This window comes from Halomonas sp. A3H3, assembly GCF_000982975.1.
GTDB classification, from domain to species: domain Bacteria; phylum Pseudomonadota; class Gammaproteobacteria; order Pseudomonadales; family Halomonadaceae; genus Vreelandella; species Vreelandella titanicae.
Map to the genome: position 1 here is coordinate 938,369 of NZ_HG423343.1, position 53,066 is coordinate 991,434.

50 protein-coding genes and 1 tRNA gene (1 of these 51 cut by a window edge) are annotated in these 53,066 nt (G+C 57.9%); 29 read left to right on the top strand and 22 right to left on the bottom strand.

Annotated elements, in window-relative coordinates; translation table 11 throughout:
* The 5 genes in view from HALA3H3_RS04055 to HALA3H3_RS04075 are tightly spaced (at most 28 nt apart) and all read left to right on the top strand, a layout consistent with a single transcriptional unit that may run on beyond the window.
* Nucleotides 1-848, top strand: partial view of an ABC transporter permease gene (locus HALA3H3_RS04055; RefSeq protein WP_022520053.1) — the 3' portion only. Its footprint begins 133 nt before the window's first position; 848 of the gene's 981 nt are visible here — the last part of the coding sequence; the start codon falls outside the window, past its left edge; the stop codon is at nt 846-848.
* Nucleotides 845-1,678 (top strand): ABC transporter permease, encoded by an 834-nt coding sequence (locus HALA3H3_RS04060; protein ID WP_008959734.1) that lies wholly within the window; start codon nt 845-847, stop codon nt 1,676-1,678. The genes HALA3H3_RS04055 and HALA3H3_RS04060 overlap by 4 nt, the downstream gene beginning before the upstream one ends.
* 9 nt (nt 1,679-1,687) lie before the next feature.
* On the top strand, nt 1,688-3,328 hold the full coding sequence (locus HALA3H3_RS04065) for an ABC transporter ATP-binding protein (protein ID WP_022520054.1): 1,641 nt from the start codon (nt 1,688-1,690) through the stop codon (nt 3,326-3,328).
* Between the two features lie 28 nt (nt 3,329-3,356).
* Nucleotides 3,357-4,739, top strand: coding sequence for an FAD-binding oxidoreductase (locus HALA3H3_RS04070; protein WP_022520055.1), 1,383 nt, complete (start codon nt 3,357-3,359; stop codon nt 4,737-4,739).
* Between the two features lie 22 nt (nt 4,740-4,761).
* Nucleotides 4,762-5,871: a pyridoxal phosphate-dependent aminotransferase gene (locus HALA3H3_RS04075; RefSeq protein WP_022520056.1), complete on the top strand. Its 1,110-nt coding sequence runs from the start codon at nt 4,762-4,764 to the stop codon at nt 5,869-5,871.
* Between the two features lie 193 nt (nt 5,872-6,064).
* Here the strand turns inward: HALA3H3_RS04075 and HALA3H3_RS04080 are convergent, their stop codons facing one another.
* The 9 genes from HALA3H3_RS04080 to HALA3H3_RS04120 form a co-directional block, all read right to left on the bottom strand.
* Nucleotides 6,065-7,018, bottom strand: coding sequence for a branched-chain amino acid transaminase (locus HALA3H3_RS04080; RefSeq protein WP_022520057.1), 954 nt, complete (start codon nt 7,016-7,018; stop codon nt 6,065-6,067).
* Nucleotides 7,015-8,121 (bottom strand): class II histone deacetylase, encoded by a 1,107-nt coding sequence (locus HALA3H3_RS04085; RefSeq protein WP_022520058.1) that lies wholly within the window; start codon nt 8,119-8,121, stop codon nt 7,015-7,017. The genes HALA3H3_RS04080 and HALA3H3_RS04085 overlap by 4 nt, the downstream gene beginning before the upstream one ends.
* Nucleotides 8,118-9,149, bottom strand: coding sequence for a histone deacetylase family protein (locus HALA3H3_RS04090; protein WP_022520059.1), 1,032 nt, complete (start codon nt 9,147-9,149; stop codon nt 8,118-8,120). The genes HALA3H3_RS04085 and HALA3H3_RS04090 overlap by 4 nt, the downstream gene beginning before the upstream one ends.
* 21 nt (nt 9,150-9,170) lie before the next feature.
* Nucleotides 9,171-10,445, bottom strand: a complete 1,275-nt coding sequence (locus HALA3H3_RS04095; RefSeq protein ID WP_022520060.1) for a TRAP transporter large permease — start codon at nt 10,443-10,445, stop codon at nt 9,171-9,173.
* On the bottom strand, nt 10,442-10,987 hold the full coding sequence (locus HALA3H3_RS04100) for a TRAP transporter small permease (RefSeq protein WP_022520061.1): 546 nt from the start codon (nt 10,985-10,987) through the stop codon (nt 10,442-10,444). The genes HALA3H3_RS04095 and HALA3H3_RS04100 overlap by 4 nt, the downstream gene beginning before the upstream one ends.
* Before the next feature lie 84 nt (nt 10,988-11,071).
* A complete protein-coding gene (dctP, locus tag HALA3H3_RS04105; protein WP_022520062.1) occupies nt 11,072-12,145 on the bottom strand; it encodes a TRAP transporter substrate-binding protein DctP in 1,074 nt (357 codons plus the stop codon).
* A gap of 138 nt (nt 12,146-12,283) precedes the next feature.
* On the bottom strand, nt 12,284-13,219 hold the full coding sequence (gene lhpI / locus HALA3H3_RS04110) for a bifunctional Delta(1)-pyrroline-2-carboxylate/Delta(1)-piperideine-2-carboxylate reductase (RefSeq protein WP_022520063.1): 936 nt from the start codon (nt 13,217-13,219) through the stop codon (nt 12,284-12,286).
* A gap of 1 nt (nt 13,220) precedes the next feature.
* The gene (locus HALA3H3_RS04115; protein WP_022520064.1) at nt 13,221-13,577 is read right to left on the bottom strand and encodes a RidA family protein; all 357 of its coding nucleotides are present in this window, start codon (nt 13,575-13,577) and stop codon (nt 13,221-13,223) included.
* Between the two features lie 184 nt (nt 13,578-13,761).
* Nucleotides 13,762-14,529 carry a helix-turn-helix transcriptional regulator gene (locus tag HALA3H3_RS04120; protein ID WP_039858645.1) on the bottom strand — a complete coding sequence of 256 codons (768 nt, stop codon included), beginning with the start codon at nt 14,527-14,529 and terminating at the stop codon, nt 13,762-13,764.
* 198 nt (nt 14,530-14,727) lie between these two features.
* On the opposite strand from HALA3H3_RS04120, the gene HALA3H3_RS04125 reads away from it, so the two are divergent.
* On the top strand, nt 14,728-16,098 hold the full coding sequence (locus tag HALA3H3_RS04125) for a glycosyltransferase (RefSeq protein ID WP_022520066.1): 1,371 nt from the start codon (nt 14,728-14,730) through the stop codon (nt 16,096-16,098).
* Between the two features lie 107 nt (nt 16,099-16,205).
* Here the strand turns inward: HALA3H3_RS04125 and HALA3H3_RS04130 are convergent.
* Nucleotides 16,206-16,292 (bottom strand) — tRNA-Leu (locus tag HALA3H3_RS04130).
* A 114-nt stretch (nt 16,293-16,406) separates the two neighbouring features.
* Here HALA3H3_RS04130 and queA point away from each other — a divergent pair.
* From queA to secF, 5 genes are all read left to right on the top strand, one after another.
* On the top strand, nt 16,407-17,438 hold the full coding sequence (gene queA, locus HALA3H3_RS04135; RefSeq protein WP_009286722.1) for a tRNA preQ1(34) S-adenosylmethionine ribosyltransferase-isomerase QueA: 1,032 nt from the start codon (nt 16,407-16,409) through the stop codon (nt 17,436-17,438).
* Nucleotides 17,439-17,531: 93 nt separating this feature from the next.
* Nucleotides 17,532-18,653 (top strand): tRNA guanosine(34) transglycosylase Tgt, encoded by a 1,122-nt coding sequence (gene tgt, locus HALA3H3_RS04140; RefSeq protein WP_027957421.1) that lies wholly within the window; start codon nt 17,532-17,534, stop codon nt 18,651-18,653.
* A gap of 150 nt (nt 18,654-18,803) precedes the next feature.
* Entirely contained in the window at nt 18,804-19,130 is a 327-nt protein-coding gene (yajC, locus tag HALA3H3_RS04145; RefSeq protein WP_007111584.1) for a preprotein translocase subunit YajC, read from the top strand.
* A 132-nt stretch (nt 19,131-19,262) separates the two neighbouring features.
* Nucleotides 19,263-21,116, top strand: a complete 1,854-nt coding sequence (secD, locus tag HALA3H3_RS04150; RefSeq protein ID WP_053857131.1) for a protein translocase subunit SecD — start codon at nt 19,263-19,265, stop codon at nt 21,114-21,116.
* 64 nt (nt 21,117-21,180) lie between these two features.
* Nucleotides 21,181-22,107, top strand: coding sequence for a protein translocase subunit SecF (secF, locus tag HALA3H3_RS04155; protein WP_022520069.1), 927 nt, complete (start codon nt 21,181-21,183; stop codon nt 22,105-22,107).
* A gap of 130 nt (nt 22,108-22,237) precedes the next feature.
* Here secF and HALA3H3_RS04160 read toward each other — a convergent pair whose 3' ends face one another.
* Complete coding sequence (locus HALA3H3_RS04160; RefSeq protein WP_022520070.1) at nt 22,238-23,032, bottom strand: inositol monophosphatase family protein; 795 nt, start codon at nt 23,030-23,032, stop codon at nt 22,238-22,240.
* Nucleotides 23,033-23,211: 179 nt separating this feature from the next.
* Between HALA3H3_RS04160 and HALA3H3_RS04165 the strand changes: the two genes are divergently transcribed.
* From HALA3H3_RS04165 to HALA3H3_RS04245, 17 genes are all read left to right on the top strand, one after another.
* A complete protein-coding gene (locus HALA3H3_RS04165) occupies nt 23,212-23,976 on the top strand; it encodes an RNA methyltransferase (protein WP_022520072.1) in 765 nt (254 codons plus the stop codon).
* 168 nt (nt 23,977-24,144) lie between these two features.
* Nucleotides 24,145-25,008, top strand: a complete 864-nt coding sequence (gene cysE / locus HALA3H3_RS04170) for a serine O-acetyltransferase (RefSeq protein ID WP_022520073.1) — start codon at nt 24,145-24,147, stop codon at nt 25,006-25,008.
* A gap of 78 nt (nt 25,009-25,086) precedes the next feature.
* Nucleotides 25,087-25,554: a Fe-S cluster assembly transcriptional regulator IscR gene (gene iscR / locus HALA3H3_RS04175; protein WP_022520074.1), complete on the top strand. Its 468-nt coding sequence runs from the start codon at nt 25,087-25,089 to the stop codon at nt 25,552-25,554.
* A gap of 52 nt (nt 25,555-25,606) precedes the next feature.
* On the top strand, nt 25,607-26,797 hold the full coding sequence (locus tag HALA3H3_RS04180; protein WP_022520075.1) for an aminotransferase class V-fold PLP-dependent enzyme: 1,191 nt from the start codon (nt 25,607-25,609) through the stop codon (nt 26,795-26,797).
* Nucleotides 26,798-26,823: 26 nt separating this feature from the next.
* Complete coding sequence (locus tag HALA3H3_RS04185) at nt 26,824-27,150, top strand: HesB/IscA family protein (RefSeq protein ID WP_022520076.1); 327 nt, start codon at nt 26,824-26,826, stop codon at nt 27,148-27,150.
* 230 nt (nt 27,151-27,380) lie between these two features.
* Nucleotides 27,381-27,806 (top strand): nucleoside-diphosphate kinase, encoded by a 426-nt coding sequence (gene ndk / locus HALA3H3_RS04190; protein WP_022520077.1) that lies wholly within the window; start codon nt 27,381-27,383, stop codon nt 27,804-27,806.
* 89 nt (nt 27,807-27,895) lie between these two features.
* Nucleotides 27,896-29,080: a 23S rRNA (adenine(2503)-C(2))-methyltransferase RlmN gene (gene rlmN / locus HALA3H3_RS04195; protein ID WP_009288408.1), complete on the top strand. Its 1,185-nt coding sequence runs from the start codon at nt 27,896-27,898 to the stop codon at nt 29,078-29,080.
* Nucleotides 29,081-29,222: 142 nt separating this feature from the next.
* A complete protein-coding gene (pilW, locus tag HALA3H3_RS04200; protein ID WP_022520078.1) occupies nt 29,223-29,957 on the top strand; it encodes a type IV pilus biogenesis/stability protein PilW in 735 nt (244 codons plus the stop codon).
* A gap of 47 nt (nt 29,958-30,004) precedes the next feature.
* Complete coding sequence (locus HALA3H3_RS04205; protein ID WP_022520079.1) at nt 30,005-31,042, top strand: RodZ domain-containing protein; 1,038 nt, start codon at nt 30,005-30,007, stop codon at nt 31,040-31,042.
* 8 nt (nt 31,043-31,050) lie between these two features.
* Nucleotides 31,051-32,166: a flavodoxin-dependent (E)-4-hydroxy-3-methylbut-2-enyl-diphosphate synthase gene (ispG, locus tag HALA3H3_RS04210; RefSeq protein WP_039860545.1), complete on the top strand. Its 1,116-nt coding sequence runs from the start codon at nt 31,051-31,053 to the stop codon at nt 32,164-32,166.
* A gap of 58 nt (nt 32,167-32,224) precedes the next feature.
* Complete coding sequence (gene hisS, locus HALA3H3_RS04215; protein ID WP_022520080.1) at nt 32,225-33,526, top strand: histidine--tRNA ligase; 1,302 nt, start codon at nt 32,225-32,227, stop codon at nt 33,524-33,526.
* Nucleotides 33,527-33,593: 67 nt separating this feature from the next.
* Complete coding sequence (locus HALA3H3_RS04220) at nt 33,594-34,250, top strand: YfgM family protein (RefSeq protein WP_022520081.1); 657 nt, start codon at nt 33,594-33,596, stop codon at nt 34,248-34,250.
* Entirely contained in the window at nt 34,247-35,416 is a 1,170-nt protein-coding gene (gene bamB, locus HALA3H3_RS04225) for an outer membrane protein assembly factor BamB (protein ID WP_022520082.1), read from the top strand. Before HALA3H3_RS04220 ends, bamB begins: the two co-directional genes overlap by 4 nt.
* Nucleotides 35,413-36,816 (top strand): ribosome biogenesis GTPase Der, encoded by a 1,404-nt coding sequence (gene der / locus HALA3H3_RS04230; RefSeq protein WP_022520083.1) that lies wholly within the window; start codon nt 35,413-35,415, stop codon nt 36,814-36,816. Before bamB ends, der begins: the two co-directional genes overlap by 4 nt.
* Before the next feature lie 226 nt (nt 36,817-37,042).
* Nucleotides 37,043-37,657 carry a hypothetical protein gene (locus HALA3H3_RS04235; RefSeq protein ID WP_009288402.1) on the top strand — a complete coding sequence of 205 codons (615 nt, stop codon included), beginning with the start codon at nt 37,043-37,045 and terminating at the stop codon, nt 37,655-37,657.
* A 175-nt stretch (nt 37,658-37,832) separates the two neighbouring features.
* Entirely contained in the window at nt 37,833-38,636 is an 804-nt protein-coding gene (locus HALA3H3_RS04240) for a M48 family metallopeptidase (RefSeq protein WP_009288401.1), read from the top strand.
* Between the two features lie 17 nt (nt 38,637-38,653).
* The gene (locus HALA3H3_RS04245; protein WP_022520084.1) at nt 38,654-38,914 is read left to right on the top strand and encodes a hypothetical protein; all 261 of its coding nucleotides are present in this window, start codon (nt 38,654-38,656) and stop codon (nt 38,912-38,914) included.
* A gap of 136 nt (nt 38,915-39,050) precedes the next feature.
* On the opposite strand, the gene HALA3H3_RS04250 is transcribed toward HALA3H3_RS04245, so the two are convergent.
* The 7 genes from HALA3H3_RS04250 to HALA3H3_RS04280 form a co-directional block, all read right to left on the bottom strand.
* Nucleotides 39,051-40,955, bottom strand: coding sequence for an alpha/beta hydrolase domain-containing protein (locus HALA3H3_RS04250; protein WP_022520085.1), 1,905 nt, complete (start codon nt 40,953-40,955; stop codon nt 39,051-39,053).
* Nucleotides 40,956-41,100: 145 nt separating this feature from the next.
* Nucleotides 41,101-42,786: a D-lactate dehydrogenase gene (dld, locus tag HALA3H3_RS04255; RefSeq protein ID WP_009288399.1), complete on the bottom strand. Its 1,686-nt coding sequence runs from the start codon at nt 42,784-42,786 to the stop codon at nt 41,101-41,103.
* A gap of 86 nt (nt 42,787-42,872) precedes the next feature.
* Nucleotides 42,873-44,150: a TRAP transporter large permease gene (locus HALA3H3_RS04260; protein ID WP_022520087.1), complete on the bottom strand. Its 1,278-nt coding sequence runs from the start codon at nt 44,148-44,150 to the stop codon at nt 42,873-42,875.
* Nucleotides 44,147-44,638, bottom strand: a complete 492-nt coding sequence (locus tag HALA3H3_RS04265; protein ID WP_022520088.1) for a TRAP transporter small permease — start codon at nt 44,636-44,638, stop codon at nt 44,147-44,149. Before HALA3H3_RS04265 ends, HALA3H3_RS04260 begins: the two co-directional genes overlap by 4 nt.
* Complete coding sequence (gene dctP, locus HALA3H3_RS04270; RefSeq protein WP_022520089.1) at nt 44,635-45,624, bottom strand: TRAP transporter substrate-binding protein DctP; 990 nt, start codon at nt 45,622-45,624, stop codon at nt 44,635-44,637. Before dctP (HALA3H3_RS04270) ends, HALA3H3_RS04265 begins: the two co-directional genes overlap by 4 nt.
* Nucleotides 45,625-45,767: 143 nt before the next feature.
* The gene (locus HALA3H3_RS04275; protein WP_022520090.1) at nt 45,768-47,354 is read right to left on the bottom strand and encodes an aldehyde dehydrogenase (NADP(+)); all 1,587 of its coding nucleotides are present in this window, start codon (nt 47,352-47,354) and stop codon (nt 45,768-45,770) included.
* 42 nt (nt 47,355-47,396) lie between these two features.
* Complete coding sequence (locus HALA3H3_RS04280; protein WP_009288396.1) at nt 47,397-48,530, bottom strand: iron-containing alcohol dehydrogenase; 1,134 nt, start codon at nt 48,528-48,530, stop codon at nt 47,397-47,399.
* 118 nt (nt 48,531-48,648) lie between these two features.
* Here HALA3H3_RS04280 and HALA3H3_RS04285 point away from each other — a divergent pair, with 118 nt between their 5' ends.
* Nucleotides 48,649-49,608 (top strand): LysR family transcriptional regulator, encoded by a 960-nt coding sequence (locus HALA3H3_RS04285; protein WP_009288395.1) that lies wholly within the window; start codon nt 48,649-48,651, stop codon nt 49,606-49,608.
* Nucleotides 49,609-49,632: 24 nt separating this feature from the next.
* On the opposite strand, the gene aroE is transcribed toward HALA3H3_RS04285, so the two are convergent.
* The 4 genes from aroE to dprA all read right to left on the bottom strand — a co-directional run.
* Nucleotides 49,633-50,460, bottom strand: coding sequence for a shikimate dehydrogenase (gene aroE, locus HALA3H3_RS04290; protein WP_022520091.1), 828 nt, complete (start codon nt 50,458-50,460; stop codon nt 49,633-49,635).
* Nucleotides 50,457-51,410: an oxygen-dependent coproporphyrinogen oxidase gene (gene hemF, locus HALA3H3_RS04295; RefSeq protein ID WP_022520092.1), complete on the bottom strand. Its 954-nt coding sequence runs from the start codon at nt 51,408-51,410 to the stop codon at nt 50,457-50,459. Before hemF ends, aroE begins: the two co-directional genes overlap by 4 nt.
* A gap of 76 nt (nt 51,411-51,486) precedes the next feature.
* Nucleotides 51,487-52,044, bottom strand: a complete 558-nt coding sequence (locus HALA3H3_RS04300; protein ID WP_022520093.1) for an L-threonylcarbamoyladenylate synthase — start codon at nt 52,042-52,044, stop codon at nt 51,487-51,489.
* 43 nt (nt 52,045-52,087) lie between these two features.
* On the bottom strand, nt 52,088-53,066 hold a 979-nt coding region (dprA, locus tag HALA3H3_RS04305), incomplete at its 5' end, for a DNA-processing protein DprA (RefSeq protein ID WP_053856900.1).

The following is a 53,066-nucleotide window of genomic DNA, read 5'->3' on the forward strand; positions in this document are numbered from 1 at the left end:
GTGCCGCCGACCAGGAGTTTCTCAACCAACTGCGCGAGCGGTTTGGGCTCGATCAGCCGATGTACGTGCAGCTGTGGCGCTACGTGTCGGGTATCGCCATGCTCGATTTCGGCTACTCCTACCGATTGGGCGTCCCGGTATTTGATCTGATCATGGATCGTTTACCCGCCACCCTACTGCTCACCGGCACCGCTTTTGTGCTTTCGCTGGTACTGGGCATAGTGGCGGGTTCCATGGCCGCGTCACGGGTCAAGAAACCCTCTGGATCACTGATTATGGCCCTGGCGCTGGTGTTCTACGCCACGCCGCTGTTCTGGGTCGCGCTGATGTCGGTGGTGGTGTTTTCCGTCTACCTTGGCTGGCTGCCCGCCTACGGCCTCTACACCGTGGGGGCGGGCCATACGGGGTTTGCGCTGGTGCTCGATGTCGCCAAGCACCTAGTGCTCCCGGCGACGACATTAGCGCTGTTCTTTATGGCGATTTACACCCGCATGACGCGCACCTCGATGCTGGATGCCGCTCAGCAGGATTACGTCAAAACCGCCCGCGCCAAAGGCTTGAAGCCCAGCATTATCCAGCGCCGCCATGTGTTGCGTAACGCCCTGCTGCCGATCATCACGTTAGCGGGCCTGCAGGCGGGGCAGATGGTCGGCGGGGCGATCCTGACCGAAACCGTGTTTGCCTGGCCCGGCATCGGGCGGCTGATGTTCGAAGCGCTACAGCAGCGCGACTACAACCTGCTGCTGGGGATTTTCTTCTTCTCGGCGGCCTTGGTCATCGTCTTCAATATCATTACCGATTTGGTGTACAGCCTCGCTGATCCACGTATCAAGAAGGGGGCCGCATGAGCTTTTTCGCACGCTTCGCGCAAAACCGTGGCGCCCTCGTCGGCCTGATCATCCTGCTGCTGATTATCGCCATGGCCATACTGGCGCCGCTGCTGTTTCCTGAATCGCCCTGGCGCATGGTGCAGCGGCCCTTTTTACCGCCGCTCTCGCAAGATGGCTTTCCGCTTGGCACCGACACCATGGGCCGCAACGTGGCCTCAGGCCTGATGCACGGCGCTTGGGTATCGCTGCTGATCGGGCTGGTATCCACTAGCGTGGCGCTGCTTATCGGTGTACCGCTTGGTGCTATTGCCGGTTACTACGGCGGAATCATTGACGACGTATTGATGCGCTTTACCGAGTTCTTCCAGACCATCCCCAACTTCGCGCTGGCGATTGTGCTGGTGGCCATTATGCAGCCCAGCATCACCTCCATCGTGCTGGCGATTGCGATTGTCAGTTGGCCGCCGGTGGCCCGTTTAGTGCGCGCTGAATTTATGTCGCTGCGTAACCGCGAGTATGTCGAAGCCGCGCGCCTGGTCGGCCAGTCCAACACCACGATTATTCTGCGTCAGATTCTGCCCAATACGCTGTCGCCAATTATCGTACTGGCCTCGCTAATGGTGGCCACCGCGATTTTGCTGGAGTCGGCGCTGTCGTTTCTCGGCCTGGGCGACCCGAACGTGATGTCCTGGGGCTATATGATCGGCGCGGCGCGCACGGTGATTCGCCAGGCGTGGTGGCTGAGCTTCTTCCCGGGGGTGGCGATCCTGCTCACCGTACTGGCGTTGAACCTGGTGGGTGAAGGTTTAGACGACGCACTGAACCCCAAACTATCACGCGAGCGCTAAGGACTTTATATGCCTATTACAGAGAATCAATCGGCTGACACCGTCCTCAGCATTCGCGACCTGAACATTGCGCTCCCCAAAGGGGCGGATCGCGCCCTGGCGGTGGAGGACGTTAGCTACGAGGTGAAACGCGGCGAAATCATGTGCGTGGTGGGTGAGTCCGGCTCCGGCAAGTCGATGGCCGCCAACGCGGTGATGGGGCTGCTGCCCAAGGGTGTGCACGCCACCCATGGCGAGATACTCTTCGAGGGGCAGAACCTGCTCGCCCTGACGGAGAAGCAGCACCGCGCCCTTCGGGGCCTCAAAATCGGCATGATCTTCCAGGAGCCGATGACCGCCCTGAATCCGCTGATGCGGGTAGGTGCGCAGATTGCCGAGGTGTTCGAGGCCCACGGCCAGTTCACCCCCAAAGAGCGCCAGGCCCGCGCGCTGGAGCTGTTGATCGAAGTGGGTATTCCCCAGCCGGAGAAGGCCATTCGCGCCTACCCGTTTGAGCTTTCCGGCGGCCAGCGCCAGCGGGTGATGATCGCCATGGCGCTGGCGTTGGAGCCCATTTTGCTGATTGCCGATGAGCCTACCACGGCACTGGATGTCACCACGCAAGCGCAGATTCTGGAGCTTATTCGCGACCTTCAGCAGCGGCGCGGCATGTCGGTGATGTTTATTACCCACGACTTTGGCGTGGTAGCCGAAATCGCCAACCGTGTTTGCGTTATGCGCCACGGCAAGATCGTTGAACTGGGTGACGCCAAGTCGGTGCTTGAGAATCCTCAAGACGCCTATACCCAAGCGCTGATTGCCGCGATTCCCAGCAATGCAGTGCCGCCCCACCGTGAAACCAGCCAAATCGCCCCGCTGCTGGAGATCAAGCAGCTCAATAAGGTCTTTCGCTCCCGGGGCGGGTTCCTTAAACCTTCTCGCGAAGTGCGCGCACTTGAGGATGTATCGCTCACCTTGGCGCGGGGTGAAACGGTGGGGATTGTAGGCGAATCCGGTTCGGGCAAATCCACTCTTGGGCGCTGTGTGGTGCGTTTGGAACACCCCGACAGCGGCGAGCTGCTGCTCGATGGGGTAAACCTTTCCCAGCTCAAGGGCGACGCGCTGCGCCGGGAACGCCACCGCGTGCAGATGATCTTTCAAGACCCTTACGCTTCGCTCAACCCACGCACCAAAGTAGGCATGGCGATTGCCCAGGGGCCGATTGCCAACGGCACCCCCAAAGCCGCGGCGCTTAAACAGGCAGGTGAGCTGCTCGATATGGTGGGCTTGGGCGCCAGCGCCGTGGAACGCTTTCCTCACGAGTTTTCTGGCGGCCAACGCCAGCGCATCGGCATTGCCCGTGCGCTGGCGCTCAACCCCGAGCTGATTGTGGCGGACGAGGCCGTCTCGGCGCTGGATGTGTCGATTCAGGCCCAGGTGCTGGAGCTCCTGGAGGAGCTTAAACAGCGGCTTTCGTTATCGCTGCTGTTTATCACCCACGACCTCCGCGTCGCCGCGCATATCTGCGACCGCATAGTGGTGATGCAGCATGGCCGCATCGTCGAGCAAGGCAGCGCCGAGCAGATCTTCCTCGCCCCAAAAGAGGCGTATACCCAGGCGCTGCTCAAGGCAATTCCCGGCCGCGAAGCGCCCGTGGCGGCCACTGCGTAAATTATTTAATGGTAAAAAAGGATACTCAATGCAGATAACCCTGGAGGCGCTGCGCGCTATTGTAGGCCCGGCCCACGTATTGACTGGCGACGATGTGCACAGCCGCCGCGTGGACTGGATGACCGGCGCGCCCTGCCAGGCCGGTGCGATTGTTCGCCCGGCGGATACCGAACAAGTCGCCGCGGTGATGCGCGCCTGCTATGAGTTGCAGCAGCCGGTGGTCACCCACGGCGGATTAACCGGGTTGGTGCACGGTACAGAGGCTAGCCCGGATGAGCTGGTGATTTCTCTGGAACGTATGAGCGCGATTGAAGAGATTGATCAAGTGGGCGGCACCCTCACCGTGCAGGCGGGGGCACCGCTGCAGCGGGTTCAAGAAGCCGCGAAAGAGGTCGGTCTGCAGTTCCCGCTGGATCTCGGCGCCCGGGGCAGTTGCACCATTGGCGGCAATATCGCCACCAACGCCGGGGGTGTCCGGGTCATTCGCTACGGCATGATGCGCCAGCAAGTGCTCGGCCTGGAGGCGGTGATGGCCGATGGCCGGGTGGTCAGCTCCATGAACCACATGCTGAAAAACAACGCCGGTTTCGATTTAAAGCAGCTGTTTATCGGTAGCGAAGGCACCCTGGGGATTGTGACCCGCGCAGTGCTGCGCCTGCAGCCACCTACCCCAAGCGAGCAAACGGCGATGGTGGCCTGCCCCTCGTTTGAGGCACTTACCGGGCTGCTCAGCCATATGGGCAAAGCGCTCGGCGGCAGCCTGGGTGCGTTTGAAGTGATGTGGCAAAACCACTACCGGTTGCTCACTGAAACCCTGGGCCGTCACACTCCGCCGATTGCCACCGAGCACCCGTTTTATGTGATCATCGATTCCCTGGGCAGCGACGCTGAGCGCAATGCCACTCAGTTCAGCGAAGCATTAGAAAGTGCCCTTGAGAGCGAGCTAATTGTCGATGCGGTGATTGCGCAGTCGACTACCCAACGCGATGGGCTTTGGGCGATTCGCGAGGATATCGAGGGGCTGGTCAAAGGCTTGGCGCCGGTACTCACCTTCGACGTCAGCCTGCCGATTGCCGATATGCAGCGCTACACCAATGCCTTGGAAGCACAGCTAACCCAGCGCTGGGCAGAGGCGAAACTGGTGGTATTTGGTCATCTCGGCGATGGCAACCTTCATATTTCCGTTAGCGTGGGGAGCGCTGAGATCGAAGTGCGGCGAGAGGTTGAAGCCATGGTTTACCAGCCGCTGGCAACGCTGGGCGGCTCAGTTTCCGCCGAGCATGGCATTGGCCTGGAGAAGCGCCCCTGGCTCGCCACTTGCCGCTCCAGCGCCGAGATTGAATTGATGCATACGCTCAAGCAGGCGCTAGACCCACATCGCCTTCTCAATCGCGGTAAAATATTGAGTTAATAATTGTTTTTAGGATATCAACATGCCCCGCTACCCCAACCACTTACTGAGTGAAGGCCCTGCTAATCCATTTCCGGGCATTAAGGTGCTAGAACGCCGACTTGGCAAGGTAATCCCCCATCGGCTGGGCTCTAACGAAGGCCTGGATATGCCTCACCGCGCCCTGCGCGATCACTTTGGCGATGCGCTGGTCGAACACGTTTACTGCTACGGCGACGCCGAGGCGCTGGGTGTTCGCAAACGTATTAGCGAACAACAGGGTATGGCGCTTGAAACCCTGCTGGTAGATGCCGGTGCCGATAGTTTGATTGCCCTGGCCCTGCGCACCACCTGCGAACCGGGTGAAACCGTGGTGAGCACCGCAGGCACTTACCCCACCTTGGGTTATTTTGCCAAAGGCCAGGGCTGTAACCTGGTAGAGCCCAGCTATTATGAAGCGCCCGGCGTGCTGGCCCCCGACCTGGAAGCTCTGGCCGCCGCTGCCCATCAGGAAAACGCACGACTGGTGTATCTGGCCAACCCGGATAACCCCAGCGGCCACTTACACAGCGACAGCGACATCCTCAAGCTGCGCGAGGCGCTGCCCGACACCTGCTGGCTGCTGCTGGACGAAGCCTATGGGGACTTCCGCGATGACGCGGGTAGCGAGTTCGCTGCTAAAGCAATACCGGGGGTGATTCGCCTGCGCACGCTTTCCAAGGCTCACGGCCTGGCGGGCCTGCGCATTGGCTACGCCATCGCCGACCCTGACGTGCTGGCGATGATGATGAAGGTGCGCATTCACTACGCAGTATCGTCGTTGACCCTGGCCGCTGCGGAAGTGGTACTCGACCACCCTGACGAAGTTCACCAACACGTCTCCGATGTAAAAGCCCGCCGTGAGCAGTTGGCTAAACACTTTCGCGAACTCGGTGCCGATGTGTTGCCCAGCGCCACCAACTTTATCGGCATTCGCCTGCCCAGCGCTGAACTCGCCGCCGAGGTACATCAGCAACTGCTCGCTGAAGGCGTTTTGGTCGCTCGTTTGGCACACCCAGAGCTTGCCAATGTAATACGTATTACGGCCGTGCAAGCCGCACTGGTGCCTGGAAGATTGGCGGCTCTCGAACAGGCTATTAAAGAGCACGCCTGATTAAATTAGTAAATTTGATAAAGGATGTATGCATGCAGATAGCTGTAAGCATCGAGGGCAGGTTTCCGCGAGGGCGCTGTGAACCCATCCCTGGGCGCTACTTTTGTCATCCATGACAAAAGACCCTCGCTTCAACCTGCCCTCGCAGCGGGTGACAGGGGTTGCATAGTTCTTACTTCCAACCCCAATAGTCCTAAGGCGTTAACCAATGCCTGAAGTCATCCAACTCACCCCGTACCGCCTGGCGATATAAGCCCTGCAGTTGCGCCGTCACGCTATCTGGGCTGATCGGCTCGTTGACAGGCGGCGCACCCGTTCGGGTGCCGATATGGCGACCATCCAGTTCGCGAAGCGGGAGTATTTCGGCGGCGGTGCCAGTTAAAAATGCCTCATCGGCAGTGTAGAGCTCATCACGAGTAATTCGCCGCTCGCGCACTTCAATACCCAGCACTTTTTGCGCCAGCTGAATCACGCTATCCCGGGTGATACCTTGCAGGCAGGACGTCACTTCCGGGGTGTGCAGCACGCCATCGCGGAGCAAGAAGACGTTAGCCGCCGAGGCTTCAGCCACATAGCCTTCCGGGTCGAGCATGATGGTTTCATCGAAACCGGCTTTGATCGCGGTATTCAGTGCCAGTATCGAGTTGACGTAGTGACCATTGGTTTTCGCCCGACACAAGCTGATATTGACGTGATGGCGAGCCCAGGAAGAGGTCAGCGCGCGCAAGCCGTGGGTGGCGGCCTGGGGCGAAATGTAGGGGCCTAGATCCCAGGCGGCGACCATTACGTGGGTGGTTAATCCTTGGGCGCGTAATCCTAAACCTTCCGCACCAAAAAACACGGTAGGTTTCAGATAGGCATTGCTCAGGCCGTTTTTGGCCAGGCACTCGCGCTGAGCCTCGATCAATTCCGCTTCACTAAACGGCAGCGGCATATCCAGCGAATGAGCACTCTCCGCCAAGCGGCGGGTATGTTCAGCAACACGAAATAAATGCGTGCCGCTGGGGCCAGCGTAGGCACGCACGCCCTCAAAACAGCCCATGCCGTAATGCAGCGTATGGGTGAAAACATGCACCTTGGCGTCGCGCCACTCACGCCACTCGCCATCCTGCCAGATCCAGCCGTCGCGGTCATAAAGCGGTGTCATTGTTTGCGTTGCTCCCACTGTTGGCACCAGTCGTCTATTAACAGTTGCTGGTGCGGTTGCAGGGCCTGGTAGCCCCAAGCGGCAATTTCATCGTTTTGCGGATCGGGCACAGCAATGGCAATGCCCGCCAGGGTTTGGATCACCGCGTGGCCGCAGAGCGGCACATAGCCTTCCGAATAGCCGCCTTCGTGAATAAACACCAGCTTGCCTTCACAGCAACGCTCGGCCAGCGCTTTAAGCTGGGCGGTCATGGTGGCGAACGCCTGGCTATTGAGCAGCATTTTGCCTAAGGGATCCTTAGCGCAGGCGTCGTAACCGCAGGCCACCACGATGAGTTCGGGCTTAAAGGCTTCCAACGCTGGCAGCACCAGCGTTTCCATGGCGTAGGCGTAGGCGCCCAGGCCACAGCCCGGTGGCAGCGGCAGGTTGAGATTGGTGCCCAGGCCTGCGCCTTCGCCCTGCTCGTCAAAACTGCCGGTTTCCAGCGGGTAGTTCGCCGCTTGATGGAGTGAAACGGTCAACACATCGGGCTCGCCATAAAATGCCGCCTGCTGACCGTTGCCGTGATGAACATCCCAATCGAGTATCGCCACACGGTTAACCTGCCCCAAGGCGCGGGCGCGCATCACCGCCACGGGGATATTGCCCAGCAGGCAGAACCCACGGCCTAGATCGGCTTCGGCATGGTGCCCCGGCGGGCGGCATAGGGCGTAGGCGTTGCCCACCTCGCCCAGCGCTACGGCTTCAACGGCGGCAATGGCCAGCCCTGCGGACTGCGTGGCCGCCGCCCAACTACCGGGCATGTAAGGCGCGCAGTCGCCACCATTGCCGCCCCGGGCTTTATCCCCCGCCTGCAGTTCATCTAAATAGCGCGGAGTATGAAAGCGCAGTAAGTCTTCCAGCGAGGCGGCGGGCGGTTTAACCACCTGAAGCTCGTCAATCAGCCCGCTGACTTCGAGGATATTCTTCAGCCGCCGTTTGCTCTCCGGGCTTTCCGAGGCGGCCTGGGGCTGTAAAAACTTACCGGGTGCGGAAAATACCCCAATCGCTCCCAGATCGTGCCAAAAGCAGCGTTCGTGCCAATAAAAACCGGTTCTGCTCATGCCTTAAAACCCTGCATAAAGGCGGTCAGGTTGGCGCTTAGGTGCTCGGTGGGATAGCCTCCCTCCTGAACAATCATCATGGGTAACGAGAGCGCTGCCAAGCGTTTACCCACTTCGATAAATGCTTCGGTCTCTACCGTAAGCCCCGCTAGCGGGTCATCTTTGTGGGCATCCAAGCCTAACGCTACCACCACGGCATCGGGCTCATAGCGCTGTAGGTGATCAATCAGAATCGCCAGGGCATCGAGATAAACCTCCCCGTCGCTGCCTACCGGTAAGGGCAGATTAACGTTAGCACCTACGCCCTCATCAAAGCCCTCTTCATCAGCACCGCCCCAAAAAAACGGGTAGAAATCACTGGGGTCGGCGTGCAGCGAGCCCGTCCAGACATCACTGCGGTGATAGAAAATATCTTGGGTGCCGTTGCCGTGGTGGAGATCCACATCGATGATGGCTACTTTGGCGAAGCGTTCGCGCAGCACCGTGGCGGCCAACGCTGAATTGTTCAGCAGGCAAAAGCCCCCAGCGCGCTCCGGCCCGGCATGGTGACCCGGCGGGCGGCACAGTGCGTAAGCCGATGGCGCGCCATTAAGCACCTCTTCTGCCGCGGCTTCGGCGCTAGCCGCTGAGGCCAGCGCGCCTTGAAAGCTGGTCGCACTTAGCGGGCAGGCCATATCGTGAAGGTGCCAGCCCGCCTGGCCAATCGGGTGGCGCGGGTAGTGGTGGCCACCGCCGCAAGGGTGAATGTTGGGCGCAACCACTTCCGCCGCATTGGGCAGCGCCTGCCAGCGAGCGTAAATGGTGTCCAAAAACGTCAGGTAGCGCGGCGTATGAATCTGTTCCAGGCGCTTGCGCAGCTTAGGCGAATCGGCCTCGGCAGGTGCAGACAGGGTCAGCCCTGCCGTTGCCAGCCCTTGGGTAAGCAGTTCAGCGCGCACCGGGCCTTCCGGCGAAGGCGCAGGTTGGCCGCGCAGCAGAAAGGTCGGCGGCGCATGCAACGCCTGATCAGGGTGATAAAAACACTTCATGGGTCGCAGTCCTTAGCTAAATTACAGCAGTGACGGAATCCAGGTAGAGAGCGCCGGAAACGCCGCCAGCAACACAATCACCACCAGGAACGACACGTAAAACGGCAGCGATGCCACGATTGCCCGTTCATAAGGCACCTCGGCTATTCGCGCGGCGGTCATCAGCGTCATCCCCACTGGCGGTGTCACGTTGGAGATATTGAGCACCACGATCATCAGGATCGCGAAGTGGAGCGGGTCAAAGCCCAGCTGGATCATCGCTGGCACCAACACCGGGGCAATCACCACCAGTGCGGGCAGCACATCCATCACCGTGCCAATCACCAAGAGTAGCAGACACACCAGCATCAGTTGCACAAAGGCCGCATCGCTGAAAGTGGTGATCATGCTGGCCGCATCCCTGGCGATGCCCGAGCGGGTGACGAACCAGCCCAATACCGCCGAGGTGGCTAACAGGAAAAAAACCACACCGGAGAAGCGCACCGTGGTCACCAGCGCATCCCAAATTTTGCGCCAGGTAAGATTACGGTAGAAGACCACGCCAATCACGATGGCGTAAACCGCCGCAAACCCCGAGGCTTCGGTAATCGTGGTGAGCCCCGAGAGAATCCCGCCAAGAATAATCAGCGGCACCACCATGGCAGGCAGCGCGACTAACAGTGCAATGATGGCCGCCTTAAAGGGTGTAGGAGCCTGTTTCGGGTAGTTGCGCTTCCAGGCCAGGAAGAAGCTGACGCCCAGTAGCGCCAGCGCCATCAACAGGCCGGGAATAATGCCACCGGCAAACAGGTCAATCACCGAAATATCCCGCAGCAGTGTTGCGTATACCACCATCACCACGCTTGGGGGAATAATCGGCCCGATGATGGAAGAACAGGCGGTAACCGCAGCGGCGTATTCGGCATCGTAGCCCTGATTTTTCATCTCAGGAATCATGATTTTGCCGATGGCGACGGTATCGGTGACCGCCGCGCCGGTGAGACCCGCAAAGAACACCGAGACCGAGATATTCACATGGGAGAGTGACCCGCGCACCCGGCCGAACAGCGCATTGTTGAAGGCGATCAGCTTGTGAGTCAGCCCGCCCTGGTTCATCAGCTCAGCGGTGAAAATAAAGTAGGGCACGGCAATCAGCAGAAAGCCGGAGACGCCGGAGAACATGCGGTCGGCAATGATACCGAGCATGCGCTCGCCGCCGATGGCAAAGCCACCCGCTAGCCCCGACATGGCCATCACCACCGCTACCGGTGCTCCGATAAACAGCAGCACGATAAACGCAATAATTGCAGGAGTCATGAGCGGTGCTCCCCGTCAGAGGTGTCGATGAGTTCGCTAATCACGTCCTGCTCATCAATGAAGTGCTCCAGCAGGGCAAAGCCATGCACCAGATGCAGCAGCATGAGGACGCCACTGAGAGGCACCACGATAGCGGTCACCTTGCTGGGAATACGAATTTGATCAGAGACCATGTAAACCTGGGTGGCACTGGCGAAGTAATCCCAGCCGTACCACGTCAGCATCAGTGCAAACAGGCCAATCACCGCCAGGCAGAGCCCGGCAGCCACTTGCACCATTACTCTGGGCAAGCTGCGAACCAGCAGGGTCATGGCGACGTGCTCGCCATAGCGCAGCGAAATCGTCATGGAGAGAAAGCCGATCCAGGGCAGAAACAGCCGCGCCAGCGAGTAGGTCCAGCTAAGCGTGCTGCCAGTGAGCAACTTGTAGAGAAACGCAGTGAACGAGATGCCCAGCATCGCCAGAATACAGCCCACACACACCACGATGGCCACCTGATTGACGAGATCGCTCAAGCGGCGCAAAGGAGTTAAAACGCCCATGTTTTTTCCTCACGCTGGGGCCTCACATTGCCCCAGCGTATATCGTTCGCTAACCGTTATTGGCCCTGTTTTTTTGACCCAGCTTTATTGGCCATAAATGCGGTAGTCGTCTTCTGCCAACTGCTGGCCGACGCGCTCGACTTCGTCAAGCAGTCCCTGTACGCGGGCTTCGTCCATGCCGAAGTCATCGACGATCCACTCCTGCCAAGCGGGACGAGCAATTTCCGCCATCCGCTCACGCTCAGCGTCGGGCATCAGGTAGCACTCTTCAAAGCGTTCACAGGACTCCACCCAACTAGCGGTAGCCAAGGCGCCTGACATACCGTGGCTTAGTTGAATCGCTTCCCGGGCGGAGCTGATCACCGCCTGCTGATGCTCTTCGGGCAGCGACTGGTACCAAGACTCGCTGACCACCCAGGGGGCGCTGTTATACACATGCCCGGTGAGCGTGGTGTAGTCGGTGACCGCATCGAAATTGAAGGTGGTGTTGAGCACCGGCGCATTGAACTGACCATCGGCAAGTCCGGTTTCCAGCGCGGTGATTAACTCGCCCCAGGGCAGCGGTGTGGCCGAAGCGCCTAGCGAGCGCATAATCGCCACGTGGGCGGGGTTCTCTTCAGTACGAATATTGAGCCCTTCTAAATCCTCGACGGTCTCAATCAAGCGCACATTGTTAGTGAAGGCGACGAAGCCACCGCCATCGTCGAAGGTACCCAGGTAACGCATATCAGCGGCTTCGACGGTGCCGGACATAAAGTCGGCGAACCATTCACTATCAAAGAAACTCCACGCCTGACGCCAGTTGGTAAACAGGAACGGCGCCGTGACTACTTGGTAGTCTTCGTAGAAGGAGGACATCGCCCCGGCAGACATAATCGTCGACTGTAGCGTTCGTCCCCCCTGCACCTCCGAGCCGTTTTCCACCTCGGAGCCTAGCTGGCCGCCGCCGAAGATCGTGACCTCAAGATCCCCGTCGGTTCGCGCCTCCACCAGGTTCTTGAAATGCACCAGCGCCGGATAGATTTCGTTATTGCTCATATCCTCTGGCAACTGCGTGGCGATCACCATTTCATAGGATTGCGCCTGGGCATTAGCACTTGCAACAGCCAAAGGTAACGCCGCCAAGGCGGCGAAAAATACTGATTTTTTTGCGTTCATAACACACCTCATTTTGTTTATTAGTCGGTCTTCGTTATGACTGGCGTTGTCACCTGATCGGTGACGATGTGGTGATTACTATTTTTGTTGTAAAAACCATATCTGTTGAAAAAACTATGTCTCCTGAAAAAGCTATGGTTATTCGGGAAGCGACTCCCACACCTCAATAGCAGCGGCCAGGTCTTCCAGCGAAGCCCCTACCGATTTGAATAGCGTGATGGCATCCGGTGCGGAGCGCCCCGATTTAGTCCCTGCTAGCACCTCAGCAAGCTCCGCCTGAATCTGGTCGAACTGGAATTCGCCCTCTTCAATGGCTTGCAGGATGTCGCCCGCCTCGCCTTTGGCACCGGCGTAGGTATCCACAAATACCTCTGAGCGACGCAGACACAGTGCATCGGTTTCGCGCATCTGTGGTCGAAACGCGCCGATCAGATCCAGGTGAGTGCCGGGCGTTAGCCACTCACCTTTAATCAGCGGCTGATTGGAGAGCGTTACGCAGCTAATGATGTCCGCCTCTGCGACAGCATCCGCCAACTCCTTCACTACATGGGTTTCGAAGCGTTCGGCGTACTCGTCGGCAATCGCAGCCGCTTTGCTGGGGTTGCGGCCCCAGATCAGCACACGTTTGATGGGGCGTACGCTGGCGTGGGCCTCGATCACCATGGGCGCCAACTTCCCCGTACCCACCACCAGCAGCGTTTCTGCGTTTTCATTGGCCAAGGCTTGAGCGGCCAGCGCGGAGGCTGCCGCCGTGCGACGCCGGGTTAGCTCGCTGCCATCGATACAGGCCAGCGGCTGGCCGTGCTTGCCCTCGCTGAGCAAGTAGAGCCCAGAGATCGCCGGGATACCGTGGTCGGCGTTTTGCGGGAACACGTTGACCATTTTCACGCCGATGTAACCCGCCGCTTCCCAGGCGGGCATTAGCAGCATGGTGGCTTCGCCATCTGGCCGGTGCATCGCATGGTGATGGCGGGGAGGAGACTCCACGCCATTCACGAACGTCGCGTGTAGCCGCTTGATCAAGCCATCCCACGTTAGGTGGCGAGTAACCTCTTCAGCAGAAACAACCCGCATATCAGGCCTCCGGCAGCGCGGCTACCACCATGATCTCCACTTTCCACTCGGGCTTGGCGAGCTGGGCTTCAAGCGCTGCACGCACAGGCGGGCGACCGGGCACGACCCAGGCGTCCCAAGCAGCGTTCATTTGGCCAAACTCCGCCATGCTGGTAACCCAGATTTGCGCTGAGATTAGGTGCTCTTTCGAGGTGCCCGCTTGGGCTAGCAGTTGATCGATACGCGCCAGCACCTGCTCGGTTTGGCCGCGCATATCCGCTGTGGCATCAGGAGGAACCTGGCCTGCCAGGTAAACGGTGCCGTTGTGAATCGCCACTTGGCTCATACGTGCATTGCTGTCTTGATAGGTAACGCCCATGGTGCTGCTCCTTGAAAGCGGTGCTGCTGATATAAAGGGTCTTGATATAAGGGATTAGTCAAAGACTAAAGCGCTAGCAGGCAAATTACTTGCCCGAAGCTGAGGTAGATTTGCCCGCAAGTCATGCAGGCAAGAAAATTTTATCACTAACGGTTCGGCGAGGGGCTAATGGCCAGATGAGAGCCTAACGATCTGAAGAAGGGGAAAGCTCGAAATAACGCCGATAGGCGCGGGAAAAACTGCCTTGATCGCGAAAGCCAACTAGCATGGCGATATGCCCCAGGCTGAGTGTGCTATGGCGAACCAAGGTGCGGGCATGCTCTAAGCGCCTGCGCTGTACATAGGCCAGCGGCGTTACGCCAGTCAGCTCGCGAAAGCAGGAGTGAAAGTGGCCTGGGCTCAAGGCACACAAAGCAGCTAACTGCTCCACGCGGATCTCATCGGCCAGGTGCTGATCCAACCAGGCATCCAAACGCGCAAGATCCAGGCGTTCGCTAATACAGTGTTGGCCCAACTGCCCAACCGCTGTGGAAGAGGTGTCATGCAGATACATGGTCAGCGCGCGTAACAGCAGAATCGCAATTTCGTTCTGTAGCGCGGGGCACTGTTCAAGCTGATTCGCCAGGGCGTGGGTAAGCTGGTTTAACGCGGGGGGGACGCTGAAAAAACGCGGTTTATCGAACAGGCGCTCAATCTCGCTGCCTTTCTCAAGCGAAGCTAACTGGGCAACGGGTATATCCAGAACTAAGGTACGATTGCTGCCATCACCCTGGTACTCGTGATGGCGCGACGACGGAATCAGACAACCGCGGCGGGCGGTAACCCGCTCCCCCAGACCTTCCATCGAAAGCTCTGTAACACCACAGGTAGCTAGAATAAGTTGATGAAAGTCGTGGGTATGGGCCACCTGCTCTTGGGCTAAATTGCGGCTATGCAGCTCAAAATGGGCCATGGTGGGGTACCGTCTGTACATCGAATGCTATTCCAGCACTATAAAACGGCTAAGCAACAAAAAGCGAGAGTGAAGCCAACTGTGGGCTAACGCTCTTCCCGGTAAGTGCACGGTATTTATCTAAGCGCGCTGGCTGTCATCCGCCAGTCATGGACTCAAGATAGCTTATTCGTAAGCTGCCACAAGAGTCAAAACAACATGCCACAGCGCCGACGCCCCTCTCTCAACTCTCCTCTCAGTGACCAGGAAGTCGCGGCCCTCACTCAATTAGCCAACGGCAATGCCCTACATCTACAGCGTAAAGCTGAACGCGAAGCACGACTAGCGCCAACTTTAACGCTGCTTCACTCAGCGGCGTCAACGACCGAGACGCCGTTGAGCGGTATGAAGATACTGATGATTTCGGATGTCTACTTTCCCCGCGTTAATGGTGTTTCCACCTCCATCGCCAGTTTTCGCGGTGCCCTTGAGCGATTGGGGCACTCGGTCATGCTGATCTGCCCCGATTATCCTGTGGGCCAAGTAGACGAACCGGGCGTATTGCGCATCCGCTCGCGCCAGGTACCCGGCGACCCGGAGGATCGCATGATGCGCTACCGTGACTTGATCGCCCTGAAACCGCAGCTTGCCGCTGAAGCCTTTGACCTTATTCATGTCCACACCCCCTTTACCGCCCACTATGCCGGTGTAGCGCTGGGGCGTCGGCTTGGGCTTCCAGTGGTAGCGACCTACCACACCCTGTTTGAGGAGTATGTTCACCACTATATCCGTTGGCTTCCACGACGCTGGCTACGACTTGCCGCGCGTCGGCTTTCAGTGCGCCAGTGCCAGCAGCTCGACGCCTTGGTCGCTCCTTCACGAGCAATGCAGGAAGCCCTTACCCGCTACGGAGTGACCACGCCCTCCACGGTCATTCCCACCGGTTTGTCGCTGGAGTCGTTCTGCCACTCTCAGGGAGCCCAGGATGATAGCGACTTTCGTGCTCATTACGATCTACCTACAGATGCGCGCCTGCTGCTCTATGTAGGCCGCGCCGCCTTTGAGAAGAACATCGATTTTCTGATCGATATGCTGCCCAAGGTATTAGCCGAACACCCCAACACCCGGCTGATCATTACCGGCGAAGGCCCAGCCCATGACTGGCTTGTCCGGCGCGCCCAGGAAGTTGGCGTGGCAGAATCGGTGCTGTTCCTTGGCTATCTCAACCGCAGCGGCCCGCTGCAAGCCGCCTACCGCGCCGCCGACGTTTTTGTATTTGCGTCACGCACGGAAACCCAGGGGCTGGTACTGCTGGAAGCGATGGCACTAGGCACGCCAGTGGTTTCCACCGCCATGATGGGCACGCTGGATGTACTAAAAGAAGGAGAAGGCTGCCTAATCGCCGAGGATAACCACGGCAACTTCGCTACCAAAGTCAACCGTCTGCTAAGCGATGACACCCTGCGCCAACAGCTCGCCGAACGCGCCCAAACCTACGCCGCCAGCTGGCACGAAGATGCCAAAAGTGCGGAACTCGCGAGTCTTTATCATCAGATCGCGGCTGAGCGTTTGGCTAGTGAGAGAAAGTAAGCGCCGGAACCTACGTGGACACTTTGTGGACACATTCGGGCACTTAGGAGGGAAAAACTGCAAATTGCAGACATAAAAAAAGGCACCTAAGTGCCTGATTTTAAATTTGGTGCCGGTGGCCAGACTCGAACTGGCACACCCGTAAAGGCGGCGGATTTTGAATCCGCTGCGTCTACCAATTCCGCCACACCGGCAATGGCTGCGCATTATACGTAAATGTCGAGGTAGGTCAATCACATTGACTGACTTTATGCAGCCAAAGCGCTATCCTATGCCGCCTGTTTGATCAACGCTAAGAGTTATACGCCATGCAGCGCGCGGATTTTCATTACGAACTACCCGACGAATTAATTGCTCGCTACCCTTCTGAACAGCGTAGCGACTGCCGTTTGCTGTGCGTGGATGGCCAGAGCGGCGCGCTGGAACACCGCCGCTTTCCCGATTTGCTTGAGCTTCTGGAGCCCGGTGACCTGTTGGTGTTTAACGACACCCGGGTGATTCCGGCGCGCCTGCACGGCCATAAGGCCAGCGGCGGCAAAGTGGAGATGTTACTGGAGCGCCCGCTGGATGCTCACCGTGGCTTGGCGCATATTCGTTCGAGTAAGTCGCCGAAGCCCGGCACCGAGCTGATTTTCGAGGGCGATATTCACGCCATCGTAGAAGGCCGCCGTGATGCCCTGTTCGAGCTGCGCTTTTTGGGCGATACGCCGATGATTGCGCTGCTCGAAAAGCACGGCCATATGCCGCTGCCACCGTATATTACCCGCGAAGACGAACTCAGCGACCGTGAGCGTTACCAAACCGTGTATGCCCGACGTGACGGTGCAGTGGCGGCGCCGACCGCCGGGCTGCATTTTGATCAGCCGCTGCTGGACGCCCTTGCCGATAAAGGCATTAACCGTGCCTTTGTGACGCTGCATGTGGGCGCGGGCACTTTTCAGCCGGTGCGCGTCGACAACATCCTTGAACACCATATGCACAGCGAGTGGATTGAGGTCACGGAAGCTACCTGCCAGCAAGTGCGCGAGACCCTGGCAGCAGGCAAGCGGGTGGTGGCAGTGGGCACCACCAGCGTGCGCTGCCTGGAAAGCGCCTGCATGAAAAGTAGCGACGGACAGATCGCGCCTTATAGTGGCGATACCGACATTTTCATCTACCCCGGTTACCAGTGGCGCTGCGTGGATGCTTTAATTACCAATTTCCACCTACCGGAATCGACGCTGCTAATGCTGGTGTCCTCCTTCGTGGGCTATGACACCATCATGCACGCCTATCAACGGGCAGTGGCCGAGCGCTATGCGTTCTTTAGCTATGGCGACGCCATGCTGTTGACACGCTAGGTATTGCTGCTGATTGTTGACCCGCTTGCCCTGCACCCGTCGCGCCAAACGAACGAGATTAACGAGTTACTTTATATGCGAAACGAATGCTTTATGCGCTTTGAGCGCTTGGCCGACGATGGCCGTGCGCGCCGTGGCCGCCTCCACTTCCCCCGTGGCACAGTGGAGACCCCGGCGTTTATGCCAGTAGGCACCTACGGCACGGTGAAAGGCATGACGCCCGATTCCGTCAAAGAGATCGGCGCCGAAATCATCCTCGGCAACACCTTTCACCTGTGGCTGCGCCCTGGCACCGAGGTGATTGAAGCTCACGGCGACCTGCATGACTTCGCCCAGTGGGACAAACCGATTCTGACCGACTCCGGCGGTTTTCAGGTCTTCTCCCTCGGTGAGACGCGCAAGATCACCGAGCAGGGCGTGCACTTCCGCTCGCCGGTGGATGGCAGCAAAGTCTTTATGGGCCCGGAAGAGTCCATGGCGGTTCAGCGTTCGCTGGGCTCCGATGTGGTGATGATCTTTGACGAGTGCACGCCCTACCCGGCCACGTTTGACGAAGCCGAGAAATCCATGGAGCTATCGCTGCGCTGGGCCAAACGCTCGCGGGATGCCCATGGCGACTCGCCTTCCGCGCTGTTCGGCATCATTCAGGGCGGCATGCACCCTGAGCTGCGCGAACGCTCGCTCAAAGGGCTGCTGGAAATCGGCTTTGATGGTTTGGCGATTGGCGGGCTTTCCGTCGGCGAACCGAAAGAAGAGATGATCAAGGTGCTCGACTACCTGCCCACCTGGATGCCGGATGAGATGCCTCGCTACCTAATGGGCGTCGGCAAACCCGAAGACCTGGTGGAAGGCGTGCGCCGGGGTGTGGATATGTTCGATTGCGTAATGCCCACCCGCAACGCGCGTAACGGCCACCTGTTCACCTCGGAAGGCACGGTCAAAATTCGTAACGCCAAGCACCGTTTTGACACCCGCCCGCTTGATGAAGAGTGTGATTGCCATACTTGCCAGAATTTCTCACGAGGCTACTTGCACCATTTGGATCGCTGCAATGAAATGCTCGGCTCGATGCTCAACACCATCCACAACTTACGTTACTACCAGCGTGTGATGGCCGATTTGCGCGCGGCAATTGAAGCGGGTACATTGACGACCTTTGTGGAAGGCTTCTATGCGCGGCGTGGCTTGCCAGTGCCTCCGCTAAGCCAGCCCTGACGAATTAATCGCCACGCGCCTTGGCGCGTGGTTTAAACTGTTTGGCTATGTTTTAAAAACCATGTTTTCAAAACCAGGCTTTTTACAAACCAAGCTTTCAAAACCAAGCATCTAAAAACCTAAGCTTTTCTAACTCAGGAGTTCTCTGCAATGCTGGATTTCTTCATCTCACCAGCCCATGCCCAAGAAGCCGCCGCTGGCGGTGGTATTGCGCAAATCGTCATGCTGGTCGGTTTCGTGCTGATTTTTTACTTCCTGTTGTGGCGCCCGCAAGCCAAGCGCGCCAAGCAGCACAAGCAGCTGGTCACCAACCTGGACAAAGGCGATGAGATCGTTATTGGCGGCGGTTTGGTAGGTCGTATCACTAAGGTGAGCGACGAATTCCTGACCATCGAGATCTCTGAAGGCACCGAAGTTAACGTGCAGAAGAACGCCGTTGCCGCCGTACTGCCTAAAGGCACCATCAAGTCCATCTAAACCTTGTAATACCCCTGCCGAGCCAGTGCCAGCCACCCCGGCAGGGGTGACATGGTATGAATGATGGTGAACTTTGCTGTGCGCGGCGTGTCCGTGCACAGCATTCCGTTTGTAATTGAAGGCAGGGCTTGCATGCTCAACCGTTACCCCCTGTGGAAGTATCTGCTGATACTGGTCGTCCTGGTGGTTGGCCTTATCTACTCGCTTCCCAATCTATTCCCCGAAGATCCCGCCATCCAAATTAGCAGCGCCCAAGGCGACTCGCTGGATGCGCGTCAGATAGACCGTGTTGAAACCGCGCTCAGCGAACACGATATTGAGATCAAAGCCCTCGAAGAAGAGAACGGGCAGTGGCTTATTCGTTTACGCCACGATGACGATCAACTTCCTGCTCGCGACATTGCCGCTGACCTTTTAGGCGATGATGCGACGGTAGCGCTAAACCTCGCCGAAGCAACGCCAGAATGGCTACAGGCATTCTCTGCTTCCCCCATGACGCTGGGCCTTGATTTGCGCGGTGGCGTGCACTTCCTGCTCGAAGTGGATATGGACGCCGCGCTGACCCAGCGTCTGGAAGTCAACGCCAGCGCCATGCGTGAGCTGCTACGCGACGAGCGGATTCGCTATCGTAATACCGATATCGAGGAGCGCACGCTGTCGATCGATTTTGCCAGCGCCGAAGACCGCGATACGGCCCGCAGCCTGATCAGCCGTGACTTTCCTGAATTTGAATACAGCAGTGAAGGCGATGGCCGCGCTTCAACGCTGGTAATGACGCTTAGCGATCAATCGGTAAACGAAATTCAGGATTACGCGATCAACCAGAACTTGACCACCCTACGCAACCGGGTCAATGAGCTGGGCGTGGCTGAGCCTATGGTGCAGCGCCAAGGCCCCAACCAGATCGTGGTGGAGCTGCCGGGCATCCAGGACACCGTGGCGGCCAAGCGTATTGTCGGCGCAACGGCGAACCTTGAGTTCCGCCTGGAAGCGCGCAACGATACGCCGGATAACGAAACGGAAACCCTCACCTTCCGAAATGAGCCTTCGCGCTCTGCCGAGCTAATGCGCGACGTGATCATTACCGGCGATAGTGTCTCCAGTGCCAGCAACAGCTTTGATGAGAATGGTCGCCCGCAGGTCAATATTGATCTGGACGGCACCGGCGGTACGCTAATGAACCGTGCCACACGCACCAATATCGGCCGCAATATGGCGGTGCTGTTCATCGAGCATAAGAGTGAAGACACCGTGGTGGTCGACCCGGAAACGGGCGAAGAGACCATTGAGCGCGAGCCTTACGTTGAGCGCGGCCTGATCAGTTTGGCCACTATTCAAAGTGCGCTTGGCAACAGCTTCCGGATCACCGGTTTGGATTCGCCGACAGAAGCCGCTGAGCTGGCGTTGCTGCTGCGTTCGGGCTCCCTTGCGGCTCCCATCTACTTCGTCCAAGAACGCACCATTGGGCCAAGCCTGGGCGCTGAAAACATTGAGCGGGGCCTGCTCTCGGTACAGATTGGCTTGCTGCTGGTCGTGCTGTTTATGCTGGTGCGCTATAAGGTGTTTGGCGTGTTTGCCAATATCGCCCTGGCGCTGAACTTAACACTGCTGGTCGCGGTGATGTCGATGCTGGGCGCCACGCTGACGCTGCCAGGTATTGCCGGTATCGTACTGACACTGGGCATGGCGGTAGATGCCAACGTGCTGATTTTCGAGCGAATACGTGAAGAGCTGCGTAACGGCATGTCAGTTCAGCAAGCGATCCAAGCCGGCTATGAGCGCGCCTTCACCTCCATCGTTGACGCTAACATCACCACGCTGCTGGTGGCCGTTATCCTGTTCTCGATTGGCTCCGGCCCGGTGAAAGGGTTCGCCGTCACGCTCTCTATCGGCATTTTGACGTCGCTGTTCACCGCTCTGATGGTGACTCGCGCCATGGTCAACTTGGCCTATGGCAGCAAACCCGTCAAAAAGCTGTGGATTTAAAGAGCATGGATTTGAAAAGCATGAATTTAAACCACGTGCTTAGCCCAGAACTGAAGAGGTGGTAATGAAACCCCTATCACACCTGCGAATCGACTTTATGGGACGGCGCAACATCGCGTTTGCCGTCTCCGCTGTGTTACTGATCGTGTCGATTGGCGCCATCCTGTTCCAGCAGCTCAACCTAGGGCTGGACTTTACTGGCGGTACGCTGATTGAGGTGCGCTACGGCGCTGCGCCCTCCCTGGACGCTATTCGTGTGCTGCTCGAAGAGAGCGGCTTTCAAGATGTCTCGGTGCAAACCTTTGGGGCATCAACCGAAGTCTTGATTCGTCTCCAGCAGGCGTTTGACGCTGATGTAGGCGGCGAGGTAGTAAACCTGCTACGCGCGAGTGGTAATAGCGTTGACCTTGTTCGCTCTGAGTTTGTTGGTTCCCAGGTAGGTGACCAACTGCGTGACCAGAGTGGCTTGGGTCTGCTGGTAGCGCTCGGCGTGGTCATGCTCTATGTGGCCTTCCGCTTTCAGTACAAGTTTGCGATTGGCGCACTGCTGGCACTGCTGCACGATGTGATTATCGTAGTGGGCGTGTTCGCTCTGTTTCAGCTCGATTTCGACCTTACCGTATTGGCAGCCATCCTGGCAGTTATCGGCTACTCGTTGAACGATACCATCGTGGTTTATGATCGCGTCCGCGAAGCCATCCGCACTTCGCGTATCGACGATATGCCGCAGATCTTCAACGAAGCGATTAACGCCACGCTCTCGCGCACCTTGGCAACTTCGGGCACCACCATTCTGGTACTGCTCGCTCTGCTGCTATTGGGCGGGGATATGATTGAGAATTTCGCCATTGCGCTGCTGGTCGGCATCGTTGTGGGTACGTTCTCGTCTATCTATATTGCTGCGGCGCTACTGCTACCACTGAAGCTGTCGCGGGAAGATTTGATTCCCACCAAGAAAGAGTTCGACGAAGAAGAGGAAGAGTTGCCTTAACGGCGCATCTCTATACTCCTCTTATTTAGCCTACAAAAAAGCCCCTGCTGGGAATTCAGCAGGGGCTTTTTTTTGTCTTTAAAAACGGTCGTCTTTAAAGCTTTTATCTTTAAAAGCTTAGCATTGCTACTTAAAAGTGCGGCGTGAGCTGCTTGATCAGCGCTTTATAGAGACGCGGCCCGGCTGCCATTAGCTGCCCTTCCACTTTCACCGTGGGCTGGCCGTCCGGCGTACCCATCAAGGCGCCCGCCTCCTTCAGGAACAGCGTGCCTACCAGCATATCCTGCTCTTCCAGGCCGAGCACGAATGCGCTATCCACTCGCCCGGTGGCCAACTCGCACAAATCCAGCAGCCCACAGCCGGTGGCCAGCAGGTTTTCTACCTGTGGGGCAAGCTGCTGTGAAACGGTTAAATAAGCAGGTAAATTGCGCGGGCGAAGCCAAACTTCCGGCAGGCTCATGGCCATACGCGTGCCGCTAATGGCGGTAGGCTTGCTAACGCGCATGCGCTTGTCGTTGTGCTGGGCGCCGCGGCCGCGGCTGGCGATATATTCATCGTCGGCGAACGGACAGATAATCACCGCGTGTTCGGGACGACCTTTGATAAGACACGCCACTGAGAGTGCAAAGCCCTTGCCGGCAACGGCTAAATTAGAGTAGCCGTGCATCGGTTCAATTTTCCAGACGATATCCGCGCCTTCGCCTTCACCCGCGCGGTGCGGGGTAAAGCGGCCGGTAACACCGTGCTGGGGATAACCGCGCTCCAACTGCTGAACAATCGTCGCTTCTGCCTTGCGCGCCGTCTCGTCGAGTAGGCGGTCAAGGTTAAATTCATCGTGCGCGTTTTCAATACGTTCGCGTACGCGTAGGAAGTGCTCAACAGCGCCGCGTGCAGCACGCAGCGTAAATTGGACCATCGGATTCATGATCGGGCCTTGTGACAGTGATGTTAAAGAACGTGATGCTAATCATAGAGCATAAGTAGGCGCAGGTGCCGCCTTTGGCGCGCAATTCTAGCAGACCACTCTCGGGCATACCACCGACTCATGCTAGACTGCGCGCTTTACGCGATAATAATCACCCTCTTTATTCACCGAGCCTTATCATGCTTGAGCGCATTCGCATTGTTCTTATCGGCACCAGCCATCCCGGCAATATCGGCGGCGTGGCACGCGCCATGCACAATATGGGCCTGGCAGATTTAGCCCTCGTTGCCCCCCGCTGTGAAGTGATTACCCAGGACAGCATTTCCCGTGCCTCCGGCGCTGACCACCTCCTTCATCAAGCCAGTGTGCATGCCTCACTGGAAGAGGCGGTAGCTGATTGCACTCTGGCCGTGGGCGCCAGTGCGCGCTCACGCACTCTGCCCTGGCCGATGCTCTCACCGCGGGAGTTAGCTGACCGGCTGCCCGCCGAGTGCCAGGCTGCTGAGTCTCGCGTGGCGCTGGTATTCGGGCGCGAGGACAGCGGCCTTACCAATGCTGAATTACAGCGCTGCCACGCACATGTGCATATTCCTACCAATGCCGACTTTAGCTCACTCAATTTGGCCGCAGCGGTTCAGGTGCTTGCCTATGAGTGTCGCATGGCGTGGCTAAGCCAATCAGATGGCCAAGCGGATGCACCTCCAACTGTGCCAAATGATGACGATGATCTGGCCACCCACGCCGAGCTAGAGCGCTACTTTGAGCACTTAGAGCGCACGCTGATTGGTATTGACTTCCACGACCCTGATCAGCCACGACAGCTAATGGCGAGACTGCGCCGCTTGTACCTGCGCGCTCGCCCAGAACGCATGGAAATGAATATTTTGCGTGGAATTCTGTCGGCTACCGAAAAGGCTGCGAACACCAAGCCACCCAAGCCGTAATTTATTAGGCAGGAAACGCTAAACTTGAAGTTGATGCTGCGTGCCCCAACTTCGCTATTCTGCTAACGTGATTTCTCTATTGATATTCCAAGAACCGGCGATATTTCAAAAATCCGTTCTAATAGTTCAATAGCTAGACGCCGCCTTTATAACGCCAAGGAACACCTCATGTTTCAACGTCTACGTGAAGACATCAACAGCGTATTTGACCGCGACCCGGCCGCACGTAACTTTCTTGAGGTGCTGACCAACTACCCTGGCCTGCACGCCCTACTGCTACATCGCTGCGGCCACTGGCTGTGGAAAAAAAACCTCAAGTGGCTGGCACGGACACTATCGACGTTTTCACGCTGGCTCACCGGCATTGAAATTCACCCTGGCGCCACGATTGGTCGGCGGTTTTTTATTGATCACGGCATGGGTGTGGTGATTGGCGAAACGGCGCTGGTGGGCGATAACGTAACGCTCTATCAAGGTGTCACCCTGGGCGGCACCAGCTGGAACAAAGGCAAGCGCCATCCCACCTTGGGGGATGGCGTGATTGTCGGTGCGGGCGCCAAAATACTGGGGCCCTTTACGGTCGGCGCTGGAGCGAAAATTGGCTCTAATGCCGTGGTCACCAAAGAAGTACCGCCGGGCGCCACGGTGGTAGGTATTCCCGGTAAAATCGTTAAACGCGCCGACCCCGATGTGGAAGAAGCACTGGATGTCGACCCCGCCCGACGCGAAGCCATCTGCCAAAAATTTGGCTTTGATGCCTACGGCGTCAGTCAGGACATGCCCGACCCCGTAGCCCGTTCGATGCAGGCAATGCTCGACCATATGCACGCCGTGGATGAGCGCATTGAGCGCATGTGCTCTACCCTGCGTAAGCTAGATGACAACTACCGTGACGGCCAGTTACCGGCGCTGCGCGATGAAGATTTTGCCGACATTCTGGACGAGAACGATACCGGCTGCCCCGGCGTTGGCAAGCACTCGGCCACTCCACCATCAGCCGAGCAAGAAACGCTGCCGCCGCGTAATGGTTGACCAAAGCACTCAGGTTTTCCCATAATGGCAGCACATTTGCCGTTAGTGCGCTGAGCTTTCAGCGTCGAGGGGCTTGCCATGCGCTTGACCACTAAAGGCCGTTACGCCGTTACCGCCATGCTCGATTTAGCCTTGCATGCCCACAACGGCCCGACCAGCCTAAGCGATATCTCCCAGCGTCAAGAGATATCGCTCTCCTATTTAGAGCAGCTTTTTGCTCGCCTGCGCCGTGCAGGCTTGGTCAACAGCGTGCGCGGCCCAGGCGGCGGCTATCTGCTTTCGCAGCCTGCGGACGCGATTAGCGTTTCAAAGGTGATTGACGCAGTAAATGAAAGCGTTGATGCCACCCGTTGCCAGGGGCTCTCTGACTGCCAACAGGGTGACACCTGCTTGACCCACCATTTGTGGTGCGAGCTCTCCGTGCAGATACGCCATTTTCTTGACGATATGACCCTGGCACAACTGATGCTGCGTCCTGATGTCATACGTATTGCGTCGCGACAGAAACAGCGTGCCGAGGCAGGCATTCTCGCCTCTTCACCCTGACCCCACGACACAAACCCGATTACCTTGATCGATCAACCGCTGGAACGTAACGATGACCACACCCACGCTGCCCATTTACCTGGATTACGCCGCCACCGCGCCGGCGGATGCTCGCGTGGTTGAGGTTATGCAACGCTACCTGACGGTTGACCAGCTATTTGCCAACCCGGCTTCGCGCAGCCATATGCTGGGCTGGCAGGCAGAGCAGGTGATTGAGCAGGCGCGCCGCCAGGTGGCCGATGCCATTGGCGCCGACCCGAGAGAGATCGTCTGGACCAGCGGCGCCACCGAAGCTGACAACCTAGCGCTGATTGGTTTTATGCGCGCCAACCGCGAGCGTGGCCTACACTTGGTGACCTCGACGATTGAGCATAAAGCCATCGTTGACACTGCCCATGCGCTGGAGAAAGAGGGCTTTGAGATTACCTGGCTAACGCCGGGCCAGGATGGCCGTATTGACCCCGAACAGCTGCGCGCAGCGATGCGCGATGACACCGCGCTGGTTTCATTGATGGCGGTTAACAACGAACTGGGCAGTATCAACGATATCTCGGCTCTAGCGGCCGTTGCCCATGAGTTTGGCGCGGCGTTTCATACGGATGCTGCCCAGGCGGTGGGGCGTATTCCCTTAGACGTAGTGGCTCAGCAGATCGACCTGATGTCGCTGTCCGGCCATAAAACTTACGGCCCTAAAGGCGTCGGGGCGCTTTATGTGAAGCGCCACCCGGACATCCGCGTTGAGGCGCTGATACATGGCGGCGGTCATGAGCGCGGTATGCGCTCTGGCACCCTGCCGACACACCAAATTGCTGGCATGGGTGAAGCCTTTGCACTGATGCAGCAGCAGTACGACGAAGACAACGTCCATATTATGGGCTTGCAGCAGCGCTTTCTGCGTGGCCTGGAGGGGCTTGACGGTGTGTTCTCGAACACGCCGCTGAATGACACTGAAAAGCGAGCAGTACCCAACATTCTCAATCTGGCATTCGAAGGTGTCGACGGCGAGTCACTGCTGATGGCGTTGCGCGATGTAGCGGTCTCCACCGGATCGGCGTGCAACTCGGCCAGCGTCGACCCGTCCTATGTGCTGCTCGGCATCGGCACACCACGCTCGCTGGCGCTCTCATCGCTGCGTTTTAGCTTCGGGCGCTTTACCACCGAAGCCGACATTGATCATGCGCTAACGCTCATACGCCATGCGGTGAGCGGTTTACGTACACCGCCCCGTCAAGCGGCTGACTAGCTGACTATTTTTAAGGAGGACGCCTCATGGCAACACTCAATATTACCCCGGCTGCCGCACAACAGATTCGTCACGTGCTCGACGAGCGCGGCCAAGGCCTCGGCCTGCGCGTCTCGGTCAAGCCAAGCGGTTGCTCTGGCTATAGCTACGTGCTCGATTTTGCCGACACCGTCAGTGACGAAGAAGTCCATTTTGAAGCCCACGGTGCCAGCGTCTATGTCGCTCCCGATGCGGTAGAGATGCTTAACGGTAGCGAAGTGGATTACGTCAGCGAAGGGCTGAACCGCTTTTTCCGCTTCAACAACCCTAACGTCAAAGATGAGTGTGGCTGCGGTGAGAGCTTTACCGTCTAAGCATTGCTTGGTCAGCTTCATCGCCGGTATTCATACCCCGGCTTAAGCGCTATAATCACGCCCCTGGATACACAAGCGCAGGCAGCCGGGTTACGCCCGCATGCTTTTTTGACACATTAGCGTTTAAAAACGCTAGCTGCCGAAGCGCTATTAACTGAATCATTTTCTGGGCCGCCCTGGCCTTCTAGGGCGGCACTTTTTGCTTAAGCCTTTTTAAGGAGACCATTTACATGGCTACTGAACGCACTCTTTCTATTATCAAGCCTGATGCCGTTGCCAAGAATGCTATCGGTGACATCATTGCTCGCTTCGAAAAAGCGGGTCTAAAAGTCGTCGCAGCCAAAATGGTTCATCTCTCTGAAGAGAAGGCTGGCGGCTTCTACGCAGAACACAAAGAGCGTCCGTTCTTTAAAGACCTGGTTGGCTTCATGACCTCTGGGCCGGTGGTTGTACAAGTGCTTGAAGGTGAAGGCGCCATCGCTAAAAACCGTGACCTGATGGGTGCGACCAACCCGAAAGAAGCGGCACCCGGCACTATTCGCGCCGATTTTGCGGAAACAATTGACGCCAATGCTGTCCATGGTTCTGATTCTCCGGAAAGCGCTGAGCGCGAAATTAGCTACTTCTTTGGCAACGACGAAATCTGCCCGCGCTAAGCCTTTAAGGTAGCGCCGCCGAATCAACTTTCGTTGCCGGCCATTTTGCGGGGGCTAGTCCCCCGCCCCTTTCTATAACGCTGACCGCCATGACCACCACTGTAGCCCAACACACGCCCGCCCCACATACTGACGCCGCCAGCAAGCCTGCTGCAAAAGCGACGCCTGAGCGTCAAAACCTGCTTGGCATGTCCCGCGAGCAGATGGAAGCCTTCTTTTTGTCGATCGGCGAAAAGAAGTTCCGTGCCGCGCAGCTAATGAAGTGGATTCACCAGGAAGGCAGCGATGACTTTGCTGCCATGACGAACCTTTCCAAAGCACTGCGTGAAAAACTGGCCCGGCTGGCAGAAATTCGTGGCCCAGGGGTGATTTATGAGGGTACTTCCAGCGACGGCACCCGTAAGTGGGTGCTGGAAGTGGAAGACGGCAGCTATGTAGAAACGGTACTGATCCCGGCGGAGAACGGTAAGCGCCGCACGCTATGCGTTTCCTCCCAGGTCGGCTGCTCGCTGGACTGCAGCTTCTGCTCCACCGGCAAGCAGGGGTTTCAGCGCAACTTAACCGCTGCTGAAATTATCGGCCAGGTATGGGTCGCTCAGCGCAGCGTTGGCCCGCGGCGTGATACGGCGAACCGTCCGGTGACCAACGTAGTGATGATGGGCATGGGCGAACCATTGCTCAACTTCGACAACGTTGTGCCTGCCATGAAGCTGATGCTCGACGACAACGGCTATGGCCTGTCTAAGCGCCGCGTGACGCTGTCGACCTCTGGCGTGGTGCCGATGATCGACAAGCTCGGCGATGAAATGGACGTTAGCTTGGCGATTTCGCTGCATGCGTCTACGGACGAGTTGCGCAATGAGCTGGTGCCCATCAACCGTAAGTACAATATTCGCGCGTTGCTGGATGCTTGCCACCGCTACCTTTCCAAATGCCCGGACAATCGTCAGGTCACCATTGAGTACACGCTGATCAAGGACGTCAACGATCAGCAGGAACACGCCGAGCAGCTTGCTGCATTGCTTAAAGAGCTGCCGTGTAAGATCAACCTGATCCCGTTTAACCCGTTCCCAAACTCTGGGTACGAAAAACCGTCGCGTAATCAGGTTATGCGCTTCCAGCAGTGGTTGTATGATTTAGGCTACAACGCCACGGTTAGAACAACCCGAGGTGAAGATATTGATGCTGCCTGTGGCCAGCTCGTTGGTCGCGTGAAAGACCGCACCAAACGCAGCGCGCGCTATATCCAGTCAGTACAGCTCGACGCGGACTAGGGGGTGGAGTGTCGAAAACCGGGCTTATCTTGACTTCCGCTTGGCACGGCGCTTTGATGGTCACGGTTTTTATTTAGATTAGCACTGCTGTTTGTATGTATTGCCTTACTCGCTGTTGGACGTTCACCACAAGAGGATTTACATGATCGCTCACCGCAGGCGCCAACACCCATCGCGGGTGCCCATGCTCACCGTGCTTATCGGTAGCTTGTGGCTAGCCGGCTGTGCCTCGTCCAACAACCTTTCACCACAAGCTACCCCCGCGGCGGCAGAAGCCTATACCCAGCTTGGCGTCGCCTATTTAGAGCGCGATAATCTTCCCCGCGCTCTCAACGCACTGGATCGGGCACTTGAAATTGCCCCACACCATGCAGAAGCGCTGCAAGCACTGGCACTGGTTTATCAACGCCAGGGCGAAAGTGCACTTGCCAACGACTATTTTCAACAGGCGGTGAATGCCGAGCCTGACTTCACCCGCGCCCGCAACAACTATGCGGCGTTCTTGTTCAGTCAGGGCCAGTTAAACGCCGCCTGTGAGCAGTTAGAAACCGCATCACAGGATGCCCAGTACGCCAACCGTGCCCAGCTATTTACTAATTTAGGGCAGTGTTATCTGGCGCTGGAAGAATTTGATAAGGCGCGCGCTCGATTGGAGCGCGCGCAAAGTATTGATCCGCGTAATTCACGCGGCTATTTAATGTTAGCTGAACTCGAATATTCGCAGGGCAATTACTCTCAGGCCTGGGCACCGCTGCAAACCTATTTACAGCTCGCCGAGCCCAACCAAGCAGCGCTAAGAATGGCGGTTGATATCGCTCATTCACGCGGCGAGCATAGCGTCGCCGCCGAATACCAGCGCCTGCTTGGCAACGACTGACTGATTGACGCCCTGATCACCGCTTATTTAATGAAGGATGCTCAGCCATGAGCGATACACAGTCACAAGAAAACGTCATTGATAGTCCTAACACTAGCGCCTCTCCTGGCGAACTTCTTGCTCGCCAGCGCGAGCAGCTTGGTATTCCGCTCGCCGATGCGGCCCGGGCGCTCAACCTGCGCCCCGCCGTGGTGGGAGGGCTTGAGCAGGATGACTACCAAGAGATCCCTGTCGCCGCTTATCGACGCGGCTACCTGCGCTCTTACGCTAAATACCTGGGCATGGATGACCGGCTGGTGCTTGAAGCTTATCAAGCCCGCAGCGGCGGTAGCGACACCGAACGCCAAGTTACCCCGGTCTCCACGGCGAGGCCACCCTCCCGTATTGGCGCCTGGCTGTTCAAGTTGGTGACTTTGCTGGTAATTGTGGGTCTTATCGCGGTGACCGTGATGTGGTGGCAAAGCCGGGGTGGCAATGAGCCGCCGGGCTTTGGCTCAACCTCCCCGGAAGAGACCGCTACCGCCCCGGCAGAGCCGACCAGTGAACCCGCTGAAACAGCAGAGAGTACGGATTCAAGCTTCACCAGTGGCGATGAAAGCGCGACGCTGCCCAGTAATGCCACCAACGTCACGCCTTCACCGACGGCTGCGCAAGAACAAGCGCCCAGCGATCAAGCTGATGTTGACGCAGTGACTGGCCTCGACGAATCCGCACTGGATAGCACCACCGATACGGCCAGCACCGCCGACGATAGCAATGAGCCTAGCAGGCCTGAGCAAAGCAGTATTGAAGAGAGCGATACTGATAGCGAACAAAACGCTGCCGCCGAGCAAACCGCCAATGCCAACGTCCTCGAACTGACGTTTAACGAGCAGTCGTGGACGGAAATTTTTGATGCCACCAACCAGCGCGTCTTCGTGGGCCTACAAACGCCCGGCACCTCGACAACCGTCGAGGGTGAGCCTCCGTTTCGCTTAACCGTAGGTAATGCCACCGGCGTTGAGCTGCGCTACCAAGGCGAGGAAGTTGATCTTCCCGCCCGCGCAGGCGCCAACAATGTTGCCCGATTCACCTTGGGAGAGTGACCCGTCTTATGCACGCCCCTTCTCCGATAAAACGCCGCCATTCCCGCCAGATTCAGGTTGGAAACGTCGCGGTGGGCGGTGATGCCCCCATTGCCGTTCAAAGCATGACCAATACCAACACGCTGGATGTCGCCGCGACCGTGGCCCAGATCCAGCAGTTGGAAAAAGCCGGTGCGGATATCGTACGCGTTTCAGTACCTGATATGGACGCCGCCGAAACCTTTGGTCAGATCAAAAAACTCGTCAATGTACCGCTCGTTGCCGATATCCATTTTGATTACAAAATTGCCCTACGCGTCGCCGAACTCGGCGTCGACTGCCTGCGCATCAACCCAGGTAACATCGGCCGTGAAGACCGCGTACGCGCGGTGGTTAGCGCGGCCCGCGATCATGGCATTCCGATCCGGATTGGCGTCAACGCAGGGTCGTTGGAAAAAGATCTGCAGAAGAAATATGGCGAACCCACGCCAGCAGCGCTGGTGGAGTCTGCCATGCGCCATATTGACTACCTGGATCGCCTGGACTTCCCCGACTTCAAAGTCAGCGTCAAAGCCTCGGATGTATTTATGGCCGTGGCCGCCTATCGCGACCTTGCCGCACGCATCGAGCAGCCGCTGCACTTAGGGATTACCGAAGCGGGAGGTCTGCGCTCGGGCACGGTCAAGTCATCGATTGGTCTGGGTATGCTACTGATGGACGGAATCGGCGACACGATCCGCGTCTCGCTGGCAGCAGACCCGGTGGAAGAGATCAAGGTCGGCTTTGATATGCTCCGCAGCCTCAAGCTGCGCTCGAAGGGCATCAACTTTATTGCCTGCCCCAGCTGTTCGCGCCAGAACTTCGACGTCATTGACACCATGAACCAGCTCGAAGAGCGGCTGGAAGACGTAATGACACCGCTCAACGTCTCGGTGATCGGCTGCGTGGTCAATGGCCCCGGCGAAGCCAAAGAGACCGATATCGGCCTGACCGGCGGCAGCCCCGCCAACCTGGTGTATATCGACGGCAAGCCCGCCAGCAAGCTGCGCAACGACCACTTGGTAGATGATCTCGAGCAGCTGATTCGCGAAAAAGTGCGCGAAAAACAGCAGCAGCAAGACGATATGATTGCCCGCAGCGTTTAGCTGGGGCTGGCTGCCAGCCTGGGTGAGCCACGCCTGATGGCAGAATAAGGAGTTTTCTTTGAGCAAGTCCGCCGTTAAAAAAATTCAAGCCATTCGTGGTATGAACGACCTACTGCCCAGCGATAGCCCACGCTGGCAATTTTTTGAAGCCAAAGTACGCCAGCTAATGCTGCGTTACGGTTTTAATGAAATCCGCACGCCTATCGTTGAGCAAACCGCGCTGTTTGCACGCTCTATCGGTGAAGTTACCGATATCGTCGAAAAAGAGATGTACACCTTCGATGATCGCAACAGCGAGAGTTTGACCCTGCGTCCCGAAGGCACTGCCAGCTGCGTGCGCGCGGCCATGGAGCACGGCCTGCTGTATAACCAAACTCAGCGGTTGTGGTACCAGGGGCCGATGTTTCGCTATGAGCGCCCGCAAAAAGGCCGTTACCGCCAATTCCACCAGATCGGCGTCGAGACCTTCGGTTTTGATGGCCCGGATATCGACGCCGAGGTGATCTTGCTTTCAGCGCGCCTGTGGCAGGAACTCGGCTTGATGGAGCACGTTACCCTGGAGCTAAACTCGCTAGGTTCATCAGAGGCGCGGGCAGCCTACCGAGATACGCTGGTGGCCTACTTTGAGCAGCACCTAGACGCTCTCGATGAAGACTCCAAACGCCGCTTGACCAGCAACCCGCTGCGTATTCTCGACTCCAAAAATCCGGCCATGGCGGAGATGCTCGACGGCGCGCCGCAGTTGATGGATCACCTGGATGCCGAATCCCAGGAACACTTTGAGCAGCTCACGAAGATGCTTGAAGCAGCAGGCATTGACTATGTGATCAACCCACGCTTAGTGCGCGGGCTCGACTACTACTGCCGCACCGTGTTCGAGTGGACCACGACTGCGCTGGGCAGCCAGGGCACCGTGTGTGCAGGCGGACGCTACGACGGCCTAGTCGAACAGCTGGGCGGCAAGCCTACCCCAGCGGTAGGCTTTGCCATGGGCATTGAGCGGCTGATTCTGCTACTCGACACCCTGGAACTGATTCCTGAGAACGCCCTTGGCGGCTGCGATGTCTATTTGCTGCCCATGGATGATACCGCCACCACGGCAGCGATCACCCTGGCCGAGCAACTGCGTGGCGAGCTGCCTGAACTGCGTCTACAGCTTCATTGCGGCGGCGGCAGCTTTAAAAGCCGAATCAAAAAAGCCGACAAGAGCGCTGCTACGATAGCCATACTGATCGGTGAAGATGAAATCGCGACGCAGTCGGCAACGGTCAAGTTTCTGCGCGATGACCGCGAACAGCAAAGCGTTCCTCAAGCCGCATTAGGCCGCACGCTGGGCGAGCTTTTAACGGCTAACGCATAAGCCCTGCAGGCTGCCTGCTTGCATGCGACGGTCTAAACATACGACTTTAGAAGAAAGGAGCCCGCCCGTGGTGGAGCTGAGAAGCGAAGAAGAACAGCTAGACGCCGTCAAGCGCTGGTGGAAAGAGAACGGCATGTCGTTGATTGCAGGCGCTGTCCTGGCGGCGGCCGGGGTGTTCGGCTGGAATGCCTGGCAGAACTATCAGCAAGGCCAGGCTGAAGCGGCCTCCATGCGCTATCAGCAGTTAGTCAATATGACCGCTGGCAACGAGCTTGACGAGGAGCAACTAGCAAGCGCGAGGAAAATGGTTAGCGAACTGACCGACGAGCATGGCGATACGCTCTACGCCGAACTCGCCCTGCTGCTCGACGCCCGCTTGGCTGTTCAGCAAGGCGACTTGGAAGCAGCACGCACCGCACTGGAAAGCGCAGCCGATTCCTCGCGCCGCTATGTGCAAAGCTTGGCGTGGCTACGTTTAGCCCGTATCGAGCTTGCCGACGGTAACCCTAAACAGGCGCATGCGCTGTTAGACGAGCCGATTAGTGATGCGCTAGCGGCCCAAAAAGCTAACGTGCGCGGCGATGCGTTCGCCGCCCAAGGCGACACCGAGGCGGCCCGCGATGCCTGGGAAACCGCTCTAGAAGTGTCTCAAACCAAAGACCAGCCGCTTTACGGCGTGCAGTTCAAGCTTGACGATCTCGGCGCTGAGGAGGCGACACAATGACTTTTGGTATCCCAACGAAACAGCTAGTACGCGCAAGCTTAGGCGCGCTGTCGCTGGCACTGCTGGTCGGTTGCGCGAGTAAAGGCGAGCCTGCCTATACCCCCAAAGAGCTGCGTAGTTTCGACGAGACCTCCTCGCTGGAAACTCAGTGGCGGCGCAACGTGGGCGATGGCCTGGGCCATGCCCGTTACCCCATCGCGCCTTCCCGTGAAGGCGACACCGTGTTTGCGGCCGATGTCGAAGGCGTGGTGATGGCGATGGATGCCAACAGCGGCGACGTCGAGTGGGAAATCGACCTTGATACCCCTATTTCCAGCGCGCTAACGGCAATTGCCGGTCAGGTTTATCTGGCCACCGGTAACGGCGAAGTGATCACGCTGGATCAACGTGACGGCAGCGAAGAATGGCGCTCGCGGGTATCCAGCGAAGTGCTTGCCGCGCCCCAGGCCAACCAGCAACTGCTGGTCGTGCAAAGTGTCGATGGCCGTGTGACTGCCTTGGATCGCGCCACTGGTGAAGAGCGCTGGGTATACACCAGTTCGCAGCCGTCACTCACCCTGCGCGGTACCGGTACACCGATGGTCATTGATCCAGTCAGCTTTGTTGGCCTGGCCAATGGCCGCCTGGCCACGCTGGATAACCGCAGCGGCCAGCCGCTATGGGAAATGCAGATTGCCACCCCCCAAGGGCGTAGTGAAGTGGAACGCCTGGTCGATCTTTCCGGCCAGCCGATCATCAGCCCCGATGGCCGCCTGTTCGTGACCAGCTATAACGGCCGCGTGGTGGCGCTGGAAGCAACTCAAGGCGACGTACTTTGGGAAGCGGATCTCTCCAGTCGCCATACCCCGATTCTGGTCGGCGACTTCCTGTTTGTGGTCACCGATGACAGCCAAGTCGTCGCCCTCGACGCTAACAACGGCCGCGAAATTTGGCGCAACGACGATTTAGAAGATCGTTGGTTGACCGCCCCCGCCTTCGCCGATGGCCGTTTAGTGTTCGGCGATTTTGAAGGTTATGTTCACCTGATCGACGCTCGCGAAGGCGATATCGTGGGTCGCACTCGCGTGCACAGCTCGGGCATCAGCGTACGCCCGGTCACTGAAGGCAGCACCATTCATGTCCAGGCCAACAATGGTCGCCTGGAAACCCTGGAAGTAACTCCATGACACCCGTCATTGCTTTAGTCGGTCGCCCCAATGTGGGCAAATCGACGCTGTTTAACCGCCTAACGCGCTCGCGTGATGCACTGGTGGCCGACTTTCCTGGCCTCACCCGCGACCGTAAGTACGGCAATGGCATGCTGGGCGATAAGGTCTATACCGTGATTGATACCGGCGGTATCAGCGGTGACGAAGAAGGCATCGATGCCGCTATGGCAGAGCAGTCACTCGCCGCCATTGATGAAGCCGATATCGTGCTGTTTATGGTCGACGCTCGCGCCGGCCTTATCGCCGCTGACCAAGCGATTGCCAACCACCTGCGGGTTAACCAGAAAAAAACCTGGCTGGTGGTGAATAAAACCGATGGGTTAGAAGAGCATTCGGCAATGGGCGACTTTTGGTCGCTCGGCCTAGGCGACCCCTGGCCAATTGCTGCCGCCCACGGGCGCAACGTTTCCACCCTGATCGATGTGGTGCTCGAACCGTTTCCGGAGCGCGATGCCAGCATTCCTGCCGACACCGGCAGTAAAGGCGTTCGCATCGGCGTGATTGGCCGCCCGAACGTGGGCAAATCGACTCTGGTCAATCGCCTGCTGGGCGAAGATCGGGTCGTCGTGTTTGATGAGGCGGGCACTACCCGCGATGCTATCGAGATTCCTTTTGAGCGCCGCGGCAAGCCCTATGTGCTGATTGATACCGCGGGTATTCGGCGGCGCAAGAACGTGCGCGAAATCGCCGAGAAATTCTCCATCATCAAGACGCTGGATGCGATCAAAGAGTCCCATGTGGTGATCATGGTACTGGATGGCTCCAGCGGTCTGGTGGAGCAGGATTTGCACCTGCTCGACTACGTGTTGACCACCGGTCGTGCCCTGGTGCTTGCAGTCAACAAGTGGGACGGCCTGGAGACCGAAGCCAAGGACAAAATGCGCACTGAAGTGAAGCGCCGCCTGGGCTTTGCGGATTATGCCGAGCTGCACTTCATCTCTGCTCTACACGGCACGGCAGTGGGGGATCTCTACCCCTCGATTGATCGCGCCTTTGACGCCGCTAACGCCCACTGGTCGACCAACCGCCTCACTACCCTGCTACAGGACGCGGTAAGCCAAAACCCACCGCCGATGGTGCACGGTCGACGCATTAAACTGCGGATGGCTCACCAGGGTGGCAGCAACCCGCCGATTATCGTCGTCCACGGCAACCAAACCGAGGCGTTGCCAGAAGCCTATCGTCGCTATTTGACCAACACCTTCCGCAAGGTGCTCAAGGTACGCGGCACGCCAATTCGCTTTGAGTTCCGCTCGGGCAGTAACCCGTTCGATGACATGGCGGGCGCCAGCGACAAAGAGAAAGCTAAAAAGCGCGAGCTTAATCGCACCAAAGAGGCGCGTAAAAGCCGTCGTTAAACGCCTTATTAGCTGCCTTTTGAATTCGCCCGCTTGTATCATCAAGCGGGCGTTTTGGTTCTAGCCTTAAATAGGCGCTTGAACACGTAAATTCTGTTGACAGAAAATGACTTCAGCCCTCAAATAGCCGCGCTTATTAGCCCGAAGCTAACAAGCTTGCATCAGCACTTTACACTTAGCGTCGTTACCCCACTGCTTACGTCCTACTTAAGGGGACTCTTATCTTATGCTTTATATTGCTCGCTACTGGCGCTGGCTGACCTTGTTTGGCGTTGCCAGCCTACTCACGGGTTGTCTCGCCCTGCCCCAAACCGGTTTGTTTGCGTTTCGTTTGGCGGTGACCTCTCTGGGGGTTGAGGATGTTCGCATTGGCCCTTACAGCATTAATGCGGGGCTAGACACCAGCGATTTAACCAGCCTGATTGCGTCTAGCCTTGGTGCCGGTAGCCTGCCCGTTCAGGCCACCATTGCCATGGGGCTGGGCTTACCTGCGGGCATGCCACCGGTGGAGATGTCAGGCTTTCGCTGGGCGCTGGATATGCCGGGCGTTGATCCTGTGGAAGGTAACTATGAACAGGACGTCACGCTGACCTCTGGCGATGATGCTAATTTACGCCTACCGGTTGCCTTTGATGTACTCGCCACCGACACCCAACGCCTGGCCCCCATGCTGGAGCTTGCCAGCCAGTTGGCGTCTCAAGGCGAGCTACCGCCTGGCAGTCAACTGGCCATCACGCCTGGGGATCTGCGCGGGTTGGGTATGAAACTACCGTCAGGATTATTAACGCCGACAATTCGCTTAAACGTAGGTGCCGATGGGCAGCTAGTACCCCAGCGCTAAGGGTTTATGTCTAGGAGCTTGCAGCCAATCGTCTGCGGCCTAGCCTTGGTTCAGAGGGGACTCAATTCAGCATCCATACTCAACCACTAGGTGGGTTATGATGGGGGATTGATTTACTGCTATCAGCGGTTATCTTGTGTGCAAGAAACTCTTTCGTCTATAAGGAAACCGACTCATGCGCTGGCTTCGCCCTCTCGCTGTTACCGCACTATGTGCGTCTATCGCCGCTTGTACCACCTCGCCCACCGGACGCTCGCAACTGCTGTTGCTCTCTGATAGCGAATTGAATGAGATGGGGCGCCAAGCGTTCACTCAATATCAGCAGGAGCTGCCCACGGCGGGCCAGGCCAGCCACCGCTATGTGCAGTGTATTGCCGATGCCATCGTGGCGGAACTCCCCGCCGAACAGCGGCAGCTAGACTGGCAAATTCGCGTATTTGAGTCCGAACAGCCCAACGCGTTCGCGCTTCCCGGCGGCTATATGGGCGTGAATACCGGCATGCTGGATATTGCCACGACCCAGGATCAGCTTGCTTCCGTTATCGGTCACGAAATTGGTCACGTACTGGCCAACCATGCCAATGAGCGCGCCTCCACCGAGAGCGCCACCTCATTAGGCCTGTCGGTGATTTCCAGCACCTCTGGCATGCAGTCTGCCGGTGGCCAGCAACTCATGGGCGTGCTCGGCATGGGCGCACAGTACGGCATCGTACTTCCCTTCTCCCGGGCCCATGAGAGTGAGGCCGATGTGATTGGTTTGGATCTCATGGCTCAAGCCGGTTTCAATCCCCGTGAGAGCGTGACCCTTTGGGAAAATATGCAGGCGGCCACAGGTGGCGGTGCGCCCCCCGAGTGGATGTCGACTCACCCTGGCCAAGGCCAGCGCATTCAAGGGCTGCAGGGTAATATGGATCAAGCACTTGCCTTGTACGAGCAGGCTCGCAGCAATGGTCGTACACCCAACTGCCCGCGTCCTTAACGGATCTTGAGGTTTAAATGATTAAGCTGGGATTACTGCTACTGGTACTGCCGCTGTTTGTGCTGATGGGCGTGTATTTCTGGGAGCTAAACGACATACGCGCGTGCCAGCTTGATGGCGGCCATTGGGACTATATCGAGAGTGCCTGTAGAGACACCCCGCAACCGTTTGTCTCCTGGCTGGAGCGTTCGCCGCTGTTAGTCAATGGCGGCATGCTGCTCTCGGTAGTGGGGCTGGCGATGTGCACGGTGGGCTTGTACGTCAAACGCACTAAGTGAAACGTTATTAGTGGCATCAATAAAAAGTGGGGGCGGATATATTATCCGCCCCCACTTTTTTAGCTATGTTGTTGATCAATGAAGATTGATACTAGCGAGGAAAAAGACCTCATTTAAAACTCTTTAAAAATGCGGGTTATAGTTCTGGAGCATCCTCCATCACCCATTGACGGTCTTTCTCAAGCATAAAGCCAATATCTACTAGCTCATCTATAGCGTCACCTAAGGATTCTTGGTATGACTCAGGGCTTGAGTATCGGCTTGATACTGACTTTCTACCATCATTACTACTCGCAAAAGGGATAAAGCTGCCGGATAAGTTACACAATTGGCCTTCTGCGTACCCTTGATCGCGCAAATTCCAGCCTAAATAAGTACCTAGAAGCACAGCCACATAGGGTTGGCGAATGCCTCCCAAGGCAATGCCATCTTCATCCACTTCTGGCACCTTCACCGAATATTGTTCACCCTCTTCAGGTGGCACCACAGTATGGTTTCTGGCATACAGCTCGTTGACAGGCGGCTTAGGCACTTCTCCCTGTAAGGGCGGCAAATTCAACTCCTCATTCGCCACAAGCCCATCACCCTTCAAACCTGGATAACGGCTTGCTGGCGGGGCTATATCATTTACGACCCAAGACTCCATCGCACTCACAAGCGCACGCATGCTAGGCGCCACACTAATTGGATTACTCGGATATTTACATACTTCACTAGCCGAAGCCGATCCTCCCCAAGCATTAAAATGCGGCGCCCCAGCGAAAAAATATAATCGCACATCATCAGGCATAGTCAGGGGGTCTCCAGTGGGGGATGTAGAAACCAATGACGCACGAGCCTGCCAAAATTCTGCCGACGTGTCGGTGTGCATAAGTTTCGGACACGTATTGTTTTCACGACAGACGGCCAAAATACTGTCGCTCTGCCCCGTCAACGGATCTAGCATCTCGACATAACTGAAGGGGAACTGATCTCCTACCGAATCATGATCTTCATGCTGTCGAGAGAAGCGACCAGGCTGAGCAAAAGGGTAGTTGGTGAACGTCTTCCGTGATCCCGCAATATGCGCCATGGCGCCATCAAATACTCGGTTGCCCTGACTATCAGCATTGTATCCTTGATATATCAAGTCGCGCAGGAAGCGTCCTGACTGAGAAATCCCCATTGCCACGGTATGCTCAATATCGTTCAGTGGTGTTTCAACATCATGTCCTTGCGCACCTCTCAGAAAGGCGACCAAGTCGCTCGTCGCGAGCATCCCTAACCCGGCGGGCACTGCATCCTTAGCGGTATAAATAAACTCGTATATAGCGCCGCCATCCATACTAGTGGGCCGCTGAATCTCTATACGATTTTCATCCAAATAACGAAACGACAAACCCTCCACCATTTGACGAGGCGCATCAGGCGTAGGCCTAACGGTTAGAGAGGCATGTTCGGGGTTTAGGTCTGCAGCAGGGTATGTAAGGGACGCAACACTTACCGACTCATGGTTATCGAAAACGAACTCCTCACGAGATTCACCCGTTACCCCCTCAATAACCGGCAAATCAATCTCGATCAAACTATCGCTCAAACCGGTCTGCCAGCCACTCCATACCATGGTGTGGCCCTGGCGCATTAAAAAACCATCACCTGGCTCATCGACTGCAAAGTCGCCCGAGATACTCGTTAGATTAAGTAACGGAAAACTCAAGTTGCGGCCACGGTTAGGGACTTCGTAGAAAAGCACTCCTGAGGTTTGCTCAGTAGGTCGTAGAATCACCACTTCCGTACTAAAGGCCACTTCACCTTGATCATTAACAGGCGCTTTTTCTAAATCGGCAATGTTACTGGCTCTAGCACTCGTAGGATCAATAGCAAAGCTTGCCACGGCCTCAATTCTCTCGTAAGCACCAGACTCTCCAAAGCGTTCACCGTCGTAATCAACGACCGTGTTGCCGATTTCAAACCCAGTGACTCTGGCTTGAATATCAGGTGATAACCCCATTCCCCCAGCCACCGCCAATGTCATTAATGCTATGTGTGGAAGATGCTTCATGACAACTCCTAAGTATTATTTTTATGTACCCATAATCATAAGCGTCAGCTATATAAATAGCTAACAACTCATTTTGGCGTTGGCTCCTAAGACAGAGAACCATCGCCACTACGCTCTTTTTGAAAGCTCTTATTGCAGGCTAGTTTTACCGCCAATCACGCTGTTTTGATGTCTTACCAATTCCGGGGTTGAATTGATTAGTGGGGTCGAGTTGCCGATAGAAATCACGTAGCGCTGGCTTGGCGTGATACAGATGTCCCACATTGTGCTCGGCTGGATATTCGGCCCCCCTGGCATCGAGCAGCGCACAAATCTCCTGCTCCAAGGCGTGACAATCCTCGCCTTTTTTCACCAGATACTCCTGATGCAGAACATGGCACAGAAAGTGCCCTACATAGAACTTGCGCTCGATCCGCGCCTCGATCTCGGGCGGCAAGGTCTCGAACCAGTCGAGGGCATCCCTCGGCAGCGCCACGTCAAGTGCCACGATATCTTCGACCGTTCGCGGATGAACGGCTCGGTAGCGCACCACGGCGCCCCCTGAGGCGAAGCGATTGAGGAACGCGGCGCTGCCCTCCTCATCGGTGCACTCGAAGAACTCACCGTGCTCGGCTGGGTAACGCTCCGCCAGATAGGCGCGCATTTCCTCGATACACTCTTCCCCTGTGCGCAGCATCAGATGGTGTATGTAGCGGTCACGGTAATCGAGCAAGCGTCGTGGCAGATGTTCGGGGAACAGCCGGGATGCAGCCTGAAGCAGCCGGTCAGACAGATGGCGGCCCAGGTGCAGCGACTCGGTGACACCATCGAACCAGCTTTTCGCGGCAAAGGCTTTCGGTACATTCAGGGTGCCGAACCGGCGGATAAACAGAAACACATCCTTGCCGTAGACATGCGCCATGTCGAAGGCGTCCTTATGCATGTATTCGCCCGCGATGGGCAGATGCTGGAACTGGCCGAGCAGGTCTCGTCTGATCTGCTGCAACTGTGCGGGATCATTGGTGCCTATATAGAAGACGCGCTCGTTGGACGCGGCGGGGAACGTGTCCATGCGCACGGCAAACACGGCCAGCTTCCCCGCAGAGCCGGACACTTCATAATGGCGGCGCGGGTCGGCGTTGAAGCGCGCTGGCGTCGACGCTGAGATATCGCGCACATGCGCTTTGTACTCTCGATCGGATGCCCAGGAGGTCTCGCTCATCTGGATATCGCTTTGTGAGTAATGGCCACTGTCCAACCGCGTCAGCACCTCTTCTGTCGAACTCCCCAGTTCAATACCCAGGTGATTCACCAGCACCAGCTTGCGCTCCGGGGTCACCTGAGCGAATAGAGATAGCTGCGTATACGCTGGCCCACGCTGTACCAGCGAGCCGCCCGAGTTGTTGCAAATACCGCCGGTCACCGACGCGCCAATGCAACTCGAACCAATCACGGAGTGTGGCTCACGGCCAATAGGACGCAGCGCACGCTCCAGCCTATCCAGCGTTGCCCCGGGAAAGCAAATAGCCTGACGACCCTCGTCGATCAGATCGACCCGGTCAATCCGCAGGGTATTGACGATGACGATGGGCCGATCATAGCCCGTCCCGAAAGGGGTGGAACCGCCGGTCAGCCCGGTATTGGCGGCCTGCATGATGATCGCGACATCGGCGTCCACGCAGGCTTGCAAAACTTGCCACTGCTCCCAGAGCGTGCCCGGCTCGACGGCGGCCATCACCTCCCCGTCGCCGTAACGGTACCCTTTACGGAAGCGATGGGTGGCGCGGGTGCCGACATGTACATAGCGCTTGCCCGTGACACTTTGGAGCTGAGCAATAAGCGAACTGACCATCTATAAATACCCATCAATGTTCATGGTGAGCAGAGAGCGCTACCCCTATGCCGGGAGAGCGCACTCCGAATGCTTTAGCTGCCTTGTTAACGCGCCATCGTGCCAGGTAGGAACAGCGAGAGCTGAGGGACAAAGGTGATGATCATCAGGCAGACGATGATGACGCCCAGGAAAACCAGCAACGGTCTCAGCATATGCGTGACCGAACAGCCGGCAATCTGCGCGGCAGCAAACAGGTTGACGCCCAGCGGAGGTGTAATCATCCCCAGCGCAAGGTTCACCACCATGACGGTGCCAAAGTGCACCGGCTCGATACCCACGCGCAGTGCGGCATCCTGAAGGATCGGTGCGAGCACTACAATGCTGGCGCCTGTCTCGATGAACATGCCCACCACGAACAGCATAAAGTTGATGGCCAGCATCAGCGAGGTTGGGCCATCGAAGGTGCTAGTCAACCAGAGCGCCACGGCATCGGGCACCCCCTGACGATTCAACAAGTAGCCCATCAAACTGGCGGCACCGATGATGAACATGATCACCGCGGAGGTGACCACCGATTTACGAAACGCCAACGCAACGTCTTTGAGCGTCATTTCACGATGCAGGAAAAGCCCTACCACCAGCGCATAGACCACGGCAATGACGCTGGCCTCGGTGGGCGTGGTCACACCGCCATAAATACCGCCCATAATAAGAACGGGCATCACCAGCGACCAGACCGCTCGCCGGATCGCGTCGAGGCGAGAGAGCCTTCCATCGCCATCGCGCTTTCCCCACCCCTTGATCCGGCACCAGATGAAGATGGTGGCCATCAGGCTACCGGCAATCAATACCCCTGGCAGCACCCCCGCGAGAAACAGATCCGGAATGGAGGTCTGCGTGGCGACACCGTACAGAATCATGGGAATCGAAGGCGGGAGAATCACGCCAAGCTCCGCCGATACGGCCATCAGGGCGGCCGCGAAGCCAATGGGATAGCCGTAATCGCGCATGGCAGGAATGAGGATGGCCCCTACGGCAAAGGTAGTGGCGACACTCGACCCGGAAATGGCTGAAAACATCATGCAGGTCAGTACACAGGTGATAGCCAGCCCCCCCTGCAGTTGGCCGGTAAAGGCGCGTGCAAACTCGACCAGCCTGCGCGACAGCCCACCTACTTCCATCAAATTGCCCGCAAGAATAAAGAACGGAATGGCGGCCAACGGGAATTTATCCAGCGCGATAAAGATCTGCTGCGGCACCACGAGCAGCGGCAGGCTGGTAAAGCCCACCAATCCGACCATCGAGGCCAAACCGATGGCAATCGCGATAGGCACCGATATCGCGAACAGAATCAGCATGGAGGTGATCAGCGCACTGGTCATGGTGCCTCTCCTCTACCTGTTTCGATAAAGTGAACAATGCTACCCAGCATGGCGAACACCGCCCCCACCGGGAGGGCGGCGTATCCCCAACTCATCGAGATATCCAACCCCGCCATCTGCTGAAAACGCACGCGGGACACCACCTCCCAGCCAAACCAGAAGAGCGTGGCAAACAGCGTCAGGCAGGACAGTAGCGTGACCAGCTCGATCGACCGTCGCACTCGGCCCGAGGTCAGTACCTTGGCTAAATCGATGGCTACGAATGCCCCCCGCCGCAACGCCACCGAACAGCCCAGCAGTACCATCCAGACCAGAGCTAAGCGGGTCAGAGCTTCGGACCAGACCGACGGGGCTTGGAAGACGAATCGGCCCAGCACCTGCCAGAAGCTGGCTCCTACCGCAATCGCCAAGGCGCAGGAGGCGGCTAACGCCACCCCCATTGCAATGCCTCGATCGATGCGCTGGATCGTGGCGATGCCCCTGCTCATTCGGCGCTCCAGTCTCGGATGGCTTGCAGTCTCTCGGCGCCGAACTCGGCTTCGAAATCGGCGTAGGCACTGGCCATGGCATCGCGATACGCCAGGATGTCATCGATCTCCACGATATCGATACCGCGGTCGCGTAGCGTCTCGATGCCGACTAACTCATCCTTTTCCACCCGTTTACGGTTCGCGGCTGCCGCAAACGCCCCGGACGTTTTGAGGGCCGCTTGTTGCTGCTCGTCAAGCCCCGCAACGAAATCGGGATTACAGGCAAAAATGCCGGGGGAGTAAACGTGACGCGTCAGATAGAGATGCTGCTGCATCATATCGAGGTTGTTCGCCAGAATGACCGGAATCGGATTCTCCTGGCCATCCACCGTGCCCTGCTGCAGGGCGGGCGGAAGCTCAGAGAACGCCATCGGGGTAGGCAACACGCCAGCCGCCTGCCAAGCCGCGATGTGGATAGGGTTCTCCATGGTGCGGATCTTCATACCCACCAGGTCGTCCGGCGACACGATGCTTTTGGAACCCGTCGTCAGGTTGCGAAAGCCGTTTTCCATCCAGGCCACCCCTTCGAGGCCATAGCGAGGGAAAAGCGCCAGCAGCTCTTGGCCGATTTCGCCATCCAGCACCCCGCGCGCGTGGTCGTAGCCATCGAACATAAACGGCACGTCCAACACGCGGGTTTCCGGTACAAAGTTGCCCAGCGGGCCCGCTGATACGATGGCGCACTCCTGCGTTCCGAACTGGACGCTCTCCAGCGCCTCGCGCTCATTGTCCAAACGCTGGATGACGACGTCGATGGCACCCTCGGTTTGCGCTTCGAGGCTCTGCTCGAACGCGATGGCCGCCTCACCGAAGTGGCTGTCGGCGGGTGACGAGTGGGTGACGGTCAACACGGTTTGCCCCAATGCCGTTGATACACCCCAGCTCATGGAGAGCGCTAGCGTTCCCACTATCGCGGCGATTTTGTCGTATCTAAAGTAAGTCATATGATTAGCTCCTAAATTATTTTTAGTATTGATGCGTGCTACCGCTTGAACAGCGAAGGTTTTTAACGTTGGCGTTTTGGATTTCATTTTTATGGCACCTGTGTTGTTTTATTGTGGTGATGTGTTGCGCGTGAACCGGCGTGCTAACCGAGTGAGTCCCGGCTGAGTTGCCCGTTGACCAAGCGCATCAGCCCTAACGGATTGGCGTTTTGGAGGGCACTCGGCAGGAAGGCATCGGGGTAGTTCTGGAAGCAGACGGGGCGTAGATAGCGGTCGATCGCCAGCGTGCCGACTGAGGTTCCGCGGGCATCCGAGGTCGCCGGGTAAGGCCCGCCATGAACCATCGCATCACACACCTCGACGCCCGTAGGGTAGCCATTGAGCAGCAGGCGCCCGGCGCGATGCTCTAACTGCGTCATCATCTCCGTGTGGGCCGAGAGATCTTCCGGCTCGGCGTGCAGGGTGACGGTCAACTGCCCCTGCATGACGTCGAAATAGCGCGCCAGCGTCTCGCTATCCGGCACCGTCACGACGATGGTGGTCGGCCCAAAGACTTCGTCCTCCAGCGGACGATCCGACCTGAAGAGAGAGTCGGGCGTCGCGCGGAACAGGTGTGCTCGCGCTTTGCCCGGCACAGCGCCGCCCCCGACTAGCTGGGTGACCCCGGGCAGTTCGGCGAGCCGCGCAACGCCTTGTTGGTAGTGTTCCAGGGTCTGGCGGTTGAGCATCACCTGCTCATCGGCACTCGCCAGGGCGTCGCCCAACGCGGCAATAAACTGCTCCGTTTCCGGGGAGTCCACCGCCAACACCAGCCCCGGGTTGGTGCAGAACTGGCCGCATCCCAGGGTGACCGACGCCGCTAGATCGGTAGCAATGCGCACGCCTCTTTCCCGCAGCGCCGCCGGCATCAGCCAAACGGGGTTGATGCTCGACATCTCGGCAAACACAGGAATGGGCTCCGGACGTTGCGCGGCCAGATCGCAAAGCGCCCGCCCGCCCGACAGCGAGCCGGTAAAGCCCACCGCCTTGATACCCGACGCCTGTACCAGGTCTTTACCGACCCCACTGCCATAGATCATGTTGAACACGCCCACAGGCATGGCGGCGTTGCGTGCCGCTCGCTCGATGGCCTGTGCGACCCATTCGGCGGTCATCACGTGGCTGGAGTGGGCTTTGACCACGACCGGGCAGCCAGCGGCCAGTGCTGACGCGGTATCGCCCCCCGCCACGGAAAACGCCAGCGGAAAGTTGCTGGCCCCGAAGACCGCCACCGGCCCAAGGCCCATCTTGACCTGGCGCAGATCAGGGCGCGGCAGAGGGGAGCGCTCAGGCAAAGCCAGATCGATGCGCGCCCCTAAAAAGTCGCCTCGGCGCAACACCTCGGCAAACAGCCGTAACTGCCCGCTGGTACGCCACCGCTCACCGTTGATGCGGGCGGCGGGTAGCGCCGTCTCACGCACGACGTCATTGATGAAGTCATCGCCCAGTGCGTCGAGCTCGTCGGCAATCGCTTCCAGAAACTGTGCACGCGCTTCTGGCGCGAGCTGGCGAAAAGCTGGATAAGCCGCAGAGGCGGCCGCTACCGCCTGCTCGACCTCTTCCACCGTCGCCTGAAAGTAGGCCAGATCATGGTGGCTACCATCCGCGGCGGCGACGCTGGCGAGCAAGGCCTGGCCCTGGCCGCTGCGCTCGCCGCCGATGAACTGCTGGCCGGTCAACGTGGTACTCATACATTGCTCTCCCGATGGTTCAGAGGAATCGCTCGCCAAGACTTACAGCGAACATTCGAGAAGTTGGCGGTAGTCGTTGGCGCTGGCATCGATGGGGTTGGTCTTGTGGCTATGATCCGCCAGCGCCCCCTTGATGATGTCGTCGAACATGGCCGAGGTAATACCGAGCTCGCCCAAGCCCGTGGGGAGATTCAGACGCTTCGTTAGCGCCTGCATGGCATCCGCCACGTCTTGGCCCGCTGGCAGGTTCATCGCTTGGGCCATCCGGGCCAGTTTGTCGTCCTTGACCATCGTGTCGGCCTGGGCGTTGAAGCGGATCACTGCGGGCAGCAGAATGGCGTTCAGGGTGCCGTGGTGCAGCGACGGATTGAGCCCACCCAGCGAGTGACTCAGGCTGTGCACGCAGCCAAGCCCTTTTTGAAAGGCCAGCGCGCCCTGCATGGAGGCACTCATCATGTTCGTGCGTGCCTCACGGTTACTCGGCTCGTTGACCGCGGTTTCGATATGCGCCCAGGCGCGCCGCAAGCCATCCAGGGCAATGCCATCTGCCGGAGGATTGAACGAGGGTGCCATGAAGGTTTCCATGCAGTGCGCGATGGCATCGATGCCCGTTGCTGCGGTCATGCGGGCGGGCAAGCCAAGCGTCAGCTCGGGATCGCAGATCGCCAGTTTGGGGACGACGTGGGGCGACAGCACGCCCACCTTGCGGCCATCGTCGAGAATCAAAATGGCTCCACGGCCGACTTCGCTGCCGGTACCCGCCGTTGTCGGGATGGCAATCACTGGGGCGGTTGCCGAGGTAATCCGTGACATGCCGCCTTCGATGACGGCGAACTGGCGCAGCGGCCCAGGGTGCGCCACGCTCACCGCCACGCCCTTGGCGAGATCGATGGGCGAGCCACCGCCCAGTGCGATCACACCATCGCACTGCTGGGACTGGTAAAACGCCACCGCCTCGCGTACCGCGCCCTCATTCGGGTTGGGCGGCGTACGGGTAAAGACAGCAGCGGGGTGATCCAGGACACGCTGTATCCGCTCCAGCAGTCCCGCCTGTTGAATCCCTTCATCTGTTACAATCAGCGGGCGATGGATACCCAGGCGGGTGCATTCGTCTTGCAATAGATCGACGCTGCCGTCGCCAAACTGTACTTGGGTCACGTAGTTGATGAGTGCCATAGCGTGTTGTCGTCTTTGTTAATTATTCGGAAATAGAGAGTGACTTGCTGCATTGACTATATTCGCGCGGCCCAACGCTGGATAATGACAACCTCTGATAGCGGCATAACAAAAATTCATGTCTACACTGACGTCCATCATTTCCCGCCTGCGCATGCGCCACTTACGCCTGCTGATTGCCTTGCATGAACATGGCACGGTGCAAAAAGCGGCCGAGTCCGTGGCGCTGACCCAGCCAGGGGCCACCAAAGCACTCAATGAAATCGAAGCCATGCTGGGCGTACAGCTGTTTCAGCGTACGCATAAGGGGCTGGAAACGACGGACATGGGGCTCTGTGCGGTGCGCTATGCACGCCTGATCAACACGGATCTGGCCCACTTCCATGAAGAGTTGGAAAGCATGCAGCAAGGCCGTGGTGGCCGACTGGCGGTGGGATTGATCATGGGGGCTGTGCCACTGATTTCGGCGGCGTTGTCGCGGGTTCGCAGCCTGCAGCCGGCGATATCCATAGAGGTGGTCGAAGATACCAGCGCGCGCCTGCTCAACTTACTTGACCGTGGTCGACTCGATGCCGCCATTTGCCGGTCGCGAGTGAATCAAAGGCCGCATCTGTACACCAGTCTGGACATCCACGAGGAGGAGTTGGCGGTCATTTGCCATCCTGACAATCCGCTCACTCGCCATTCAGCGCTGACACTCGCCGACTTATCTGACACCTCGTGGATTGTGTATCCCGCCAATATGCCGATGCGGCTATTGCTGGAACGCGAGTTTCACGAGGCCAAGATCCCGTTTCCGCTCTACCCTATCGAAACAGCATCCGCTTTCACGAGCATCTCAATGCTTGGCCATGACCGCGAATCAGTCGCACTCATGTCCGTCGATGCCTCAAAACCTTTTGTTGATGCGGGCATGGTGTATCGGCTACCTATCCAACTGCACTCGCGTAGCGAACCCTACGAATTAGTCACCCGAAAAGGGGCTAGCTTATCGCCAGCCACTCAGTTGTTCATGAGGGAAGTCGCTTTAGTTGGCAATCTACATGCAGATGTGGAGGCATATATTGAGTCCCTTTGAGTGCCTCTCTAACGTCTTTCATCATTAAAAGGCGTCAAACTCCAGCGACTGACGTAGCATTTCGCGTACCGATGCCGTCTCTGGACGCACATTACGCCATAGAAAAAACGACTCGGCGGCCTGCTCGACCAGCATGCCTAAGCCGTCAAGCAACTTCGCGCCGTGCGGGCCTGCCCACTGTAAAAATACCGTCGGCTCGGCCCCGTACATCATGTCGTAGGCCCAGGCATTGGTATTGAACAACGTATCAGGCAACGGCGGTAAATCGCCTGATAGGCTGGCACTGGTGCCGTTAATCACCACATCAAAAGTGCCATTAACGGTATCAAAACCACCGCCGTGGATAGGCCCTAGATCAGCAAAATCGCTGGCCAACTGCTCGGCCTTGGCGGCGGTGCGGTTGACCACGACGATTTCACTGGGCTGCTCGGCAAGCAGGGGCTCCAGAATGCCGCGCACGGCGCCGCCTGCGCCTACCACCAAAATGCGCTTTTCTGCTAACGCCACACGGTGATAGGCCAAATCGCGCACTAGGCCAATGCCATCGGTAGTATCGCCGTAGGTACGGCCATTACCACCCAGAATCAGCGTATTCACCGCCCCTGCACGACGGGCGCGGTGGCTCAAGGTGTCGCACAGCGCAAAAGCATCGCCCTTGAACGGCACGGTAACGTTGGCGCCACGCCCGCCCGCGTCGATAAACGCCCGCCACGCACCTGCAAAACCATCCACCGGTGCTTCTTCAGCGGTGTACTCAAGGGCCTGCTGGGCTTGATGGGCAAACTCAGCGTGGATCTGCGGGGATTTGGAGTGTTTGACCGGGTTGCCAAACACGCAGTAGCGATCGGTCATGAGAGCTCTCCGCTTTTTCCTTGACCTGCATCCTCAGCGAATTCACCGAGCCAGTCGCGGGGGTATAAGAAATCCTGCAAACGCGCTTCGGGACTGCCGGGCTCTGGCTCAAAGGCGTACTCCCAGCGCGCCATTGGCGGCATTGACATCAAAATTGACTCCGTGCGCCCGCCGCTCTGCAAGCCAAATAGCGTGCCGCGATCCCACACCAGGTTGAACTCCACGTAGCGGCCACGGCGGTAAAGCTGGAAGTCGCGCTCCCGCTCGCCCCAGGCGTCATTTTTACGGCGCTCAACGATGGGCAAATAAGCCGCTAAGAAACTGTCGCCCACCGCGCGCTGAACGGCAAAACAATCGGCAAACTCACCTTCGTTCAGGTCATCGAAAAACAGCCCACCGACGCCGCGGGTTTCATCGCGGTGCTTAAGGTAAAAGTACTCGTCGCACCAGGCCTTATAGCGCGCATAAACATCATCGCCAAAGGGGTCGCAGGCGGATTTTGCCACCCGGTGCCAGTGCACCACGTCTTCCATCACGGGATAAAACGGCGTTAAGTCAAAACCGCCGCCAAACCACCACACCGGCGGCTCGCCGGCTTTCTCGGCAATAAAGAAGCGCACGTTGCCATGGCTGGTAGGCACATGGGGGTTTTCCGGGTGCAGCACCCAGGAAACGCCCACCGCGTGGAAGCTGCGACCAGCCAGTTCAGGGCGCGCGGCGGTGGCCGAAGGCGGCAGCTGGGTGCCATAGACATGGGAGAAGTTGACGCCGCCTTTTTCAAATACGCCGCCATGGGTCATCACCCGTGATCGACCACCACCGCCCTCGGCACGCTCCCAGCTATCTTCTTGGAACTGGGCAGCGCCATCGGCTTTTGCCAATCCAGCGCAGAGCCGATCCTGCAGATCAAGAAGGTAGCGTTTAACGTCATCAAGGTGCTCGTGGGCCACGGTAACTCCTGGGGGCATTGGTGAGTCGTAATGGGTGAGTCGTAATGGGTGAGTGGTGAATAGTTGGAGAGCCGGTTTAAGAACGCATGATTTTACCGGTGGCTAGGTCTCTAATAGTGCTGGGTTTGGCATTGCCACCCAGCTCGCCTTGCACTATATAGGCCACTTCATCAGCAAAGATGTCAGTAATCTCGGCGGCGCTCATCGCGGGCGGTTCCCCCGAACGGTTGGCCGAGGTTGATACCAACGGACCACCGAAAGCTTCGCACAGGGCTTTCATCACCGGGTGGTCGGTCACCCGCAGCGCTACGCGCTCGTGGGCGCCACGCACTAGCCCATGGCTGCGGCCATAATCAGGCACTAGCCAGGTATTGGGCCCCGGCCAGCTTGCCGCAAGAGGAGCATGCATCGCGAGGGGAAGCTGGCTCAACCAGGGGTGGAACTGGCCAATATTGGCAGCAACAAGGATGACGCCCTTGGCAGGGTCGCGCTCTTTCATGCGCATTAGATGGGCTAAGGCTGCGTCGTTTTCGGGGTCACAGCTGAGCCCCCAAACCGCTTCAGTGGGACAGGCAATCACTCCCCCACTACGCAGCGCGCTAATCGCAGGGGCTAGATCGGTCGCCAAACTCATGCTCTCTCCTCACGGCTAACAGGCCTTTAATGACTTTATCCTATCATGGCCGCGGCAACCGCACCCAGCCTCCCGCCTGCTGTGCAACCCAGCCTTCTAACTCCAGCATCAGTAGGCGCTGCTGGCAGTCGCTGACCGTCACGCCAGTGGCGTGCACCAAGAGATCAATAGGCGTCGGCGTGGCCGATAATGACGCTAATAAGGAATCGGGCAAGCTATTGTCAGACAAGCTATCAGGTAGCGGTTCTGGCTCAGATGGCTGTTCTTCCGTCTCAGGCGGGATAAACGCCTCCGCCCAGTGGCCAAGATCAGCGATGATATCGTCGACGCTACAGGCCAGGTGCGCACTGCCTTGACGCAGTAGTGTCAAGCAGCCGCGGGCCTGTACATTGTGTAGCGAACCGGGCAGCACAAACAGTTCGCGATTTTGCTCTAGAGTAAGCCGTGCACTGACCAGCGAACCGCTTTTTTCGGTGGCTTCGACCACTAGGGTACCGAGCGAGAGGCCGGTAACGATTCGGTTGCGCCGCGGGAAAAACGCCGGGCGGGCCAGCGTACCTGGCGGATGTTCTGACACCACCAGGCCACCGGGTAGAGAGCTAAGCTGTTCGTGAAGATCACGGTGAGAGGCGGGATAGATCACATCTACGCCGCAGCCAAGTACAGCGATCGTGCGCCCACCGGCATTTAGCGCTGCGCGCTGGGCAACACCGTCAACTCCCAAGGCCATACCGCTGACCACGCACCAGCCGCGGCGGGCTAGATCGCGAGCGAAGGTTTGGGCGTTATGGGTACCTTCGCCGGTGGGGCGACGAGTGCCTACCATGGCAAGTTTGGGGCCCTCCAGGGCGCTAAGATCCCCCTGGGCCCAGAGCACCACAGGCGGGTCGGGCAGTTCATTTAACAGCGCAGGCCAAGCGGGGTGATCTCGATGCAGCACATGGCGACTTGGGCCGCTTCGCTGCCACGCCAGGGTTTCATCAACCACATTTTGCAACGGGCTGCGCGTGGGATGTTCAAGC

What these genes read in the sequence shown, in the direction of transcription:
- HALA3H3_RS04060 (WP_008959734.1), top strand. Translation starts at nt 845, where the DNA reads ATGAGCTTTTTCGCACGCTTCGCGCAAAACCGTGGCGCCCTCGTCGGC.
- HALA3H3_RS04095 (WP_022520060.1), bottom strand. Translation starts at nt 10,445, where the DNA reads ATGACTCCTGCAATTATTGCGTTTATCGTGCTGCTGTTTATCGGAGCA.
- HALA3H3_RS04205 (WP_022520079.1), top strand. Translation starts at nt 30,005, where the DNA reads ATGAGCGATACACAGTCACAAGAAAACGTCATTGATAGTCCTAACACT.
- secD (WP_053857131.1), top strand. Translation starts at nt 19,263, where the DNA reads ATGCTCAACCGTTACCCCCTGTGGAAGTATCTGCTGATACTGGTCGTC.
- dld (WP_009288399.1), bottom strand. Translation starts at nt 42,786, where the DNA reads ATGGTCAGTTCGCTTATTGCTCAGCTCCAAAGTGTCACGGGCAAGCGC.
- dctP (WP_022520089.1), bottom strand. Translation starts at nt 45,624, where the DNA reads ATGACTTACTTTAGATACGACAAAATCGCCGCGATAGTGGGAACGCTA.
- HALA3H3_RS04260 (WP_022520087.1), bottom strand. Translation starts at nt 44,150, where the DNA reads ATGACCAGTGCGCTGATCACCTCCATGCTGATTCTGTTCGCGATATCG.
- queA (WP_009286722.1), top strand. Translation starts at nt 16,407, where the DNA reads ATGCAGCGCGCGGATTTTCATTACGAACTACCCGACGAATTAATTGCT.
- HALA3H3_RS04245 (WP_022520084.1), top strand. Translation starts at nt 38,654, where the DNA reads ATGATTAAGCTGGGATTACTGCTACTGGTACTGCCGCTGTTTGTGCTG.
- dctP (WP_022520062.1), bottom strand. Translation starts at nt 12,145, where the DNA reads ATGAACGCAAAAAAATCAGTATTTTTCGCCGCCTTGGCGGCGTTACCT.
- aroE (WP_022520091.1), bottom strand. Translation starts at nt 50,460, where the DNA reads ATGACCGATCGCTACTGCGTGTTTGGCAACCCGGTCAAACACTCCAAA.
- HALA3H3_RS04075 (WP_022520056.1), top strand. Translation starts at nt 4,762, where the DNA reads ATGCCCCGCTACCCCAACCACTTACTGAGTGAAGGCCCTGCTAATCCA.
- HALA3H3_RS04185 (WP_022520076.1), top strand. Translation starts at nt 26,824, where the DNA reads ATGGCAACACTCAATATTACCCCGGCTGCCGCACAACAGATTCGTCAC.
- lhpI (WP_022520063.1), bottom strand. Translation starts at nt 13,219, where the DNA reads ATGCGGGTTGTTTCTGCTGAAGAGGTTACTCGCCACCTAACGTGGGAT.
- HALA3H3_RS04125 (WP_022520066.1), top strand. Translation starts at nt 14,728, where the DNA reads ATGCCACAGCGCCGACGCCCCTCTCTCAACTCTCCTCTCAGTGACCAG.
- HALA3H3_RS04285 (WP_009288395.1), top strand. Translation starts at nt 48,649, where the DNA reads ATGTCTACACTGACGTCCATCATTTCCCGCCTGCGCATGCGCCACTTA.
- bamB (WP_022520082.1), top strand. Translation starts at nt 34,247, where the DNA reads ATGACTTTTGGTATCCCAACGAAACAGCTAGTACGCGCAAGCTTAGGC.
- HALA3H3_RS04275 (WP_022520090.1), bottom strand. Translation starts at nt 47,354, where the DNA reads ATGAGTACCACGTTGACCGGCCAGCAGTTCATCGGCGGCGAGCGCAGC.
- HALA3H3_RS04265 (WP_022520088.1), bottom strand. Translation starts at nt 44,638, where the DNA reads ATGAGCAGGGGCATCGCCACGATCCAGCGCATCGATCGAGGCATTGCA.
- yajC (WP_007111584.1), top strand. Translation starts at nt 18,804, where the DNA reads ATGCTGGATTTCTTCATCTCACCAGCCCATGCCCAAGAAGCCGCCGCT.
- HALA3H3_RS04250 (WP_022520085.1), bottom strand. Translation starts at nt 40,955, where the DNA reads ATGAAGCATCTTCCACACATAGCATTAATGACATTGGCGGTGGCTGGG.
- HALA3H3_RS04300 (WP_022520093.1), bottom strand. Translation starts at nt 52,044, where the DNA reads ATGAGTTTGGCGACCGATCTAGCCCCTGCGATTAGCGCGCTGCGTAGT.
- ndk (WP_022520077.1), top strand. Translation starts at nt 27,381, where the DNA reads ATGGCTACTGAACGCACTCTTTCTATTATCAAGCCTGATGCCGTTGCC.
- der (WP_022520083.1), top strand. Translation starts at nt 35,413, where the DNA reads ATGACACCCGTCATTGCTTTAGTCGGTCGCCCCAATGTGGGCAAATCG.
- HALA3H3_RS04160 (WP_022520070.1), bottom strand. Translation starts at nt 23,032, where the DNA reads ATGAATCCGATGGTCCAATTTACGCTGCGTGCTGCACGCGGCGCTGTT.
- HALA3H3_RS04115 (WP_022520064.1), bottom strand. Translation starts at nt 13,577, where the DNA reads ATGGGCGTTACCTATCAAGACAGCAATGCACGTATGAGCCAAGTGGCG.
- iscR (WP_022520074.1), top strand. Translation starts at nt 25,087, where the DNA reads ATGCGCTTGACCACTAAAGGCCGTTACGCCGTTACCGCCATGCTCGAT.
- HALA3H3_RS04240 (WP_009288401.1), top strand. Translation starts at nt 37,833, where the DNA reads ATGCGCTGGCTTCGCCCTCTCGCTGTTACCGCACTATGTGCGTCTATC.
- HALA3H3_RS04180 (WP_022520075.1), top strand. Translation starts at nt 25,607, where the DNA reads ATGACCACACCCACGCTGCCCATTTACCTGGATTACGCCGCCACCGCG.
- HALA3H3_RS04165 (WP_022520072.1), top strand. Translation starts at nt 23,212, where the DNA reads ATGCTTGAGCGCATTCGCATTGTTCTTATCGGCACCAGCCATCCCGGC.
- HALA3H3_RS04120 (WP_039858645.1), bottom strand. Translation starts at nt 14,529, where the DNA reads ATGGCCCATTTTGAGCTGCATAGCCGCAATTTAGCCCAAGAGCAGGTG.
- HALA3H3_RS04080 (WP_022520057.1), bottom strand. Translation starts at nt 7,018, where the DNA reads ATGACACCGCTTTATGACCGCGACGGCTGGATCTGGCAGGATGGCGAG.
- HALA3H3_RS04280 (WP_009288396.1), bottom strand. Translation starts at nt 48,530, where the DNA reads ATGGCACTCATCAACTACGTGACCCAAGTACAGTTTGGCGACGGCAGC.
- HALA3H3_RS04070 (WP_022520055.1), top strand. Translation starts at nt 3,357, where the DNA reads ATGCAGATAACCCTGGAGGCGCTGCGCGCTATTGTAGGCCCGGCCCAC.
- secF (WP_022520069.1), top strand. Translation starts at nt 21,181, where the DNA reads ATGAAACCCCTATCACACCTGCGAATCGACTTTATGGGACGGCGCAAC.
- HALA3H3_RS04100 (WP_022520061.1), bottom strand. Translation starts at nt 10,987, where the DNA reads ATGGGCGTTTTAACTCCTTTGCGCCGCTTGAGCGATCTCGTCAATCAG.
- cysE (WP_022520073.1), top strand. Translation starts at nt 24,145, where the DNA reads ATGTTTCAACGTCTACGTGAAGACATCAACAGCGTATTTGACCGCGAC.
- HALA3H3_RS04090 (WP_022520059.1), bottom strand. Translation starts at nt 9,149, where the DNA reads ATGAAGTGTTTTTATCACCCTGATCAGGCGTTGCATGCGCCGCCGACC.
- ispG (WP_039860545.1), top strand. Translation starts at nt 31,051, where the DNA reads ATGCACGCCCCTTCTCCGATAAAACGCCGCCATTCCCGCCAGATTCAG.
- tgt (WP_027957421.1), top strand. Translation starts at nt 17,532, where the DNA reads ATGCGCTTTGAGCGCTTGGCCGACGATGGCCGTGCGCGCCGTGGCCGC.
- pilW (WP_022520078.1), top strand. Translation starts at nt 29,223, where the DNA reads ATGATCGCTCACCGCAGGCGCCAACACCCATCGCGGGTGCCCATGCTC.
- HALA3H3_RS04235 (WP_009288402.1), top strand. Translation starts at nt 37,043, where the DNA reads ATGCTTTATATTGCTCGCTACTGGCGCTGGCTGACCTTGTTTGGCGTT.
- HALA3H3_RS04065 (WP_022520054.1), top strand. Translation starts at nt 1,688, where the DNA reads ATGCCTATTACAGAGAATCAATCGGCTGACACCGTCCTCAGCATTCGC.
- rlmN (WP_009288408.1), top strand. Translation starts at nt 27,896, where the DNA reads ATGACCACCACTGTAGCCCAACACACGCCCGCCCCACATACTGACGCC.
- HALA3H3_RS04085 (WP_022520058.1), bottom strand. Translation starts at nt 8,121, where the DNA reads ATGAGCAGAACCGGTTTTTATTGGCACGAACGCTGCTTTTGGCACGAT.